Origin of the sequence: Clostridium sp. C8-1-8, assembly GCF_009928445.1 — a bacterium.
Classification (GTDB): domain Bacteria; phylum Bacillota; class Clostridia; order Clostridiales; family Clostridiaceae; genus Clostridium_AR.
The window spans coordinates 57,672-115,342 of record NZ_JAABNO010000001.1 but is presented as its reverse complement, the minus strand read 5'-3'; the positions used below and the strand labels follow the sequence as shown (position 1 = coordinate 115,342).

Annotated in this window: 43 protein-coding genes, 1 pseudogene and 1 riboswitch (1 of these 45 only partly in view); of the genes and pseudogenes, 14 read left to right on the top strand and 30 right to left on the bottom strand. The window is 33.2% G+C overall.

Annotation, left to right across the window (positions count from 1 at the left end):
• The 4 genes from GXK57_RS00475 to GXK57_RS00460 all read right to left on the bottom strand — a co-directional run.
• On the bottom strand, positions 1-467 hold the beginning of the coding sequence (locus GXK57_RS00475; RefSeq protein ID WP_160669827.1) for a glycoside hydrolase family 2 TIM barrel-domain containing protein. Its footprint begins 2,557 nt before the window's first position; 467 of the gene's 3,024 nt are visible here — the first part of the coding sequence; its start codon is at positions 465-467; its stop codon lies off the left edge, out of view.
• Between the two features lie 111 nt (positions 468-578).
• The gene (locus GXK57_RS00470) at positions 579-1,397 is read right to left on the bottom strand and encodes a carbohydrate ABC transporter permease (RefSeq protein ID WP_160669824.1); all 819 of its coding nucleotides are present in this window, start codon (positions 1,395-1,397) and stop codon (positions 579-581) included.
• Positions 1,394-2,242 (bottom strand): sugar ABC transporter permease, encoded by an 849-nt coding sequence (locus GXK57_RS00465; RefSeq protein WP_160670565.1) that lies wholly within the window; start codon positions 2,240-2,242, stop codon positions 1,394-1,396. Before GXK57_RS00465 ends, GXK57_RS00470 begins: the two co-directional genes overlap by 4 nt.
• 200 nt (positions 2,243-2,442) lie before the next feature.
• The gene (locus GXK57_RS00460) at positions 2,443-3,750 is read right to left on the bottom strand and encodes an extracellular solute-binding protein (RefSeq protein WP_160669821.1); all 1,308 of its coding nucleotides are present in this window, start codon (positions 3,748-3,750) and stop codon (positions 2,443-2,445) included.
• Positions 3,751-4,154: 404 nt separating this feature from the next.
• Between GXK57_RS00460 and GXK57_RS00455 the strand changes: the two genes are divergently transcribed.
• Together GXK57_RS00455 and GXK57_RS00450 are read left to right on the top strand one after the other, a co-directional pair.
• Positions 4,155-5,729: a response regulator gene (locus tag GXK57_RS00455; protein WP_160669818.1), complete on the top strand. Its 1,575-nt coding sequence runs from the start codon at positions 4,155-4,157 to the stop codon at positions 5,727-5,729.
• Positions 5,722-7,494: a sensor histidine kinase gene (locus GXK57_RS00450; protein WP_160669815.1), complete on the top strand. Its 1,773-nt coding sequence runs from the start codon at positions 5,722-5,724 to the stop codon at positions 7,492-7,494. The genes GXK57_RS00455 and GXK57_RS00450 overlap by 8 nt, the downstream gene beginning before the upstream one ends.
• Positions 7,495-7,546: 52 nt before the next feature.
• On the opposite strand, the gene GXK57_RS00445 is transcribed toward GXK57_RS00450, so the two are convergent.
• From GXK57_RS00445 to GXK57_RS00405, 9 genes are all read right to left on the bottom strand, one after another.
• Positions 7,547-7,777, bottom strand: coding sequence for a hypothetical protein (locus tag GXK57_RS00445; protein WP_160669812.1), 231 nt, complete (start codon positions 7,775-7,777; stop codon positions 7,547-7,549).
• Between the two features lie 425 nt (positions 7,778-8,202).
• Positions 8,203-9,378, bottom strand: a complete 1,176-nt coding sequence (locus tag GXK57_RS00440; RefSeq protein WP_279285470.1) for a cyclopropane-fatty-acyl-phospholipid synthase — start codon at positions 9,376-9,378, stop codon at positions 8,203-8,205.
• A gap of 878 nt (positions 9,379-10,256) precedes the next feature.
• The gene (locus GXK57_RS00435) at positions 10,257-11,972 is read right to left on the bottom strand and encodes a diguanylate cyclase (RefSeq protein ID WP_160669809.1); all 1,716 of its coding nucleotides are present in this window, start codon (positions 11,970-11,972) and stop codon (positions 10,257-10,259) included.
• A 146-nt stretch (positions 11,973-12,118) separates the two neighbouring features.
• The gene (locus GXK57_RS00430) at positions 12,119-13,387 is read right to left on the bottom strand and encodes a ferric reductase-like transmembrane domain-containing protein (RefSeq protein WP_160669806.1); all 1,269 of its coding nucleotides are present in this window, start codon (positions 13,385-13,387) and stop codon (positions 12,119-12,121) included.
• A gap of 62 nt (positions 13,388-13,449) precedes the next feature.
• Positions 13,450-14,043, bottom strand: a complete 594-nt coding sequence (locus tag GXK57_RS00425) for a CDP-alcohol phosphatidyltransferase family protein (RefSeq protein ID WP_160669803.1) — start codon at positions 14,041-14,043, stop codon at positions 13,450-13,452.
• Positions 14,044-14,609: 566 nt separating this feature from the next.
• Positions 14,610-15,383 carry an ABC transporter permease gene (locus GXK57_RS00420; protein WP_160669800.1) on the bottom strand — a complete coding sequence of 258 codons (774 nt, stop codon included), beginning with the start codon at positions 15,381-15,383 and terminating at the stop codon, positions 14,610-14,612.
• Positions 15,376-16,296 (bottom strand): ABC transporter ATP-binding protein, encoded by a 921-nt coding sequence (locus GXK57_RS00415; protein WP_160669797.1) that lies wholly within the window; start codon positions 16,294-16,296, stop codon positions 15,376-15,378. Before GXK57_RS00415 ends, GXK57_RS00420 begins: the two co-directional genes overlap by 8 nt.
• A gap of 79 nt (positions 16,297-16,375) precedes the next feature.
• The gene (locus GXK57_RS00410; RefSeq protein ID WP_160669794.1) at positions 16,376-17,299 is read right to left on the bottom strand and encodes a HAMP domain-containing sensor histidine kinase; all 924 of its coding nucleotides are present in this window, start codon (positions 17,297-17,299) and stop codon (positions 16,376-16,378) included.
• Complete coding sequence (locus GXK57_RS00405) at positions 17,296-17,994, bottom strand: response regulator transcription factor (RefSeq protein WP_160669791.1); 699 nt, start codon at positions 17,992-17,994, stop codon at positions 17,296-17,298. Before GXK57_RS00405 ends, GXK57_RS00410 begins: the two co-directional genes overlap by 4 nt.
• Before the next feature lie 202 nt (positions 17,995-18,196).
• On the opposite strand from GXK57_RS00405, the gene GXK57_RS00400 reads away from it, so the two are divergent.
• Entirely contained in the window at positions 18,197-18,964 is a 768-nt protein-coding gene (locus tag GXK57_RS00400) for a carbonic anhydrase (protein WP_279285469.1), read from the top strand.
• Positions 18,965-19,080: 116 nt separating this feature from the next.
• Here the strand turns inward: GXK57_RS00400 and GXK57_RS00395 are convergent, their stop codons facing one another.
• The 3 genes from GXK57_RS00395 to GXK57_RS00385 form a co-directional block, all read right to left on the bottom strand.
• Positions 19,081-19,410, bottom strand: a complete 330-nt coding sequence (locus GXK57_RS00395) for a DUF6054 family protein (RefSeq protein ID WP_160669788.1) — start codon at positions 19,408-19,410, stop codon at positions 19,081-19,083.
• A gap of 234 nt (positions 19,411-19,644) precedes the next feature.
• The gene (locus tag GXK57_RS00390) at positions 19,645-20,016 is read right to left on the bottom strand and encodes a DUF1304 domain-containing protein (protein ID WP_243156337.1); all 372 of its coding nucleotides are present in this window, start codon (positions 20,014-20,016) and stop codon (positions 19,645-19,647) included.
• Between the two features lie 13 nt (positions 20,017-20,029).
• Positions 20,030-20,779, bottom strand: coding sequence for an MBL fold metallo-hydrolase (locus GXK57_RS00385; RefSeq protein WP_160669785.1), 750 nt, complete (start codon positions 20,777-20,779; stop codon positions 20,030-20,032).
• An 893-nt stretch (positions 20,780-21,672) separates the two neighbouring features.
• Between GXK57_RS00385 and GXK57_RS26480 the strand changes: the two are divergent.
• Positions 21,673-22,707, top strand: a pseudogene (locus tag GXK57_RS26480) (glycoside hydrolase family 5 protein); the annotation flags it as partial.
• Positions 22,699-23,385: a X2-like carbohydrate binding domain-containing protein gene (locus tag GXK57_RS26475; protein ID WP_347709075.1), complete on the top strand. Its 687-nt coding sequence runs from the start codon at positions 22,699-22,701 to the stop codon at positions 23,383-23,385. The pseudogene GXK57_RS26480 and the gene GXK57_RS26475, both read left to right, overlap by 9 nt.
• Positions 23,386-23,560: 175 nt before the next feature.
• Here GXK57_RS26475 and GXK57_RS00375 read toward each other — a convergent pair whose 3' ends face one another.
• Positions 23,561-29,623 carry a SpaA isopeptide-forming pilin-related protein gene (locus tag GXK57_RS00375; protein ID WP_160669782.1) on the bottom strand — a complete coding sequence of 2,021 codons (6,063 nt, stop codon included), beginning with the start codon at positions 29,621-29,623 and terminating at the stop codon, positions 23,561-23,563.
• A gap of 51 nt (positions 29,624-29,674) precedes the next feature.
• Positions 29,675-29,757: riboswitch (cyclic di-GMP riboswitch) on the bottom strand.
• 389 nt (positions 29,758-30,146) lie between these two features.
• On the opposite strand from GXK57_RS00375, the gene GXK57_RS00370 reads away from it, so the two are divergent.
• Entirely contained in the window at positions 30,147-30,692 is a 546-nt protein-coding gene (locus GXK57_RS00370; RefSeq protein WP_160669779.1) for a histidine phosphatase family protein, read from the top strand.
• Positions 30,693-30,972: 280 nt separating this feature from the next.
• Here GXK57_RS00370 and polC read toward each other — a convergent pair whose 3' ends face one another.
• Positions 30,973-35,328 (bottom strand): DNA polymerase III subunit alpha, encoded by a 4,356-nt coding sequence (polC, locus tag GXK57_RS00365; RefSeq protein ID WP_160669776.1) that lies wholly within the window; start codon positions 35,326-35,328, stop codon positions 30,973-30,975.
• Between the two features lie 419 nt (positions 35,329-35,747).
• Between polC and ahpC the strand changes: the two genes are divergently transcribed.
• The 3 genes from ahpC to GXK57_RS00350 all read left to right on the top strand — a co-directional run bounded on the left by ahpC (position 35,748) and on the right by GXK57_RS00350 (position 39,135).
• Positions 35,748-36,311 (top strand): alkyl hydroperoxide reductase subunit C, encoded by a 564-nt coding sequence (ahpC, locus tag GXK57_RS00360; RefSeq protein ID WP_160669773.1) that lies wholly within the window; start codon positions 35,748-35,750, stop codon positions 36,309-36,311.
• Between the two features lie 10 nt (positions 36,312-36,321).
• Positions 36,322-37,851, top strand: coding sequence for an alkyl hydroperoxide reductase subunit F (gene ahpF, locus GXK57_RS00355; protein ID WP_160670554.1), 1,530 nt, complete (start codon positions 36,322-36,324; stop codon positions 37,849-37,851).
• 525 nt (positions 37,852-38,376) lie between these two features.
• A complete protein-coding gene (locus tag GXK57_RS00350; protein WP_160669770.1) occupies positions 38,377-39,135 on the top strand; it encodes a DUF975 family protein in 759 nt (252 codons plus the stop codon).
• A gap of 447 nt (positions 39,136-39,582) precedes the next feature.
• On the opposite strand, the gene GXK57_RS00345 is transcribed toward GXK57_RS00350, so the two are convergent.
• The 4 genes from GXK57_RS00345 to GXK57_RS00330 all read right to left on the bottom strand — a co-directional run bounded on the left by GXK57_RS00345 (position 39,583) and on the right by GXK57_RS00330 (position 44,714).
• Complete coding sequence (locus GXK57_RS00345) at positions 39,583-40,755, bottom strand: serine hydrolase domain-containing protein (RefSeq protein WP_160669767.1); 1,173 nt, start codon at positions 40,753-40,755, stop codon at positions 39,583-39,585.
• Positions 40,756-41,233: 478 nt separating this feature from the next.
• Positions 41,234-42,412, bottom strand: a complete 1,179-nt coding sequence (locus tag GXK57_RS00340) for a hypothetical protein (RefSeq protein ID WP_160669764.1) — start codon at positions 42,410-42,412, stop codon at positions 41,234-41,236.
• Between the two features lie 154 nt (positions 42,413-42,566).
• Positions 42,567-43,208 (bottom strand): uracil-DNA glycosylase, encoded by a 642-nt coding sequence (locus GXK57_RS00335; RefSeq protein ID WP_202127645.1) that lies wholly within the window; start codon positions 43,206-43,208, stop codon positions 42,567-42,569.
• A gap of 414 nt (positions 43,209-43,622) precedes the next feature.
• Positions 43,623-44,714, bottom strand: a complete 1,092-nt coding sequence (locus GXK57_RS00330; protein ID WP_160669761.1) for a VWA domain-containing protein — start codon at positions 44,712-44,714, stop codon at positions 43,623-43,625.
• 189 nt (positions 44,715-44,903) lie between these two features.
• Here GXK57_RS00330 and GXK57_RS00325 point away from each other — a divergent pair, with 189 nt between their 5' ends.
• Positions 44,904-45,617, top strand: a complete 714-nt coding sequence (locus GXK57_RS00325) for a DUF4386 domain-containing protein (protein WP_160669758.1) — start codon at positions 44,904-44,906, stop codon at positions 45,615-45,617.
• 14 nt (positions 45,618-45,631) lie between these two features.
• Here the strand turns inward: GXK57_RS00325 and GXK57_RS00320 are convergent, their stop codons facing one another.
• On the bottom strand, positions 45,632-46,216 hold the full coding sequence (locus GXK57_RS00320) for a Crp/Fnr family transcriptional regulator (RefSeq protein WP_160669755.1): 585 nt from the start codon (positions 46,214-46,216) through the stop codon (positions 45,632-45,634).
• Positions 46,217-46,433: 217 nt separating this feature from the next.
• Positions 46,434-47,336, bottom strand: coding sequence for an NAD-dependent epimerase/dehydratase family protein (locus tag GXK57_RS00315; protein WP_160669753.1), 903 nt, complete (start codon positions 47,334-47,336; stop codon positions 46,434-46,436).
• Between the two features lie 131 nt (positions 47,337-47,467).
• Between GXK57_RS00315 and GXK57_RS00310 the strand changes: the two genes are divergently transcribed.
• Positions 47,468-48,376, top strand: coding sequence for an AraC family transcriptional regulator (locus GXK57_RS00310; protein ID WP_160669750.1), 909 nt, complete (start codon positions 47,468-47,470; stop codon positions 48,374-48,376).
• Between the two features lie 19 nt (positions 48,377-48,395).
• Entirely contained in the window at positions 48,396-48,854 is a 459-nt protein-coding gene (locus GXK57_RS00305; RefSeq protein ID WP_160669747.1) for a GNAT family N-acetyltransferase, read from the top strand.
• 243 nt (positions 48,855-49,097) lie between these two features.
• On the opposite strand, the gene GXK57_RS00300 is transcribed toward GXK57_RS00305, so the two are convergent.
• The 3 genes from GXK57_RS00300 to GXK57_RS00290 all read right to left on the bottom strand — a co-directional run bounded on the left by GXK57_RS00300 (position 49,098) and on the right by GXK57_RS00290 (position 51,867).
• Positions 49,098-50,018 carry a DUF2935 domain-containing protein gene (locus GXK57_RS00300; RefSeq protein ID WP_160669744.1) on the bottom strand — a complete coding sequence of 307 codons (921 nt, stop codon included), beginning with the start codon at positions 50,016-50,018 and terminating at the stop codon, positions 49,098-49,100.
• Positions 50,019-50,142: 124 nt separating this feature from the next.
• The gene (locus tag GXK57_RS00295; protein ID WP_160669741.1) at positions 50,143-50,967 is read right to left on the bottom strand and encodes an acyltransferase domain-containing protein; all 825 of its coding nucleotides are present in this window, start codon (positions 50,965-50,967) and stop codon (positions 50,143-50,145) included.
• Positions 50,968-51,231: 264 nt separating this feature from the next.
• On the bottom strand, positions 51,232-51,867 hold the full coding sequence (locus GXK57_RS00290) for a flavodoxin family protein (RefSeq protein WP_160669738.1): 636 nt from the start codon (positions 51,865-51,867) through the stop codon (positions 51,232-51,234).
• A gap of 489 nt (positions 51,868-52,356) precedes the next feature.
• Between GXK57_RS00290 and GXK57_RS00285 the strand changes: the two genes are divergently transcribed.
• Positions 52,357-52,698 carry a helix-turn-helix domain-containing protein gene (locus GXK57_RS00285; RefSeq protein WP_160669735.1) on the top strand — a complete coding sequence of 114 codons (342 nt, stop codon included), beginning with the start codon at positions 52,357-52,359 and terminating at the stop codon, positions 52,696-52,698.
• A gap of 429 nt (positions 52,699-53,127) precedes the next feature.
• Here GXK57_RS00285 and GXK57_RS00280 read toward each other — a convergent pair whose 3' ends face one another.
• The 3 genes from GXK57_RS00280 to GXK57_RS00270 form a co-directional block, all read right to left on the bottom strand.
• Positions 53,128-54,522, bottom strand: a complete 1,395-nt coding sequence (locus GXK57_RS00280) for an MDR family MFS transporter (protein ID WP_160669732.1) — start codon at positions 54,520-54,522, stop codon at positions 53,128-53,130.
• 77 nt (positions 54,523-54,599) lie between these two features.
• Positions 54,600-55,232 (bottom strand): TetR/AcrR family transcriptional regulator, encoded by a 633-nt coding sequence (locus GXK57_RS00275; protein WP_160669729.1) that lies wholly within the window; start codon positions 55,230-55,232, stop codon positions 54,600-54,602.
• Positions 55,233-55,571: 339 nt separating this feature from the next.
• Positions 55,572-56,156 carry a TetR/AcrR family transcriptional regulator gene (locus GXK57_RS00270; protein WP_160669726.1) on the bottom strand — a complete coding sequence of 195 codons (585 nt, stop codon included), beginning with the start codon at positions 56,154-56,156 and terminating at the stop codon, positions 55,572-55,574.
• 137 nt (positions 56,157-56,293) lie between these two features.
• On the opposite strand from GXK57_RS00270, the gene GXK57_RS00265 reads away from it, so the two are divergent.
• The gene (locus tag GXK57_RS00265) at positions 56,294-57,541 is read left to right on the top strand and encodes a glycosyltransferase (protein ID WP_160669723.1); all 1,248 of its coding nucleotides are present in this window, start codon (positions 56,294-56,296) and stop codon (positions 57,539-57,541) included.
• Positions 57,542-57,671 lie beyond the last annotated feature (130 nt).

The window sequence follows — 57,671 nt, the reverse complement described above, 5'->3', positions numbered from 1 at the left end:
CCATTAAGCCAAAGGAAAAAGGCACTTTCTACACCTTGAAAGGATACAAATAAAGGACCACCTGTCAATGCTTCATCTAATTGAAAGTACTTAACATAGCTTCCTACAGGATTGTATTCTTCAGATACTTCTGGTGGTCTAAGTTCACTATGCCCATCCCAAGGATACATAGTATTAATATATTGAAGCTTGTCGTAGCCTTGAAGTTGTATGTGTCCAGGCACCTCAATATCCTTCCAACAATTACAGTCATAATCTAATTTATAAAAGTCTTTAACCCTTGAACTTGGGTTTATAGCAAAACTAAACTTCCAGTTACCATTTAAGCTCTGTCTAAGCCTCATATCTCCTGATTTTAGCTCGTCTTCTGTTAGATAATACTTATGGTCTGAATGAGCTTCAACCCTGTTTACTGCAAAGATTGAAGTATCAGAAAGCCATTCTATACTAGGTGTTTTTAAATCCATATTAGTAATCCTCCATCATAATATTTGAAGCACTATGCTATTGTTATCGTATACACTACTTTATTTTCCAATAGTTTTAATAAACTTTCAATAGATTTAGGAAAATATATATTAACCTTTTACCGAACCAAGCATTCCAGCAACAAAATGCTTTTGCATGAGGAAAAATACCAAAGCAGTTGGTATTGTGGCTATTACTACTCCAGCCATTATCATTCCATAGTCAGGAGTATAAGAGGAGCTCATGGTTGAGATTATAAGCGGAACGGTTCTTTTTTGTGGACTTTGTAAGGCTATCAGAGGCCACATATAGTTATTCCAGCTTCCCATGAAGGTTATGATAGCCGCTGCTGCATAGGAAGACTTCATGGTAGGAAAATAAATTCTAGTGAAAACTCTAAGCTCATCTAAACCATCTATACGGCCAGCTTCTAAAAGTTCCTTGGCAAAGGACTTGGTGTTCTGCCTAAAGAAAAACACTAGAAAGGCAGTGGATAAGCTCGGTATTATTACTGAACCAGTGGTGTTAAGTCCTGCTACCTTAAAGCTGCTAAACATCTTGAATAAAGGTATCATAAGTGCTGCAAAAGGTACCATCATTGATAGTAGAAGCACTCCAAAGATTCTATCTCTGACCTTATTTTTATATACCTCAAAGCCGTAGCCCGCCAAAGAACATATTATAAGTGCTAAGATTGTTGTTATTATAGCTATCTCTGCAGAATTTACTAAAGACTTAGAAAAGTGCAAGTCAGACTTAAATAAATTTTTTATATTCTCAACCATATGTGATCCTGGAATAAGAGATCCCCTGGTTACATCAACAGATTTATTAGTCATGCTTATTATCATCCATAAAAAAGGAAAAATCGAAACCAAAGAAATTATTGTTAAAAATAAGTATTTTAAAATACTAGTTAACTTTCTCATTTATCATCACCTGCCACCTTAAATTGTATCAAGGATAATATAACTATCATGAAAAGAATAGTATAAGATACTGCTGCTGCATATCCAAAGTTAGGACTATACTTAAAGCTAAGGTTATAAATATATTGAGATATGGTTGTAGACGCATTTCCTGGCCCACCCTTAGTTATATTCATTACCTCATCAAATAGCTGTAAGGTACCTGTAGTTGAGGTAATTGTGGTAAATAAAATTATTGGCTTTAACAAAGGTACAGTAATTTTGAAAAATTGCTTTACCGCTGATGCACCATCTATTCTTGCAGCCTCATATATGGATGAATCTATATTTTGAAGCCCAGCTAAATAAAATATCATGTTATAACCAGTCCATCTCCAGGTTATAGCTATGATAATTGTGAGCTTAGCCCAAAGAGGACTAGTAAGCCACTGTATAGGCGAAGCAATCAGATGCAAATCCATCAAAAACTTATTCATAAGTCCATCATTGGAAAATATACTCTTAAAGATTACAGAGTAAGCAACTAGAGAGGTTACACAAGGTAAAAATATAGCTGTTCTAAAAAAGCCTTTTCCTTTAAGCTTTTTATCATTTAGTAAAACGGAAACAAAAAGGGCTAAAAGAATCATTATAGGTACTTGTACCACTAGATAAATAAGCGTATTAAGTACTGCCTTTTTAAAGGTATCATCACTGAACAATCTTTTGTAATTGTCGATGCCCACAAACTTAAGGTTATTTCCCATACCTGATTTTAAGGATAATATGAAAGCCTGTATCATAGGATAGAAAACAAAGGTAACTATTAGTACTATACTTAATATGGTAAAAAGCCATCCAGCCATATTATAATTTCTACTTAATGCACTTGGTTTAGTGTTGTTTTTCTTATTTAAAGGACCTTGTCTTACAATATTCAACTTTTATCACTCCTTATGAAATTGAGGCCCCACTATAGAGATACCCGTAAGCTAACTTTTTAAAGCTAACTAAGGTAGCAGCAAAGCGATGCCTCAATTTGATACAATACCTGGAAGAGATTAATCTACTTTACTGCAGCAGATTCAGCTTGTGTTTGCGCATCCTTAAGAGCTGTGTCTATATTAGTATTGTTTTTCACTATTGATTGAACTGTACCTGTCAATATATCTTCAATTGTATAAGTATATAACCCATAATTTACTGAAGGTATTTTAGTAGTCCAGTTAGAGAAGTCTTCCAATATCTTTTGACCATTATAGAAATCCACAGGCTTTTTGTAGTTATCTGTTGAAGCTGATGCTTTTAGAGTGCTTGTAAGATTAATTTTCTGAGCTAGAGTATTCATAAGCTCTGTACTGCTTCCAAAGGTTTTTGCAAGAAAATCTGCAGCTACATCTGAGTTAGCAACCTTATCTAAAACATACCAGCTTGACCCACCTATATTTGATGCATTTACAGAACTAGAAACTGTGCTTAACTTAGGTATAGGAACTACAGCCCATTTCTTACTTTGATCTTCTGACTTAATTATTGAGCTTGATATCCAGCAGCCAGTTGGAACAGAAGCTGTCTCCCCTTTTTGGAAGGCTCCAACAAATTGATCCCAGTCTGATACCTGCTTTGCTATACCTGAATCAGCTATTTGTTTATATATCTTTATAGCTTCTTTTAAAGCTTCATTATTTGCTAAGTTTACAGTCTTACCATCATCCTTTACATACCACTGTCCAGCAGACTGCATCATTATTCTTAAAATACCTAAATCATTAGGGTCTAGTGTAAGCATGTACTTGCCAGTCTTTGCTTTTACTGCCTTACCTATTTCTATAAACTTATCCCAAGTCATATTCTGCATATCTTCAGCCTTGTAACCAGCTTGCTCTATTATGTCAGTTCTATAGAATAAAGCAGCTACTCCACTGTCAAAAGGCACTCCGTATTGTTTTCCACCAAAGCTAGTTGGCTTTATCTTATAATCCATGAAGTCTGAAGTTTTTACTTTGCTAGACATATCCTTAAACGCATCTGGATATGAGGTTAGGAAGTTTTGAGATCTATAATCTTCTATGAGAACAATATTAGGCAAGCCGTCTACAGTATTTGAACTTAGATTTGTATTAAGCTTTTGCACTATATCATTTTGAGCCATTTCTACTACGTCCACTTGAACATTCTTATTATCCTTTTCATAGATAGCCTTTGCTTCCTTGGCAGCAACTACGTTAAAGGTTCCATCCCAAGCCCAAATTGTAATCTTTTTAGTTGAATTATCAGAAGTTTTTGTTCCACCTTTATCATCTTTTGAACATGCACCTAAGCTTAAAACCAATACCGCACTCACTACAATTGATAGTATTTTTTTCATTTTCATAATAAAGATCCTCCCCCAACATCTTATTTTTACAGCTATTACTTAACTTTTAACAGTGGGCATAGCCGCTACTAAAACGTTTACTATTTCTTACAGTTCTTATTTTATACGAAAGTTAAGTTTTCAAATAGAAATATGTTTATATGAATTTGTACTTTTTTTATTAGCTAAAAATATAATTTAATGTATTCTAGTAATATTTTTAGATGCTATAATTATTTTTGTATACATTTACATTTTATCTGAAGGCGCTGTTAAAGTACTATGCCGAAATTAATCGGTTAATCCGCCTATGCTTTAATAATCTTACGTAAAGAATTAATATGGCATCTCCTGCACAACCACTTAATTTCAACAATATGCTTGAACATAGCCTATCTAAAAAATATAAAGGACTGATGTTATTGAAAGAGTTATGCAGAATTTTAATAGTTGATGATGAGTATATTTTGAGACAAGGAATAAAACATCTATTAAATTGGGAAAAGGAAGGTTTTGAAATCATTGGGGAAGCCTCCAATGGTGAAGAAGCACTAGGACTTATTGAAAAGCTTAAGCCTCATATAATAATATCAGATGTTGTGATGCCAGTAATGGATGGCGTTGATCTAGCAAAAATAATAAAAAGCAGGTATCCAGAGCTGCAGATGGTTATTCTAAGCGGCTATAGTGACTTTGACTATGTAAAAAACACCTTCAAATACGGAGTGAATGATTATATCCTAAAACCTAAGTTAGATCCTAATGAGCTTCTTTCATTATTAAAGGATACTGCTAGTAATATCCTAAACTTAAGTCTATCACCTTCCGATGATGATTCTACTTTGAACATAAACTCTATACTTTCTAAGCTAGTCTCTGGCTTCAGTGTTGATTACGACAGCAATACCATTAATAACTTATTTGATAAGGATTCCTTTATGCTTATAGCCTTTGACTTAAAAACTCTTGAAGCATCCAATAAATTAGCCTCACTAAACTTAACCTTAACATTGTCTAATGCTGCTAAACTTACTTTAAATACTTCCTACTATTATGAAATAAACTTAAATAATGATTTTTTCCTGCTTCTTATAAACTATGAAAGCAAAAATAATCATACCATTCTACAGCAAATAAATAGTCTTTTATCTGAAACTTCCACTAAAGTGCACCAATCCTTTGCAGTAATAAGCAAAGCCTTTAGCTCTATATATAGATTGCCAGAGGTGTACAATGATGAAATAAAGCCTTTGTTTGGATATAGGTTCTACTTTAAGAATGAAACTTTAATCTCTAATGACAATTTGCCAGTAATTAATACCTCTGATAAATTTGATTATAAATACTACTCTGACCAGATCTACATGCTAAATATAAGTACTGCCCTAAATTACTTAAAGGATCAGGTTCAACACATCATCCACAGCTGCAGTCTTAATGAATTTGAGCTTAAGACCCTTACTCAAAACGCCTTATATAACATAATAAACATATTAGATGAGCTAGGTTTTACTCTAGAGGAAATGAGTTCTTTAAAAAGATCTTACTTTCATAAAATAGATGAAGCAAGATTTTCTGAAGACTTAGTTGAGCTGTTAAATAAAATTTCCGAAGAAATAATAGAGTTACTAAGCCAGCACCAAAGCTCCATGAATGACCAGATCATAAACAAAATAATAGAATATATCTCAAAGCATTATGATGAACAATTGTCTCTAAAAGAACTAGCTGATAAGTTCCACTTTAATTACTATTATCTTTCATCTTATTTTAGTTCTCATAACAGTGAAGGCTTTAGTGAGTACCTTAATAAAGTAAGAGTGGAAAAAGCTGCAGAGCTTCTTAGAAATGAGGCTATCCCCGTTTCTGAGATATGTTATAAAGTTGGATATTCTGATCATAGTTATTTTTGCAAGGTCTTTAAAAAGTTTAAGAAACTTACTCCAAGTAAATTCAGGAAAAACATACTTAACAATAAAAGAGGTTCCTTTGTCTAAATTTATAAATAAGCTTAAAAATAACAGCCTATTTTTTAAACTTGCATTAATAATGTCCATAAGCAGTATCAGTATATCCATTATCACAGCCTTCATCATAATGAACATCTCAAAAAATATATTCATAGATAACTTCAGTATTACAAATAACAAAATACTTAATCAGATACAAACTAACTCTGCTGATCTTAACAATAAACTGATAAGTGTTATGAATACAGTAAATGATAGCTGGGCCTTTAGAAGATATCTTACGGAAAATAACAATTCACAAATAGAGCAGGCTTATATAATATACAATCTTAAACAGCATTTGAAACTAAGTGATCCTGTATTTAATAGTGAAAATATAGACTTTTTGCTAGTTGGAAAAAATAACTCTACCTTTATAAGAAGCTCAGCTTTACTAACCTCCTCGGTAAATGACATCAAGGAGAGCACTATAACTAAGGATAGCCTTAACAATCCGAATAAATTACTTTATAGGTATAGCAAGTCTGGTTTTACAAGCATAACTAACGGTAATAATGTCATCGTAGCTACAAAAGTGCTTCATGATCAAAGAACTAAGGAGCAGTTTGGCGTGCTGTACATGACCATAGATGAAAAGGTATTTAGTAAGCTTTATTCTAACTTTACTACCATAGGCAATGATGTATTGATAATGTCTCCAGATGGCACAATAGTCTCCTCTAACAAACAAAATCTAATCGGAAGCAAAGATGCTAATATGATAGCCATAGCAACAGAAATAAATAAAAATAAATTAAAGTATAAGAATATAAATTCTGGTGGAAAAAGCTATACAGTTTTATCGGAGTACATGCCTATATATGATTTCTATTTAGTAAATATAATAGATACAAACATAGCCCTAGGGAGCATGTACAACATAAGTCAAATCATTTTGATATGTGGGGTTATAATTTCAATTTCCTTCTCCATATTATTTATAATTACTAGAAGAACAACCAAGCCCTTGAGGATATTGGTAAAAGAGATGTCCAAGATAACCGAAGGTAATTTTAATAATCATATAAATTTAGAAGGAAGCTCAGAAATAAAGAAATTAAGCAAATCCTTTAACTACATGCTTGATGGAATAAATGACTATGTAGAAAAACTCCTAATAGCTCAGGAAAATCAAAGAAAGTCAGAACTATCAGCACTTCAAATGCAAATAAATCCACACTTTATCTACAATACCCTAGCATCTATAAAATGGCTGGTTTTAAAAGGAGACAAGGAAAAGGCAAGCAACACCATAAACGCTTTTATATCCCTTCTTCAAAACACCATAAGCGAAACCAGTGAAACAATAACAGTGGAGCAAGAAATAGATAATCTAAAAAACTATGTTTTCATAAACGAAACCAGATATGGAGATAAAATAAAGGTGAATTTTCATGTATTGCCACAGTGCAATAACTTCAAAGTCCCTAAATTGATACTGCAGCCCTTTATAGAAAATGCCTTTTTCCATGCCTTCACCGGAGATGAAGCTGGAAGAATACATGTATTTATATCAGAAAAGTATGGTAAGTTATTCTGCGAGATAGTAGACAATGGCGCTGGTATGGATGAAGAACAGCTATCAAAGCTTTATTCCTCTACCACCTCTAAGCATAAACATTTTACTGGCATTGGAATAAAGAATGTAGATGATAGAATAAAACTTCTTTATGGAAGTGACTATGGAGTAAAGATAAATAGCGAAATATCTGTAGGAACTACTATAAGTATATTTCTGCCTTTGATTGATTAATAGTTATATATAGTTTTTCACTTATTTTCTTATAGAAGTATCACTTCAAATGTTACATTTTTGGTGCGTGGTACCAGCATGAAAGAAAAAGTACTGTAGTACCAATAAAGGCCACAGAACCAATTAATAATACAATGATCAAAATTATGCGGATTGCCATATGGACTTTCTTCCCAGTTTTTTTCTTGTATAAATTGCATAATATAAGAAGTATTGTTGATGATATTGTAAGACCTAAGCCTATAAAGAACACAATAACAACAATAGAAAAAATCACCAACACCTATGTTACCTCCAAAGTTATGATTAAATTAATCGCTTTTTTTAATATATATGTATTTTGATTTATAAATAGCATTACGTTTTACCTCAAAGATAAGAATAATACCACTAAATACAATACCATAAAAATACATTAATTACAAAATAATTAATCTTCAACTTAAACAAAGTACTAGATAATTATTTTATACAAGTATAGAAGCTATTACATAACTAATTGTTTTACTAATTATGTAATAGCTTATTAATATAAACCTTAAATCTAATAATTTATAGCCACCTATCACTAAATGAGGTATGAGTAATGACTCTAAAACCTCTTTTTAAAACAGGTAATTACTATTAACTTCTTTGCACAAATCAATCTAGATGTCTATTGGTTCTCCAAATAACCATGGTATAAAATATCTATATATTATCAGATTACTATCTATACATATAATCCCTTGTCCATGGTAAGTCATTATTAACTCCCTTACCGAATAGTATTTGATGGATGCTTATATTTACACAATTAAAGGATGCTGCACAGGCATTGAGATAAAGTCTCCACATTCTTATAAAGGTTTCATCCTTGCTCTTTCTAACCTCTGTAAGTGCTGCTTCAAAGTTTCTAGCCCAGTTCTCTAAGGTTCTTCCGTAGTGTCTTCTAAGACTTTCTACATCGATTAATTCAAAATCCTGTTCTGATATATAGTTCACTAATTCCTTAACTGCTGGTACATAGCCGCCTGGGAATATATATTTATCAATCCAGGTATTAGTACCACCATCATTTATTCCGGTTATAGAATGTACAAGAGAAAGCCCATTTTTGCTTAAAAGCTTGTTTACTGTTTGGAAGTACTCTTGTAGGTTTTCCTTACCTACATGCTCTATCATACCTACGCTGACTACTCTATCAAAGGTAAGATTCTTTAATTCTCTATAGTCTGAAAGTTTAACGTCTACTAAGTCAGTTAATCCTTCTTCTTTTATTCTTTGTTTTACTCTCTCGAACTGTTCTGAGCTTAAAGTTACCCCCAGGGCCTTTACCTTGTACTTTTTCGCTGCTGTAATAATAAGCTCGCCCCAGCCACAGCCTATATCCAAAAGACTCTGCCCTTCGCTTAAGTTAAGCTTCTTAAGTATATGCTCAACCTTATTTTTCTGAGCTTCTGTTAAGGAATCTGTGTCATTTTTAAAGTATCCACAAGAATAAGTCATGGTATCATCAAGCCATAGCTTATAAAAATCATTACCTATATCATAATGAAACTCAATATTCTCTTTGCTTGTTTTTATAGTGCTCTTTATCTTCTTTAAAAGTTTCTCGTACTTAGCACCATTCTTCAAAAAGCTTTCCTTATTGTTGTAAAGTGATTCTATTACATCCTGCACGCTGCCCTCTATGTCTACCTTGTTAGTCATATAACCTTCACCCAGTGCCATGGAAGGATCGTTTATTATATCTCCCTTTGGAATAGGTTCATTAAAGATAATCTTAAACTTTGCCTCTCCTTCACCATAGTTTTCTACAGTGCCATCCCAGAACTTAATTTGAAAGGGATCTGAAAACATATTTTTTAATAGAGTTTTGTAAAACAACTTATCAGCAACCAAATCTAATCACCCCTCATTCCAATACTTCTAAAGATGTACCACTTCAATCTGAAATTTATTTTCAAAGTATCTCCGACTTCAGAGAAGAGAGTTTGAAAATATCAATTTTATCATAAAGTATTACATCTCTATATCATTCCAACCTGTTAGCTCTACACAGATAAAACACTTCTGCTTTTCATAAATAGTCCTGATTAAATAATATTATTGAAATTACCTAGTTATTCAGTAACAACCTTAGCATTACCTAAGAATAATATGTGTTTAATAATATTGTTTAAATTAATTGGTTAACAAGGAGATACCATATGAGCGAACAATTAGAATTAAAGCATCAGACCACTGACCACTTAATTTAAACACAGTACTTTAACAGGGCTAAAATAAAAAGTGTTTTGTCTATATAGAAAGACTTATTGCCAGAATAATATCAGTTACTAATATATATGCAGTTATTTTAAATTACTGCACTACAGACTATTATATCACTCTTTGTTTACAATAAAAACCTAATAGGTTAATAATATTTAAACTAATCAATTAAGTCTCAAAGCGATACATCTATATAGATATTTAGTTTTTCTCAAACTTATTCCTAAAGAACGGAATTTTAGCTAAAGCAGACTTCTTAAATGATTTTTTGCGTATCTGCCTTTTGCCAGTGTATATTGAAGCGTTCTGTCTGGCAAATAAAACTTTCTTTTACTGTTGCAATCCCTTCAAATTAATAGGTCTAGTTAGCAAAAACTTTACATTTTCCCTAACAGTAAAAAATCTCACTGAAGCATCTTCTTCAGTGAGATTTTTTGTATACCCACCTTTGTGAACATACGTTAGAAAACTCTAGCAGACCAATATGTATTATTTTTCAATATTATTTATACCGCAATCCTATCTCTTCCGGAATTTTTGGCTATGTATAAAAGCTTATCTGCATTTTCAATGCATTGCTGCTTTATATATGTATCATTTTCGTATAAGCCACCACTTACAGTAACTATGCTTCCATTTTTTAGATATATATCTTTTATATTTTTCCTTATAGACTCACTAATTTCTTTAGCCTTTTCTTTATCTGTGTTGGGAAGTACAACTATAAACTCTTCTCCACCGTATCTTCCAACATAATCTGTAGGTCTTAAGCTATTTTCAATAGCCTTGCTTACATTTATTAATACCTTATCTCCATAAGGATGTCCAAATTTATCATTAATAGCTTTAAAGAAATCTACGTCTATCATCAATACAGAAAACTTACTATTATATTTCTTATAGTCCTCTATCATAATATCTAATATGCTTTCTATATAATTTCTATTATAAAGCTTGGTTAACCCATCCCTTATAGAATTTTCGTATATTACCTTGTTCTCAAGTTTTAACTTTTCTATAATAGCCACCTCGTCAGAATACCTAATTGCAATAACATAAGTCTCCAATATAGCAAACATAAACATACCTATTTGAAACCCATACCTGGAGTATGAAACACCATTGTTAACCAAAACATCATTTAAGGTTGTTGTGATGATAAAAATGAATGCCAGAAGAGATACTCCACTGTAACGCTCCTTTTTTATTACCTTATTAACCAAAAATATTAACATACTTATTATTATTAATGCTAAAAAACCTTCACCTAAGTATGAAAGACTATCATAGAAAGGACCTTCAGTTACTACGCAAATAAAAGAAAACACTAATGAGAAACTCAAAGATAAAACTGTTAGCTTTTTAGGAATATCCTTAAATATTTCTCTAATAAATAAAACATATATCGGTATCCATAGATAATATGTGAGGGCAGCTGTCTTACTCATTAATTCGTAAGGCATATTGGGAAAGAATCGTATTACTATTCGCTCATTTAAAAATAAACATCTTAATTGAACCAATAGGCAAAGTATAGAAAAATACAAAGAAGCTCTATTACCTTTAACTTTCTTAAATATAAAGAGATTTAAAAGTTCTAAAACAAACAAGCTTCCTACTATCAATACGTCAACACTTACGTTTAACAAGAATTCATTCATTATCTTATCTTTAGTGCTGAGCTGCATAGATCTGATTATAGGGAAAAGATCTCTATAGTTAGAGGTTTCAATAACAATTTCAACTTCTCCATTGTTAGGGGTGAAGTATGAGTAGGTAGGCAGATATATTGCTTTCTCCTCATCATAGCTCTTTCCTATCTTACCTACAGTTCCTTGAAGAACACCATTTATCCAAACCTTTGAAGCGGAAAGCATCTTACTTATTCTCAACCCATAAACCACACCATCTTTTGCTTTTATTCTAAGTCTTAAAGTCATATAACCAGTGGTTTGTCCATTTAATTGACTTTTCAAGTCGCCAGGAATAGTTAGATATGCTTGTGAATTCATTTCTTTAAGTTCTTCTGGAGAAAGAAGGTTATTTTTAAACAGTTCCCATTCACCATCTAAATCAACAACTTCCTTTTTACTAAAGTCGTAATCGGTAAGATCTACCCTTCCATTGGCGGCATGTGCTTTGTGACCTCCTCCGAAATTAATGATTGATATAATATTGGCTAGTATAAAAATGGCTAGAATAGAGATTGTAATCTTTCTCATATAATATCTCCTATTAATTATAATAACTATTAAAATATATTATATATCAACTAATTTAGCAATAGGTGAGATATTACCTAATAACATGAAGAAACCGCTACCACTAGCCTAAAACTTCAGCTAATGGTAGCGGTTGAAATATTTCTTTATTTAAACTGAAACTGTTCAAAGTGCACTACTAAATCATTAAAATTATTATCCTTAAATTGCTTTCTCAAGCTTTCTCTCATGCCCTTAGGACCACAGAAATAAACATCCTTTACCTGCTCCATATCTACTTCTTTGCCAATAGCATCTAATGATAAGAAGCCCTTCTCCTTAGAATTAAACAAATGTAATTTCACTTTAGTGTTTAAAGCTAACTGGCTTAATTCTTCAATATAAGCTCCATCCTGCTGGCTATTGTATGCATAGAAGAAGTCAATACTGTAACCTTCTGGTACTGGAGCTTGCAAGAAGCTTCTAAATGGAGTTACCCCTATACCACCAGCAATCCAAACCTGACTTTTGCCACCGTCTTTGTAGTCAAAGCTTCCATGTGGACCTTCTACTGCGAACTCATCACCAAGCTGTAAGCTATCCAGAAGAATCCTTGTATCATCACCTAAGGCCTTAATGGTAAACTGAATCTCACCTTCTTTTGGTGCTGCACTTATGGTAAAGGGATGGGAAGGGAACTTCTTTCCCTTGCCTATAAGCTTAATAAATGCAAATTGTCCTGGTTTGAACTTAACGTTTTTACTTAAAGCCCTACCTGTTATTTCTAGAGTGCCATCAGATACAAGCTTTAATTTACTTACCTTAAACTTATACTTAAAGGCCACTTTTTCATAGAAGAATATGCTATAAAATATTGAGATAACACCTACTAGATTAACTGCATTGAGCCAAATGCTAAATGGACTTAAAGAAAGCACTGGGTAAGTAGAACTTCCATAATAATGATAAACTCCCATCATATAAGCCACTATCATAAACTTATGGATATTTTTCCACCTCTCATAGTTTAACTTCTTAGCCACTATGGCAGTTATAATAAGTGCTACAAATAAATACAAACTAAAGCTTCCGTACATAGCATAAGGATCTCTAGGTATCTTTATACCTTCACTTATTTCAATCCTTTTACCAATCTCAATAGTTATGTTGTGAATTACCACTAGAAGTAAAGCAGTCATGCTTAAGTACTTGTGGTAAATATAAGATTTGTCCAATCCGTTAAATATACGATTCAAAACCTTATGCCTTGTAGAAATAAAATTCACCAACGAAAAAGCAACTAGTGCAAAGGCAGCAATAAGCTGTGAATATTCACTTGCCTTAGAAATCTCCCTTGTGGAACTAGCAAAAAGCCAGCTTATATAAGTTATTGCCATTGTAATTATAATAAATATCAAACCTGATCTCTTTTTCAATTAAATCTCCCCCCAACTTACTAATTTCAATCTTTTATGCTTAATATATTGTTCTAGAACTTCTATCTTCTGACCTTGCTATATCTTAGTTTCGTAAGCATATAGCATCCTCTAATTCTTTCAAAGGAAGAGTATGCTCCACCTAAGAAGGTAGTATATAGTAAGCCGTTAATTAAATAACTTGACCCAGCAACATTAGAATGGCTAAGTAGACACGCTACCCCTGGTATTAAGAAAAAGGTAGCCGAAACTATTCTTCCTATCTTATCAAAGACAAATGGGTGATTAGATGATGTATCATATCGCTTTATAAAGTTTGAAGTTGCCACAAATTCTAAAAACTTTATACATACAAAAGCTAAATACCATGCAGGCAGCACTTTTACAACTATGAGCATCATATAGGAAGAAACTATATATAATAAATCTGCAAAAACATCTAGTTTAGCTCCCATAACTGAGGTTACTCCAAGCTTTCTTGCTAGCTTTCCATCAAACAAGTCTGATAGACAGATACCGCTAAACAAAATGGCTAAAACTACAGCAGAACCTTGTCCATACATAAAGTGTTCAAAAATGCAGTAATTAAGTATAAGAGTCATAACTACTCTTGATATAGTCAATGTATTTGGTATCAACTTACTTATCTTATCCATATCTCTTACCTCTAAAATTCTTTATTTTTTGGCTCTGTTAAAGTACCGTGTTGAAATTAAGTGGTCAGTCATCCGATGCTTAGATGAGCTTACGCAAAGAATTAATATGATTTTGTCATATTCCATGGCTAAAACTGTAAACTCTTCTCTCATAAGCCAGAGAAGTTTTAAATTTAGCTTTCAGATTAAAGTATTAAATCTTTATCTGTCTTAAATATAAAACACTTAATTTAAAACAACCTTAGAGGAAGCTTAGAATTTGCTGAGAAAGTTGTAAACAATCTATACAATTTACATCCACTTGTAGAATACTTTACTTATAAAAAAAGGCTGCAAACAAACTAAAACAGTTCATTTGCAGCTCTCTTATTTTACTATCTAGGAAGTTATGCCAACCTACCAATATTAAAGCTTTGGAGTAGCTATTTAGGGTAAACAACAGAAAAAACTTATGTGGCCTATCAGATTTTACTCATATAGTTTGAGAAATGGCAGATGGCAAAAAACTCACTGAAGAAGGTGGCTTCAGCGTTTTTTACTTGTTAAACTTATACAGTAGCAGAAGTCTAGTTTATATCTGACTTCACATAATATACTATACTTAATGACATTCCTATTAAGAAAGTTAGAATTGCAATTGTTATAACCGTATAAGGTAGTTGAATAGATGAAGCATCTATCACAAACTTGCCTAACTCACCTTTTCCTAACGATTTTACCGCACTAGTAAGTATATTTAGAGGGTAAATAAATGGTATTTTCTCCGATATAGACTGGTCAGCAAAACTTACTAGGAACATATTAATAAGAGTTGCTAAACCTGAGTATATTATAGGACCTATTACATTTTTAGTGAGCAAAGAAATAAATATAGCTATAGGAAGTATAGCTATTTCGAAAAGCAAAATACATCCATTAAGCTTTAAGTGATTAATTATTATATCCATAGTCAAAGCATCATGAGGAAGGAAAAGCCCTGTAAGTAGTGTTAGTGCCAGCTGAATAACAATCGTTGCCATTATTATAAGTATTATAACTATAAACTTCGATACAAATACCTTTATTCTGCTTAATGGATAAGAAAATAAAGTATTGCTGGTATTGTAAGAAAATTCTCTACTGAATATATAGGAAGCAATAAGTGCATACATGGATAAGTTCATAAACAAAAAGTTCATTTGCTCCACTTGGTATATATACTTATCCCAGTAAACATGAGACCCTTGTCCAAGCCATCCTAAGCATAAAGTCCCAGGAAAAAATAATGCTATTAGAAAAATAACTAAGTAAAAGTATGATCTTTTTAACTTTAAGAATTCGCAATATATAGCATCATACATTTTCTTCACCTCCTATAAGATTGACAAAATAATCTTCTAAGTTGTCTGCACTAAGACTCATTTCATTTAGGTCTACATCATTATTGATCATAAGCCTTGAGATCTCAGCGCCCCTTTCTATACCTTCATATATTCTCAGCACATTATTTTCAAAAACATCAAAGTCCTTAATACCTAATTTTGCTTCAAGTAAATAGCAAGCTTTTTTATCATCACTTATTCTTAACTTAAGATACTTTCTATTTCTTCTCTGAAGCTCCTTATAATCAATCTCCTCAACCAATCTTCCTTTGTGAATGATTCCTACTTCTGTTGCTAGTTGCTCTATCTCACTTAAAAGATGACTGGAAACCAAAATAGTTATGCCTTGTTTATCTTTTAAATCTATTAAAGTCTCTCTGATATCTTTTATTCCTAGTGGATCCAAGCCATTAGTGGGCTCATCTAAAATTAAAAGCTCTGGCTTATGAAGTATTGCTCTTGCTATACCAAGTCTCTGCTTCATACCTAAGGAAAAGTTCTTTACCTTTTTGTCCTTTATGTCCTTAAGCTCTAACCCCACTATAGCCAGTGACTCTTTTATATACTCCTTGTTTTCTATACCAGTCATTCTTCTATGAATCTCCAGATTTTCTTCAGCTGTCAGGTTTGGATAGAAACCTGGATACTCTATGGTGGAACCTATTCTCTTATATATATCTTTTTTGTAGTTAGTCTGTCCAAACATCTCAATTTCACCATCAGATGGCTTTATTAGATTCATCAGCATTCTTAAAGTAGTGGTCTTTCCAGCACCATTTTGTCCCAAGAAGCCATAAATCTCTCCTCTCTTTATGTTTATATTAAGATTGTCCACCGCAAATACACCTTTATATTTTTTACTCAAATTATGAGTTCTTATTGCGTAATCCACAACATCACCTCTTTCTAAAGATTAAAAGGACTATGCTTTAATAATAAAACATAATCCTTAACTGCCATTGACACAATCCTTACATGTTTCTTAACTGTTTATTTAGAACAATCTTAAACTCAGTTTTTTCATAAGGCTCGCTTTTAACCTCAATGGTTCCACCATGCTTTTCCACTATCTTTTTTACTATGGTTAAACCTAGTCCACTTCCCTTTACCTTGCTATTTCTTGATTTATCTACAGTATATAGTCTTTTGAAAATATAGGGCAGTTCCTCTTCTGATATTCCAATGCCCTTATCCCAAATAGTTAATTCCACTTGATTTTTGACTTCTTGTAAGCCTACTCCTAATACTTTGCCAGTATCCCCGTACTTGATAGCATTTGATACAAGATTATGTATAACTCTATAAATAGAACCTTCATCTGCTTCTATAAATATTTCTTTCTCTCCAATATTCAGCTCAAGCTCAAGATTCTTAGCCTCTAGATCCTTTAAAAAGGAAAGGATAGCCCTTCTTACAACCTCTGTTATATTAATCATAGAAGGCTTTAACACGATATCTCCAGAATCAAACTTTGAAAGCACGAAGAACTCTTCAATTAAGTTTTTTAAAAACTCTCCTTTTTCACTTATAACCTCCAAGTACTCTTCTCTATCAGCTTCACTCAAGGTCTTGTCAGTTTTAAGCATCTCTATATATCCTAAGATAGCAGTTAAAGGGGTTCTAAAATCATGTGATATATTAGAAATCATCTTTTTTCTATCTTCTTCATACTGTCTTTTTAACAAATCTATTTTCTGAAACTCATCTATAAGTTTATTCAAATTGACAATGAGCTTTTTGACTATCTTATTATTTCCTTTCACTCTTACTCTTTCATAAAAGCTTCCTCTTATGACGTTTTCTATACTAGCAGTTATACTTTTCAGCTTCATATGCTGAAGCAAAATTATCAATAATAAACCTACTATTATAAGAACTAATATTATATAAATCATTCTAACTTACCTAACCTATAGCCAATGCCCCAAACAGTTTCAATATACTTAGGTTCATTAGGATTGTCCTCAATTTTATTTCTTAACCTTCTTATATGAACCATAACAGTATTGTCATCTCCCAAATATTCTTCTCCCCATACGCTATTAAATATTTGAGCTTTTGTAAAAACCTTGTTTGGATGCTCAAAAAACAACTTAAGAAGTTCATATTCCTTCGCCCTGAGAGTAATACACTGTCCATTTTTACTTACAGTGTAGTTATCCAAATCAAAGCATATTTCACCATATTGTATATTATTGCTACTAGTATTGCTTGAGCTGTAATACATATATCTTCTAAGCTGAGCCTTTACTCTTGCGGTTAGTTCAGCCAAAGAAAAAGGCTTAACAAGATAATCATCTGCTCCTAAGCCTAGACCTATGACCCTATCACTTTCTTCAATCTTTGCAGATACTACTATAATTGGTACAGTGCTTTCCATTCTTATTCTTCTCATAACTTCCATTCCATCAAGCTTAGGAAGCATAATATCAAGTATTATAAGTTTGTAATCATCTTGACTCCAGAGCCTTAATCCTTCTTCACCATCCAAAGCACAGGAAATGCTATAGCCTTCTTTACTTAAAGCCTTTCTTACCATATCACTTATGGTACTATCATCTTCTATAACTAAAATTTTAGTAATTTCCATTTATCATCACATCCCATAAAATTAATTTTATCTTTAAATGGAATTAAGTTCAATATTGGATATATGATTACACTTACTATTACTAATTTCATTAAAATTATTTAAACAACTCTGGTCTACAAAAATTCTCCTAGGATAAAATCCTTAACCATAAGAGAAAATATTAAGGATTTATAAAATCTATAACTAGGAGGTTTAACTAATGAATAAAAGCAATCTTCGTAACATAACAATGATTACTTCTAAGTTCCTTATTGCGGCTTTATTATTGACTGGCTGCTCAAGTACCGGTACATCCAATAATCAAGCTACAGATAACACAAACAAAGCAACCACTGAAACAAAGACAACTCAAACTCAGATGTACACAAGATCAGAGACCGTAACCATAGATCAGGCAAAACAGCTCTTGATAGATGGAAATAAAAGATATGTGGATAATAAAATATTAGGCCATGATATCACTAACACAAGACGTAAAAACCTATCAACAAATGGTCAAAAACCTTTTGCAGTAATTTTGAGCTGTTCAGACTCTAGAGTTCCTCCAGAATTAGTATTTGATCAAGGACTTGGCGATGTATTTATAGTAAGAAATGCTGGTAATGTTATCGATCCAATTGCTCTAGGAAGCATAGAGTATGGTGCTGAACACCTAGGAGCACCCTTAATAGTAGTACTAGGACATGAAAAGTGCGGCGCAGTAAAAGCTGCTATGGAAGGTGGTACTTATTCCGATAATATCACTGCAATAATAAATCAAATAAAACCATCCTACGATAAGGTAAAGGCAAACAATAAAAATGCTGATGACATGTACAACTTAACCATAGATGAAAATGTAAGAAACTCTATGAGCTTAATAAATAAGAGTACAGTAATACAAAAATTACTAACTGAGAAGAAGATAAATATAATTGGTGGAAAATATCACATGGATACAGGAGAAGTTACTTTCGATATCCAGTAGTATTGCCCAAGAAATAACTTTATTATGAAATGATGCATCTATATAAAATAAGGTTTTACTGCAATAATAATGTATCAGCAGCAAAACCTTATTTTTAGACTAACTTTATTAATTTGCTATTTAATAATATAACTTTCTAATATATGCTCAACACTACCTGCAAAGCTATCTGCAGCTCCCCAGTCAAAATTGAAAAACATCCCTTGTGAGCTTCCTGTAGCTACGGCTCTGACTTCTGTAGTGCCTTTAAAATCATCTATCATTACAACTAAAGCTGCTCTATTGCTTGTTCTCATATAGTACTTTTCATAAATTAAAGTTCCTGTGGAAAGTCCATTTTCCAGTTTGGTAAACTCTTCATATACCAAATCTGCATTTTCGTGATTCTTTATTAAATCATAAGCTTTTTGTGGAGTGATACTAACTTTAAAACTAGCTATACTCATATAAAACTCTCCCTTAATAATTTATAATAACTGTATTTTTATGCCTCTAATCATATCACATTATATATACGCTAAGCTTATAAACCATTATTCTTAAGGTAATATTTATATTTCATATCATAAAAGCCATGCATCATAAAGAACACTCTTTATGTATATGCATGACTTTCATAATGCTTAGAATTTTTAGTTGTTATTAAAAAATTCATCAAGCAAATATCATTAAATCTATAATTACAGGCTGGCTATTAGTGCAATCATAGCAAGTATCGCCAAACCACCTTGTTTTATTATTATCTTTTTATTTGATGTAATAGCACCATATATAGCTGCTACAATGACACAGCCTAAAAAGAAAGCTCTTAAAGGAGTGACCATAACCTCTGGAGCAAAAAAGCTCCAAAATAAACCTGCTGCTAAGAAACCATTATATAGTCCTTGATTGGCAAATAAAACTTGCACTTCTTTTCTTTCCAATAGCTTACTATCTACACCAAAGGTTCTTTTAGCCGTTGCTGACTTTACAAAAAACATTTCTAGCAGCATTATGAAAACATGTTCTGCTGCTACTAAGAAAACTAAAATTGCTAGTAAAATCTGTATCATATGATAATCCTTCTTATAATTTCATAATCTTTTTTTCTTGTAAGTTTACAAGAGCTTCTGGAGTATGAGTAGAAAGATATACAGTAGGTTTGTTAGCAATAAATTCCCTTACCTTTTCAAGGGTAATTTTTGCAGCCTCTTTGTCTTCAAATACTACTGATAATTGATTTTCTACTAGTGCAGCATCAGTATAAGTCACATCTCCGTGAAGCATATAGAATAGTCCTTCATTTTCAACTACTACAATACTATTTCCAGTAGTATGACCTGGAGCAGGTATCAAATATACACCTTCTGCTATTTTCTCACTACTATCAAAATTATGGTATGCTCCATCTTTAAATTGTGCTCTAACAATATTTTCTCCATTTAGTTTTAAAGCATCCGCTTCTGCTGGAGAAAGATATATTTTAGCATTAGGGAAGCTTCTTAATTCACCTGAATGATCTGGATGCTTATGAGTTAACAATATTTTTGTTACTTGTTCTGGCTTATATCCTAAAGAACCAAGAGCGGATAAGTAATCTTCAATCTTATGTCCTTGATAAATCTTTTGTCCTTCTCTAGGTGGCATATCTGGAGTTTCTGCTGGAACTCCTGTATCAACCAATATAACTTCTTTTCCTGTATCTATAACAAAGTTTTGAAGACTTGATGGGTATCTCTTACTTAAATCAAGTGTGCTCTTATCAGCACTTCCTCCAAAGGCAAAATCTTGTGTCATAAATCCACCTTCGTACAATCTAACCGCTTTAATCTCCATAGCTATTAATTCCTCCTATAATGTATAAACAATTAAATATAATTTTATTTAATGACTATATTAAATAATATATTTTACAATTTAATTGTATACAATTTATATTCACTTGTCAATATATTCATAATAATTTTCTATTTTATGTAACTTAAGGAGCTTACTTATAAATATACCATTGGTTTATAATGTGTTATCACTATTTTACCACACTTATTTTACTATGAAGTTAATATATCTCTAACAAATAAACACTTATCATGCTTTAATCTAATAAACTTCCTTATTTTTTTATATTAAAATTGATTTTTTATATATAAATAAATCTATAAAGTACTTATAATTTAGATGTAATGCATTACATTAAATGTAAAACTCGCAATTATTTCACTTCAATATTATCTTTTAATCGTACTAATAAACTTGGATTATTCTAATCAACTAAGAACCTAAAATAACCCCAATATTAAGCAAAAGAAAGCAATAGATTTAGAAATACTATTTTATAAAACTTAATAGATATATGCCTTAAACTATTTAAAACACACCAATAGCTCTTATATATGGAGAAGCTACTTTTCGTAATAAAAAACTTGTTTCCAAACGTTGTTCAAATTAAGTAATTATGAAAAGCTTCAATATGCTACTTTAACAGCACTTTAATAAATTAACCTTATTTGCTATTGGTATATCTATATAAGGCATGGTTTTTAATTAAGATTTTAGAGCTTCTAACTGAATTATTAATTCATACCTGTTGGAAGGACCCCTGGTGGGGAGACTTTTTAGCAAATATAAATTAAATTTGTATATAGAAACTCTTTAGTTAAGATGGGCAAGTTTAATAAATATTACTTTGTATTTTAAGTACTTAAGGGTAGAAAGGGTGGATTTTATTCATGAAAAAAACTAAAAGATTACTCATGGTGTTTACTGCTTGTGCAATAGCGTTTTCCACAGCTTTGGTTAAGACGGAGCCAGTAAAAGCAGCTACATTAAAATGCAACACTAAGACAATATCTCAAAAATACTCAGAGGCTATGGAACCAGGTTGGAATCTTGGTAATAGCTTTGACTCAGTAGGTAGTACAGGTGAAACCTCCTGGGGTAACCCAGTAGTCACAAAGAAACTTATCAAAGAAGTAAAAAAGCAAGGCTTTAAAAGCATTCGTATACCTTTTACAGTGTATGGACGTGTTGGAGCAGCTCCTAGCTATACAATAGATCCTACATTTTTGAATCGCTACACCCAAGTAGTGGATTGGGCTCTTGATGAAGGTTTATATGTAATGATAAATCTACATCACGATTCATGGTAGTGGGCAAATTATATAAATGCAGATGATGATAATGGAGTATCTATGGCAGAATATAAGGCTGTCTGGGCTCAATTGGCGGATCATTTCAAGAAGTATCCTTCTAAGCTTTGCTTTGAATCAATAAATGAACCTTCTTTTAAAAACCACAATGGAGATGTAAGCACTGAGGTGCAAATGCAAAGACTTTCAGCAGTAAATACTGAGTTCCGTAGCATTGTTAGAAATTCAGGTGGTAAGAATCAAAGCCGTATGCTTGTTTTACCTACTCTAAATACAAATAATAGCGATGATAGGTGCGATTCACTTTACAATACTATTGCAGGCTTTAAGGATCCAAACATCATGGCTACCTTCCACTATTACGGATACTGGCCATTCAGCGTAAACATAGCTGGAACAACAGCCTTTGACAGTACAACAACTTCAGATCTTACTAGCTCCTTTGATAGGGCATATAATCACTTTACTGCAAAAGGTATTGGTGTAGTTACTGGAGAGTATGGACTACTTGCCTTTGATAGTTCTTCTAGTGCAATAGAACATGGTGAACTATTAAAGTACTTTGAGTATATAAACTACTATGCAAAAAGCAAAGGTATATCCCTTATGCTTTGGGACAACGGTAACTTGTTCAATAGAAATACTTACAGCTGGAACGACCCAGCTTTATACAACATGCTAAAATCCTCTTGGGATGAAAGAAGCTCTTATTCCCAATCAGATATGATATTTGTAAAAGCTGAAGACAGCTCTAAAGATATAACTATGAACTTAACCTTAAACGGTAATACTTTAAAATCAATCTATAACGGAAAAGATAAGTTATCCTTAGGTAAAGATTATACCTACTCAAATAGTGTTGTAACTCTAAAAGGAAGCTATGTAAATAAGTTTATAAATGGCAGTTATGGCACAAAGACTGCCTTAACCTTGAAATTCTCTAAAGGTGAACCTTGGAATGTGAGCATAAACTACTATAAAACACCAGAATTAAGCCAAACCACTGGAACTACCTCTAACTTCAATATCCCTGTAGCTTTTAACGGCTCAAAACTTTCTACCCTAGAGGCAGTATATGCAGATGGAAGCGGTGCTGGTCCACAAGGATGGACTACCTACAAGCAATATAGTGATGCCTATGTTCCTAATTACAGTACTAACCAACTAACTCTTACACCTAACTTCTTCAACTATTGTAACGATGGTGTGATAACTTTAAAACTACACTTCCAAAGTGGAGAAGTTTTACAATATAGCATTGTTAAGACTGGTACTACCGTTAAATCAAATTAAGATATTTACTTTTTAAATCTGTAAAGTAAGTTCTTGACCTAGTAATGGTTAATTATCGCTTTTTTCAAAAATGTGCATACTGACAGTTACCCCCTATTAGTATAGCAACAATTTTATTAGATATAAGAAAAACCACTAATGTTATTTCCATTAGTGGTTTTTTTCTACCTGTTTTTTAATATCTTTTACTTATAGTTACTTTTCCAAACAATTTTAAGCCAATACCTAATACTATTAACAATAAAGCCATAATAGTAATAAATGTATCATCTATAACTGCTCCAGTTGTAGGAAGTACTTGAACCTCTTGTTCATCCTTAATAATGAAGCTTTGAGTATTTGAAGTACTTACCTGAACCTTCTGAACTGAAGTATTTATGATATATCCTTTAGGTGCTTTGGTCTCCTTTATAGTATATGTTCCATAATCTACAGCTTCGAATCTTGCAATTCCATTGCTGCCAGTTACTTGGGTTGATATAGCTTTTCCATTACTATCGTATAAAGTAAATTCAGCTCCTTGAAGTACCTTACCGCTTATATCAGTCTTTTTAACTTCTATTGTTGCCTTTATTCTAGCATTCTTTACTTCATATGAATAAGTGTATCCGTTACTTTCCACTGAGGTTTCTATATCATCACTTGAAGCAATATAACCTTCAGGGACTTTTGTTTCTTTTACAGAGTATTTTCCATAATCTAAATCCTTGAATAATACTACTCCATCTTCCATAGATACTGCAGTCTGAAGCGCTTTGCCAGATTCATCGTATAAAGTAAATACTGCTCCTTGAAGAGGTCTTCCAGCTTGATCAAGCTTATTAATCTTAATAGATCCCTTTATTTTGGTATCAGTAATAGTTCCTGCATCATAAACCTTTCCACTTTCAGTTCCATTAACCTCAACCACTGTTTCTTCAGCTGAAATATTATAACCTTGAGGTGCTTTAGTTTCCTTTAATGTATACTTTCCATATTCTACATCAGTAAATATAGCAGTTCCATTCTCTTCAGTTACAATACTCTTAACAGCCTTTCCACTAAGATCGTACAAAGTAAACTCTGCATCTTTAAGTGTTTTACCATCTTCACTAAGCTTTTTAATTTGAACATTGCCAGTAACCTTAGTATCTGCTATAGCTCCAGCATCATAAGTACCACCTTTTCCTGTTCCATCTACATTAACAGAGACTACCTTATCAGATATATTATATCCTTGAGGCGCTTTAGTTTCCTTAACAGTATATTTTCCATAATCCAATGTTTCGAACCTTACAAGTCCATTACTGTCACTTACCTTGGCTGCTATTGCATTTCCACTGTTGTCATATATAGTAAACTCTGCTCCTTGAAGAGCATTTCCACTTATATCTGTTTTCTTAATCTCAACTGTGCCTTTAATCCTATTATTTTTAACTTCATATGAATAAGTATATCCGTTTTGTTCAATTGAAGCTTCTATAATATCTTTTAATCCTATATAGCCTTCAGGCACCTTTGTTTCTTTTATAGAGTACTTTCCATAAACTAAATCCTTGAACAATACAATTCCATCTTCCATGGATACTGCCGTCTGTATGGCTTTTCCTGATTCATCATATACAGTAAACTCTGCCCCCTTAAGTGGCTTTCCATCTTGGTCAAGCTTTTTAATCTGTATTGATCCTCTTATTTTAGTATCTGTAATATCTCCAGCATCATAGGTTTTTCCACTTTCAGTTCCATTAACTTCAACTGATATTAACTTATCTGAAATATTATAACCTTTTGGCGCCCTTGTTTCTCTTACAGCATACTTGCCATATTCTACTCCAGTAAATCTAGAGATTCCATCACTGTCAGTTACTGAGCTCTGAACCACCTTGCCATTAGCATCGTACAAAGTAACTTCTGTATCAGAAAGATAATTTCCATCTTCACCTTTCTTCTCAACAAGCACAGTTCCTTTGACTTTCTCATCAGAAAAGCTAGATGTTATTATAACTCCATTTTCCTTTATGCTGAAGCTGTGTTTATCTGTATTCAGAAGATATCCTCGTGGTGCATTAGTCTCTACAAAATAATAATCACCATAACTTAAATTATCGAATTGTACAGTTCCGTCTAATCCAGTTACACCTTCTAAACCACTTCCTACTGCCTTTCCATCACTAGTATATACAGTAATGGTAGCTCCAGGTACTGGTGCTGATGTTGAAATATCAGTCTTAGTTATTTTAATACCACCCTTTATTCTGGTATCAGAAATAGTATCCTTAAGTATCACTCCATTTTCCTTAATAGTGAATGGGTGCTTATCCGTATTAAGTAGATAACCCTCTGGAGCTTTTGTTTCCAAGAAATAATAGTCACCATATGCTAAATTATCAAACTCCACTGTTCCATCTAATCCAGTTACACCTTCTACTCCACTGCCTACTACCTTCCCATCGCTGGTATATACAGTTATTGTTGCTCCAGGTAATGGAATTGAAGTAGATACATCACTTTTAGTTATCTTAATACCGCCTGTTATTCTTGTATCTGAAATAGTATCCTTTATTATTACACCATTATTTTTGATGCTAAACGGATGCTTATCTTCATTTAATAGGTATCCCTCTGGTGCTTTTGTTTCCATGAAGTAATAATCACCGTAACTTAAATTATCGAACTCCACAGTTCCATCTGCCCCAGTTACACCTTCTACTCCACTGCCTACAGCTTTTCCATCACTAGTGTATAAAGCAATCGTTGCTCCAGGCACTGGCTTAGAGGTTGCTTCATCAGTCTTAGTTATTTTTATTCCTCCGATTATTCTTGTATCAGAGAGAGTATCCTTAAGCACCACTCCATTATCCTTAATACTGAATGGATGTTTATCCGTATTAAGTAAGTATCCCTCTGGTGCTTTTGTTTCTAAGAAATAGTAGTCTCCATATACTAAGTTATCAAACTCTACCGTTCCATCTGTTGCTGTTATTCCTTCAGTACCAGTACCTACAGGTGTTCCATCACTGTTATATACAGTAATTGTTGCCCCAGGAACTGGACTTGAGGTAGCTGCATCTACCTTTGTTATTTTTATTCCTCCCCTAATTCTTATATTAGATATAGAATTAGGATTAACTGTAACTACAGTATTCTGGTAATCACCACTGAAGGTAGCTGTTAAAATATCAGTAGATAAAGTATATCCATTAGGTGATTTTGTTTCTTTTATCTTGTAAGTGCCATAATCAATATTGGTAAACTGCACTTTACCATCCTTATCGCTTACAGCTGTAATACCTTTTCCATCAGAATCTAAAATCGGGGTAACTCCATCATTTTGATATAGGGCAAATTCTGCGCCTAAAAGCCCTTTGCCATCTTCTCCGTTTTTAGTAAACTGTATGTTTCCTTTTATCTTTGTATCCTTAAAACTATATGCAATATCCCTCTGCCCTGTGGCATCATGTACCTGGAACGTGTGTGCTTCATCATTTAAAGTATAACCTGTTGGTGGAGTAATTTCTTTTAATGTATAGTTTACATCATACTTAAGAGCTTTAAATAAAGCAGTTCCATCTGGGCCTGTAGGTGCAGAAGTAGCCTTAACATTTCCGTACTGGTCAATTAACTGAAAGACTGCGCCTGATAACTTCTTCGAAGTATCATTAGCGTCTACCTTAACAACATTAATACTTCCACTTACACCAGTTCCCCAAGCACTTCCACTGGCATACCACACTCCATTTTGATTTGTAGAAGATGTCTGATCTGTGTCTGTACTTTTAAATTCAACTGTATTTGAATAGTTACCAGCCGCAGATACATCAGTTGTAAATTTAAGAATATATGGCTTATATGCTGCATTATCTGGGAATGTAAAACCAAATTCTCTAGTAGTAGGATCATACTTTACATTTGCGCCAGTTAGAGGTACCTTAGCACCTGCAGTAAGAGTACCATTAGCATTAACAGTAGCTTCATATAATTCCACTGTATCAGTGTTAAGCGAAAGTCCATTTTGTAATTTATCAGTTATGGTTGCATTACTCATATAAATATTGAAATTAGAATTAACATTAAGTGTCCAATCAATATAGGAGTTACCATAAACATATGAAGGTGTCTTGTTAATAACTGTATTATTAACTGTTTGTGAGCCTGTACTGCTTCTATTTCCGTCTGTTGGTATCTCATCTCCAGCGATAGATGCAGTATTACTTAATGTCTTCACTCCATTGGTATTAAAAATACTCAAATCTATAATCTTTGTTTTAAAGCTTATATTATAAGTATTGTTTATTGTATTGCTACTGCCAGTTGGAAATGTGTAGGTAAGTACTCCAGTCTTTTGGGAATCACCATCTACTTGTGTATACTTAAATCCATCTGCAGAAGCGCTATTGTCTATAGTTGCAGAGCCACTAACATATACTTGTCCAGCAGGTATATAATCAGTTATTACTGCATTGGTTATAGGCATCTTATTCTTATTTATCCTTATATTCCAGGTTATTTCCCTAGTAGCATAATTATAACCTGCTCCGGTTTTGTTTATTATCTCACTGTTTACAGGTTGAGTTGCTGAGGTTGTCTGATTTATGTCCGCACTAGTAAGGGTAACACTATTATTAAAATTACCACTGTAACTTGCCTTATAAACCTTAGGGTCAGTTACCTTAGTCTGAAAAGTTATAGTATGTGTATCAGAAAAAGCACTAGAAAATGTATAGGTAAAGGTTCCTGTTTTTGTTGTGTCTGAACTTGTTGCAGCAGTATATCCACTGTCATCTAGCGCTGTACCATCGAGCTTGCCGGAGCCAGCAACATAAACTTGTCCTATAGGAATGTTATCAGTAACTTTTGCGCCAGCTGCAACGGCAGTCTGATTGTTATTAACAATTATCCTCCATGTAATAATACCTGTTGAAGGATTATAACCTGCACCTTGTTTCTGAATAATATTAGGTGTAAACCCAACAGCTCTACTAGAGTATGTACCATTTAAAACCCCATCTCCAGATAGAAAAGCAGTATTGTTGTAGCTTTTATAGTTATTAGAGTTATAAACTGCTGAGTCAACATTTGTTGAAAATGTAATAGTATGAACGCTGCTTATATTTTTAAGATTATATCTAAAATTTTGACCAGAAATGGTATAATCAGTCCCTGGGGCTCCATCTACTTTGATAGTTGATGTATCAATAGTTAGCCCTGCTGGGATAGCATCTGTAACAACAGCATTATTAATTGTTCTTCCACTTTGATTTACTTTTATGGTCCAACTTATTCTTTTGTTTGCTGTTTCGTAAGATCCGTCTTTACTTATATATTTTACTGTCACAGGAATAGTTACAGTATTTGAGGTTAAGCTTTTCGGATTTCCACTAGAATCATAATTTAACGTAGCAGCATTTGTATAATTGTAAGTTCCCTGAGCCTTAGCTGCCAAATCATTGTGTATGCTTGTCTTAAATGTTATAACTTGCTGGGTTGTTATTTCCCCCATATTTATGGTTAGCTTCCTGCTGGTATTGTCGTAAGAATAGCCTGTTCCAGAAACGGCCGCTGTACCGTTTATATTAACAGACCCATCTACAAATACTTGTCCACTGTTTATATTATCAGTAACTACTGTATTACTAAGCTTTACTCCCTCTTTATTTACTGTTATTGTCCATGTAACCTCATCATTTGTCGAATTATAAACTCCACTCTTTACAATAGTTGGATCAGGTTGTTGAAAATTGAAAGGGCCTTCAGTAACAACTCCTAACCCAGGTACAGTAAAATCAATTTTAACAGGGTTAGCATTTCCTATTTGACTTTGGTTAAAGTGGCAGTCTAATGAAAAACCACCAAGTACATCTGAGTGTCCACTAGGATAAGAAGTAAATGTAATTTTAGTCTTCCCATTAGTATCCACATGTATATTGGCAACTACACTCCCATCCTTTGGGTTAATCATTGGTTGATCTATAGCTGTTGCTATTTTTATCTCATTAGGTAACTGCATAGTGTAATAATCACCTGCATTTACAGTTTGGTCATTAGGAATAGACCATGTGTAATTAATATGTATTTCTGAATTTTTACTGATATTGCTACCTAATTCCTTTCCGTTTATATCGGTTATTTTTACATCAGTAATAAGCGGAAAAGCTCCTGTAATATCTCGAGTAGCTGCCTTTACATTATTTACAGGTACAATCATCTGTAGTATAAAGATGATTACCACTACAAAGCTCAAAAATCTTTTTTTGTTCATCTTCTCACTTCCTTTAAATTAAATTTGGATAATAAAAAAACCGACCTAACTTTTACGTTTGGTCGGTTGCACTACTAGCTCGCTATATACAAAGTGCCCAAATAAGCATATAGGTCGTTACTACCAATAAAATTTTATATAAGTTATAACATATCATCCATTAATTAATAACTATTGTTATAAAAAATAGGTTTCTACTTAATAGATGATTTATAAACACTATTTTATATAATAGAACTATACATTGTCAACAATATCCAATGTACTTTTCTATAAAATTACATATTTTTTCATATCTCTTACTTAATTTTTATAATAGAAATATGTTTTTAAGTGGGAATGGAACTTGCATGCTAGATAGTGTTTTGAAATTTATTTCAAATACAATTCTGTTAAGCCAATATAGGTAAGCATGTACTATATGTTATAATTATCCTGTAACCACTACATAGTGCAAATAAGCATAAATTGTTGATTATTTATATTAGTTACCATGGGACATAAAGATATATGGAGGTAAAATATGCAAGTTATTATGATTAGACATGGTCAATACGACTCCTCATTTTGCGAAGAACAAAATATAAATGGACATGGTATAGATTTAGCGCCACTTTCTTTAAATGGCATTGAGCAAGCAAAATTAGTAGCAAAAAACCCCATTCTTAAAGATGCCCAAATCATTTTATCATCGCCAATTACAAGGGCTCTGCAAACTGCTTCCTATGTTGCTACTGAAACAAAGCTTGATATACTGGTTGAGGTGGAACTAAGAGAATGGCAGCCTGACTTGACTTATCAAAAAGCAACAAAGTCAAATATTCATATTGCTTATGAAGATTATTTGGCTCATAATGGGATTTATCCTCAAAATGAGCCGAAAAATTGGGAAACGGCAAAAATGGTTTTTTGCCGAGCGTACAACTGCTTAAAGAATTATAATGATAAGTATAGCAAAATAATTGTCGTAGCTCATGGTGAGTTAATGCGCCAATTCAAAGCAACTGAATTAATGCCGTATTGTGGGATAATTGAGTTTGAGTTTAATGAAATTTCATTTAAAGAATGATGTGAAAAATAAACATAACCTACCCCAAACTTAATACACAATTCTTATTTAACCTCTAATCACAGTTGCCATTTTAAAAATATAGTTGATATCAATTGTTATATATTCATATAGTGATAATTTTATTAAATATAAAAAACCACTAATGCGACTTACATTAGTGGTTTCTCCTTATATAGGCTTAAAAATATATATTAAAATCCTATATTTATATTTTACTTCATCTTAGTATTAGACATTGAAACAGTTTATACTAAAGGACCAACTTATCGCTGTACCTTTAAGATATCAAATCAAAGAAACTCAATTGATCTTTTTCAGGAAGACCGTTTAGACATCCAAACTTTCTTAAAGAATCTATAGCTGAGTTTCCGATCTTAGCACGTTTCTTTAAATCTTCAATAGAATTAATAGGGCTTTCCTCTTTTATTGCTTCCTGTATAGCACTGTATATGCCTTCTGCCGCCACATTACCCATACCTGATATACTGTTTATAGGCGGTCTTAGACCATCTTCTTCTACTAGGAACTGAGTAGCATGAGACTTATACAAATCTATAGGAAGGAACTTAATGCCTCTTTCGTACATCTCTAGGACAAGTTCTAAATCATCATACATATCTTTATCCTTAGGAGGAGCCATCATACCCATAGCTTCTATTTCCTTCATTCTTTGCTTAACCTTTTCTTTTCCAAAGATCATATAATCTGCATCGAAAGCCTTTGCTCTTATGGTAAAGAAGGCTGCATAGTAAGCCTTTGGTATGTGAACTTTAAACCAAGCTATTCTAAAGGCCATCATAACATATGCTGCCGCATGGGCTTTAGGGAACATGTATTTTATCTTTCTACAAGAGTCTATGTACCATTCTGGTACCTCACATTGCCTCATAAGTTCTTCGTATTCTGGCCATTTTGGATCCTTCAGTGCCTTACCTTTACGAACAGTTTCCATTATCTTAAAGGCTGTATTTGGCGGAAGACCTTTTTTAATAAGATAAATCATGATATCATCTCTCGTACATACTGCTTCACTTAGCGTAACTATCCCTTGGTCAATCAAATCCTTAGCATTGCCCAGCCAAACGTCAGTACCATGGGAAAGTCCTGATATACATATCAGGTCTGTAAAGGCCTTTGGCATAGTATCCAGAAGCATTCCTCTAACGAACTTAGTACCAAACTCAGGTATTCCAAAGGTTCCTACCTTAGAGTTTATCTGTTCTGGAGTAACGCCCAGCGCTTCGGTAGAAGAAAATATGGACATTGTCTTCTTTTCATCCATGGGTATAGTCTTAGGGTCAACCCCTGTTATATCCTGAAGCATTCTTATAACTGTAGGATCATCGTGCCCAAGTATATCAAGCTTCAGTAGATTCTGGTCAATTGAGTGATAGTCAAAATGTGTAGTTATAATATCAGAATTTGGATCATCAGCTGGATGCTGAACTGGACAAAACTCAAAGATTTCTCTCCCCTTAGGTACAACTATTATTCCACCGGGATGCTGTCCTGAAGTTCTCTTAATACCCGTACATCCTTTTGATATTCTCATTATTTCAGCCTTGCTCACCGTCATATTCTTTTCTTCATAATACTTCTTTACATAACCAAAGGCAGTTTTCTCTGCTATAGTACCTATGGTTCCAGCCTTAAAGGTAGTGCCCTTTCCAAAGATAACCTCAGTATATCTATGGGCTTTTGCTTGGTACTCACCAGAGAAGTTTAAGTCTATATCTGGTTCTTTATCTCCATTAAAGCCTAGGAAGGTTTCAAATGGGATATCTATACCATCCTTAGCTAAGGGTTCTCCACACTCAGGACAAGTCTTATCAGGTAAATCAAAGCCATTTTTAAAGCCATAATCAGTAAAGTCAGAGTACTTACAGTTAGGACATCTATAATGAGGAGGAAGAGCATTTACCTCTGTTATACCTGTCATATATGCCACTACTGAAGAACCAACGGATCCTCTTGAACCAACTAAGTAACCATCTTCATTGGATTTCCATACCAGCTTCTGAGCTATTATATACATAACTGAGAATCCGTTTTTTATTATGGAATCAAGTTCTCTTTCCAATCTATCTTGAACTAGTTGAGGAAGTGGATCTCCATAAAGCTCATTGGCCTTTCCGTAAGTTATATCCTTAATGGTCTGTTCACAGCCATCTATGTGTGGTGTAGCCTTATCTGGTGATATCGGACTTATCTGTTCACACATATCAGCAATCTTATTAGTATTTGTAACAACAACCTCGTAAGCCTTTTGCTTTCCTAAGTACTCAAATTCCTTAAGCATTTCTTCTGTGGTTCTTAGGTATAAAGGAGCTTGATTGTCTGCATCCTTAAATCCCTGTCCTGCTTCTAATATACGTCTATATATTTCATCTTCCGGATCCATAAAATGAACGTCTCCAGTAGCAACGACAAGCTTATTGAGCTTTTCTCCTAATTGTATGATCTTCTTATTTATTTCTTTTAAGTAATCTCTATTAGGTACCTGCTCTGTTCTAACTAGGTAATCATTATTCCCTAATGGTTGGATTTCAAGGTAATCATAATCTTCTGCAATAGCTTCTATTTCTTCATCGGACTTACCTAGAAGTATTGACTGATACAACTCTCCTTCACTGCAGGCACTTCCTATCATCAGCCCTTCTGAGTACTTCTTATACATACTCTTTAATATACGAGGCTTTTTATGAAAATAGTTTAAATTAGAATAAGATATAAGCCTATATAAATTCTTTAAGCCTACATAATCTTTGGCAAATATTATTGCATGGAAGGTTTTGAGCTTCTTGTAACCTTCTTTCTTAGATTCCTCATCAATACCAAACAGATCTATATCTTCAAGAGTTTTTACTCCCTTTTCCTTTAGCTTCTCGAGCATTACTTCAAAAACCTTAACAGTGGTATCAACATCATCTAATGCTCTATGAGCTACTTCAACCTTTATACCTAAGTTTTTAGCAATTCTCCCCAGCTTATAAGTCTTAAACTCTGGGAATACTTCCTGTGCTAAGGTTAAGGTATCTACGTAAGTAAAATCGAAGTCATAACCCAATACTTTAGCATTCTGCTTTAGGAAGCCTACGTCAAAGGATGCATTATGAGCAACTAAAACACTTCCCTTTATAAATTCTAAGAGCTTAGGGAACACTTTATCTATAGTTTCTGCATCTTTTACCATATCGTCAGTTATGTTAGTAACCTCAACAACCTTTGCAGGGATAGGTTTTTCAGGGTTTACAAAACAACTGAATTCGTCAACGACCTTACCATCCTGATATTTCATAACACCTATTTCAGTAATTCTCTCAGTTACCGCTGAAAATCCTGTTGTTTCTAAGTCAAGAACACAGTAAGTTGTATCTATGCTCTGTCCCTTAGGGTTAGTTACGGATGGTTTCTTATCTGGAGCTAAGTAAGCCTCTACCCCGTATAGAACTTTCATATCTGGATTATTTCTTCCTAAAAGCTTATGTGCTTCTGGAAATGCCTGAACTACTCCATGATCTGTTAAGGCGATAGCCTTCATGCCCCAGCTCATAGCTCTCTTAATAAGATCAGTCGCACTATTCATAGCATCCATCTGACTCATCTGAGTATGCATATGAAGCTCAACTCTCTTAACCTCTGCATTATCTTGTCTCACAGCTCTCCTAATTCCTAGAGTTTCTATGATAATATTAGCTATCATTTCAACTTCTCCAGAGAACTTACTGTAGCTAGCAGAACCCACTAATCTTACTCCCTTAGCCTTTTTAAGTCTAGATAAAACTTCTTCATATTCTCCAGGCTTTAAGAAAGACTTACAGGTCATAGAAGTTGATCCATCATATATGTCAAAGGAAACTAACGTCTTTCCACTTCTTAGTTCCTTAGCTTCGATATTTGATATCTCTCCTTCAATTGCTATTCTTCCTTCGTCCGGTGTAATATCAGTAATCTTGATTACATTTTCCTTAATCTTAGAGCTTCTTCCAAGTATTAAGAATGGATCTCCCTTCTTACCATCGGACTCATCCTTCAGCTCTTCCTTTTTAAATGGAACTTCCTTGGTTGGCTTAGGAGTATTGGCAGCCACATCAGTTTTAATTTTCTTTAAAGCGGCCATCATCTCCTGTTCACGACTCTCTTGCTGAAGCGCCAACTCTTCACTACTTATAGCATCAATAAACTTTATATTGTAAGAAGTACCATAAAGAGTCTTTATATTTTCTCGGAGCTGTTTTTCATAATTCATAGATTTTAAAAAACCTGATACTGCAACCTTTAAGTGAAAGTTTATAGTATTGTTTTCAACTGTATATTCACTATTATTAGCAACTGTTTTTAGAACAGGATGCTTATCAGACATTGAAACTAAAATATTTTTGATTTCTTCTTCTATAGGTTTCTTATCTGTTCCGTCAGCATAGTTTACAGATATTACAGAATCATTTAAGGCAAATCTTTGTTTTATAAATCTATTAAGGCCATCAAATTCTTTTATATCAATATATTTATCTGAACTTATCTTAAGCTCAAGCTTCTTACTCTTTTTGCTTAACACAACAGATTCTACAAGTGCATTAGTTATATTGCCACGTGCATTATAGTCACTAAAAATTTCATTTATCTTTTTCATGGTAACTTACCTTCCCTCTAAAATTTTTAGTACCTTATTATTATATAAGAATAATATTTTTATGTCATGTGGTAAAAATTTAGTTGAAGTGAATTTCTTTAAATCCCCCTCTAAATCATAGTCTATCCAATACTTCTTATATTAGGTTTTATATTCATGGTATTTCTAAGAAAAGTCTTTCACAAAATAGACATAAAGAGTTCATATATGGAGACTTAATTAATAGTTGAGTTAGGAACTCTAGAAACGTTATAAAAAGTTCAAAAATAAAAATAAAAAAATTTTGGAAAACTATATTGACAAATATTAGTTTAGTTTTATAATTGGTATTAAGTAATAATCATTATTACTTTGTATCAATTACAAACAGTATGTACAAAAATTAATTTATAAAAGTAAATTTCGGGAGGTATTTTATTATGTCATTAATCGGAACAGAGGTAAAACCATTTAAAGCATCAGCTTTCAGACAAGGTCAATTTTTAGATTTAACTGAGGCAGATTTCAAAGGTAAGTGGAGCGTAGTATGCTTCTACCCAGCAGACTTCACTTTCGTATGTCCAACTGAATTAGAAGATTTACAAGATAACTATGCAACATTACAATCACTTGGAGTTGAAGTATACTCAGTTTCAACTGATACACACTACACTCACAAGGCATGGCATGATAGCTCAGAAGCTATAAAGAAGATCACTTACACAATGATCGGTGACCCTTCACATACTATATCACGTAACTTTGATGTATTAATCGAAGCTGACGGTCTTGCAGATCGTGGTACTTTCATAATAGATCCAGATGGAATAATTCAAGCTGTTGAAATAAATGCTGGTGGTATAGGTCGTGACGCAAGCATACTAGTTAACAAGATAAAAGCTGCTCAATACGTAAGAAATAATCCTGGTGAAGTTTGTCCTGCAAAATGGAAAGAAGGCGCTGAAACACTTAAACCAAGTCTTGATCTTGTAGGAAAGATCTAAGGAGAAGCATATTATGCTTGATGCAGATATAAAAGGACAGTTAGCCCAATATCTTGAGTTGATGGAGGGTGATGTCCTTATAAAGGTCAGTGCAGGATCTGATGATGTATCTAAAGATATGGTTGCGCTAGTTGATGAACTAGCCTCCATGTCACCAAAGATTAAAGTTGAGAGAGCAGAATTATCAAGAACCCCTAGCTTCAGCATTAACAGAATTGGAGAAGACACTGGAGTAACTTTTGCCGGTATCCCTCTAGGTCATGAATTTACTTCACTGGTGTTAGCACTACTACAAGTAAGTGGTAGAGCTCCAAAGGTTGATGAAAAAACCATAGAAAAAATTAAAAACATTAAGGGACAATATAGTTTTGAATCTTACATCAGCTTAACCTGTCACAACTGTCCAGAGGTTGTTCAGTCACTTAACTTGATGAGTATTCTTAACCCTAATGTTACTCATACCATGATTGATGGCGGTGCTTTCAAAGATGAAGTTGAAAGCAAAGACATAATGGCAGTACCATCAGTATTTTTAAATGGAGATTTCTTTGGTAGTGGTCGTATGACTGTAGAAGAAATCCTTGCAAAGCTTGGAAGTGCTCCAGATGCATCAGAGTTTGCAGATAAAGAGCCGTATGATGTTCTAGTAGTCGGTGGAGGTCCTGCAGGATCAAGTGCAGCAATATATGCAGCCCGTAAGGGTATCCGTACAGGCATTATCGTAGAACGTTTCGGTGGTCAGGTAATGGATACTTTAGGCATTGAGAACTTCATAAGCATGAAATATACTGAAGGACCTAAGCTTGCAGCAAGCCTTGAAGAACATGTTAAAAACTATAATGTGGATATCATGACCCTTCAAAAAGCAAAACGCTTAGAGAAAAAAGATTTCATAGAGGTTGAACTTGAAAACGGCGCTATATTAAAGAGCAAAGCTGTAATTCTTTCAACAGGAGCTCGTTGGAGAAACGTCAATGTTCCTGGTGAAGCAGAATTCAAGAACAAAGGTGTAGCTTATTGTCCCCACTGTGATGGACCTTTATTTAAGGGAAAGCATGTGGCTGTAATAGGCGGAGGTAACTCCGGTATAGAAGCAGCCATAGATCTTGCTGGAATAGTAGATCATGTAACTGTTCTTGAGTTTATGCCGGAGTTAAAGGCTGATGCCGTGCTTCAAGAACGTCTTTATAGCTTAAGCAACGTAACTGTTCTTAAGAATGTTCAAACAAAAGAAATAACAGGTACTGACAAGGTTAATGGTATATCCTATATGGATCGTGATACTGAAGAAGTTAAGCATATTGAGCTGCAAGGTGTATTTGTTCAAATAGGTCTTGTACCAAATACTGATTGGCTTGGAGAAACAGTGGAACGTAACCGCATAGGTGAAATCGTAGTTGATAGTCATGGTGCTACCAATGTACCTGGAGTATTTGCAGCAGGAGATTGTACCAACACTCCATACAAGCAAATAATTATCTCCATGGGATCAGGCGCCACTGCCGCCCTAGGTGCCTTTGATTATTTGATAAGAAGTTAATAACTAACAAAAATTGCTGAAGTGACTTTCTTCAGTAATTTTTTTGCCCATATATCTAAAAACTTAATTTTAATTATGTTTTTGAAAGGCTAGTCTTTTAGCTATCTGTATAACATATAATTCTGCTATCCTAGATCTTACAAGGTAGATAAGTTTTCTACTATTATATAAATATATAGGTTCGATAATAATGCCTCCTTGGCACTACTTGACATGCATAAATTAATAGTTGAAGTTGGTCTATAACTATTCTTATGAGTAAAAACCTTAACTTAACCACATGCTATATATTACAATGATAAACTAGTCACTTACGCAATCGTGAGAAAAATTAAGTAAATATGAGTAAATAGCAAATGTTATCCTATTCATACACAAATCTAACCAATAAGTATAAGTATCTTTACATTTATCGAATTTGCTATAGGTTATTATATAACCTATAATAAGCTCATGGTTATTACTTAAATGAATACAAATTACCTTATAATCAAAATATAATTAGTAATTTTAGTGGAGGATATCATGTGGTCTAGAAAAGAATTAAAAGACAGAGCTAAAGAGGTTTTAAGTAAAATATATTTAGGTGCTTTTGGTGTCAGTTTAGTCCTAGCACTTGTAGGTGCTACCCATCGCTGGAGCAGCAACGGCTCCCATAATAACAGTTTTAGACATAACCTTTATTACAATCATTATGATAGTTATGGCTTTATAAACTTTCCATTTACACACTGGCCCTTTATACAATGGACACATATCTCATTCTTTTTTATAGCCTTTGTTGTAGTGCTTGCATTACGTATTTTTGTAGGGTATGCACTAGAAGTTGGAGGAAGAAGATATTTTGTTCAAGCAGCTCAATATAAAGATAGACGTAATTGTTTTAGCTTTGGTTTTGATCAACAAAATCATATGTCAATAGTAACTACTATGTTATTAAAAAACATTCTTATATTCCTATGGACCCTTTTATTAATAATACCTGGTATCATCAAAAGTTATGCTTACAGCATGGTTCCATATATACTTGCAGATAACCCAAACATTGGTGCTACAAGAGCTATTGAGTTAAGTAATGAAATGACTAGAGGCCATAAGTTTGATATGTTTATATTAGATTTATCCTTCATAGGATGGTATATATTAGGCGCATTAGCCTTCGGTATTGGCACATTCTTTGTAATGCCTTACGAAAATGCTACAGATGCTGAGTTATATCTAGTATTAAGAAGAGAAGCTTTATATCAAAATATGTGTAGCTATGACGAATTGTTATTAGATTAAATAAAATACTACTCTACAGCAATATCCAAAGGATATTAATGCCGAAAGCTACAACTTAAGCCTTCAAGCATTATATCCTAATTTGATCATATATAGTACTTTACTCTTAAAATGAACTTGTATTGATGAGTAAGTGCAAATCTAATTTGTTTAAAGATGTATCACCTGAAGCTTTCTAGAATCAACCTCCCCCTTTGACTCTAGGAAGCTGGTTTGAAAACCGTGGTGGTGCATCTTTAATTTTTTATATAAAGTTGCTAACTAAACTATTAATTTACAGCTGTTTAGAAATCCACAGAACTATGGATTATAAAACATCGTAAATTAAGTTTCTATACAAAGATGTACCACTTCTACCCTTAAACTCAAAATAAAGCTTTCGATTAAACTAAGAAGCTTTATTTTGTTAAATTGAATTTTGAAGTAGTATGTCTATATAAGAACTGTTTATATAGCACTAAAAATAATATTACGTAATTTTCTGGTAAGGCTAGTAGTTCCTGAATCAGTTTTTTGCATCATGAATAAAAAGGTTAACTTTTCATTGGGACAGTTATTAAAATATGCTCCAAGCCATCCGTCCCAGCCATATTCCCCGGGAAAACCTAAATCTCCAGCTTTGCTACAATCAGTCATTACTCGCATCAAATTGCCATAGCTGTGGCCTGAAAGGCTTATCCAATTATTGAAATTATTTTGTTGCCATGTGTTTAGATTTGCCGAAGTTAGATACTCAACTGTTCTTGGTCTTAATATTTGAACACCATCTAGACTTCCCTTATTTATGAGCATTGTAGCAAATCTTGCATAGTCGTCTATGGTTGAAACTAAACCTGCTCCACCGGATTCGAAGGCTGGCTCTCTATCCATGCAATTAATTATACCTAAGTGATTTTCTGTATATAATACTAAATCACCATTGTTATCGGCATATGTTTTTACAAGTCTAGCTCTTTTTTCTTCTGGCACCCAAAATCCGGTATCTTTCATGCCTAGTGGCTCAAATATTTCTTCACTCAATAATCTTCCAAAGCTCTTTCCACTAGCAACTTCAACTATTGCCCCAAGTACATCCGCAGAAGTTCCATAATCCCAGCTTGTCCCCGGTTGATATGCAAGGGTACACTCTCCAAGCTTATTCATAGCTTCTACAGTTCCCATTGGTTGTTCACCTAACATTCTTTTTCCTATTTCGTCAAGCAGAGCCTCTGTATCCCTTCCAGCTCTATGTTCTCCACCATATACTAACCCTGATGTCATAGAAAGCAGATCTTTTATCATAACTTCTCTTTCCACTGGAACTAGTTTTCCTTCAACCTCTACCATTTGATTTCTGAAACCCTTTAAATACTTGCTTACAGGCTCGTACAAATCGATTTCACCACGTTCTAAAAGTATCATTACAGCAGCAGCTGTCACAGGCTTTGACATAGAATATAACCTAAAGATAGAATCTCTTTTTATAGCTATCTCCTGCTCTTTATCAGCCATCCCATCCTCATGATAAAAAACTTCTTTACCATTCTTTAAAACCAATAAGTTACCTCCAGCTAACTCATTGTTATTTATACTTGTTCTTAGTGCTTTTTTTATTTGGTTTATTTCAACCTCTCCCAACATATTCTCATCACCTCTAAATAAATTAATATTATTTTACCCTATAAAAAATATATACTTTTATAAACTTTACATCAATACATTATTCAAATTTGTTAAAAGAAATAGAATATTACCACATTAAAGTTAAACCATCTAAATGGTATTAAAATATTTAGTATCATGAAAAAGGTATGTTATTATGATTTAAAGATTAAATTATAGTACACTTAGAATATACTCTACCTAAAGATATTTTAAGTAAATCCATCTATAAACTTTGTTTTAAGTTATGGTTATATTGAAGAATGTTGTTTAAAAAGATCTAAGTTAATCATTTTTATAAAAGCTGTATTAAACTTACTTCATCGCTTAACTGATTATAGATTTTATATTCAAATACATCCATGAGTAATATTTATTATATTTATATATTAATAAACATATAGCTATTTCCATCACTATATCTATAATTACCACTATATTTATTATTATTTTTTTATTAATTATTTTTAATAAAAGAATTATTAATAGAAGAATTATTTGTTCCTACCATCCCTCCGGTATCAACGGGATATTCATCCTGATCCCTTAAGGATATTCGTCCGTCATCCAACTGAGTTTCATCCGACTTATGCCTTAATGTACTAATCTTAGCTATATATTCACTAAGTATGCTGCCTATGCTAGAAAAAGCCTTGCGCTTCTTCTTCCCATTGAATTCCTCCAATAACTTTACCTCAAAATCTTTATTATTAGCTTCTATATCTCCTGTGGGTTTAAAATTACTAAATAGCTCCTGTTCCCTTATCAAGTGTTCATCACAATAATCTTCATAGTACTCTGACTCTTCATTTTTTTTAGCAGCTATTTCAATATCTAAAGCTCTTATATTTTCTGCTACATTAAAAAAGTCAAATCCATATAACTCTTTATATTTCCTTGCGCTTTCAGCTAATGGTTCTATGTCCTCCATCCCATGGTTTTCCTTTTTATCACAGTGCTCCTTTGTTGAGCTGAAGCAACCTTCTTTTTCATAATCCTCTACTTTATATAATTCATTAATATCTTCTACCGCTTCTTCATCTTCTGTTAAAGCCTCATCACTTAAGAATGAAGTTTCAGGATAGTCTACTATCTTATCTTTCTCTACCACATGTGCGTTATAAAATTCAATCTCCTCTTTAAATCTTTGCTCATCATACTCATCATAATATCTATAATCATCTTCCTGCTCAATTAACTCTTCATAATCATTATCCTCATCAAAGCGATCAATTTCCGTCTCCTCACACTGGCTAAATACGTCATTAAACCTGTCCTTCTTTCTACTAAAACTGTGCATATTGTACTCAAATATTAATTCTATATAGTTATCACCTAAGGTATAATATGAATATTTCCCATTGGCTACAACAGTCTTATGCTTCAAAATATTTAGTTTAACCAGTTTTTTAAACCTTCTATATACACTATCTGCATTGCTAAGATTTAAAATAGGATATTGTTTAATAACTCCTTCATACTTAACCCAATAATATATCTCTCTATCAATGACTTGACTTCTCATTTTAAAAGACTCCATAAAATCAACAAAATATCTAAGTATAGCCGCATCCTTGATGTCCAAACCAAATTCCATAAGTTTTTCTTGATTAAAGCCCATAATTGAATACTTCATAATCCCCCTCCAATATTGTTTTAATTTAATAATAAAAACTTTGTAATTAAAATTACTTTTTAACCAGTATATATGCAGTATTCAAGTTATTTAGGGAAACTTTTTATTTCTTAAGAATTTTGTAATACTTAACTTCAAATTATACTCGAATCATCTACCGTGACTTCTCTACTATTGCTCTAATTCCCTGAACAAAGTCGTTCTTGCCTCCTTGAGCTGGATGCCTTACTTTATCACAGTTTATACCTAGCTTATTGAGACTTTCCTCTGCCTTGTTTCCCATAGCAATGATATTTTTTATATTAAATAATTCAATGATTCTCAAAAGAGGCTTTTCTCCTATTAGAAGCTCTTTTTTTAAAGGTGTTCTGTTGCTCTCCATGTTTCCTTGTTTATAAGGATGAAAAGGAAATGCATTCCAACCAAAAACCTTAAGATCATATTTTATAAAAGTCTGCCATACTATTGTAGCTGTTGGCTCCTTTGTAAGTTTGTCAGTGTCAATAGGCAGTTTATAACCTTTATCCTTTCCAAACAGATTCATACCCTCCATATTATTAATTAAAAGGTACTCACTACTAAAAGGTACTCCAGTGATACGACAGCCTCTATATCCAGGTGCCTCCCCTACCAATATAATCTTCGGTTTCAAAATACTCATTTCTCTTAAATAAATTAATAAATTATCTCTTCTTATAGCATTTTCTTCAAATTCATAGGAGTATTGATTAAATACATTTTGTGTAACTTCTATTCTGGCTAAATCTTCTACAAACTCTCTTAACTCTTCTATCACTTAATCAACTCTCTTTCTTCTAAGTATATTTTTTCTCAAATGCTACTGATTTTTGAAATATAATTTGCATAGAAATACTACATTCTTTTCTAATACTGCATCATGAAACTTATATCTTCAAGCTATCCTCTCAGTACTAAAAGTACTTTGAACATATATTTATGAACGAAAGAGTATATCTATAGCTTATATTAGTCATATATGTTTCCTAAAAGGCTTTAATATATACTTACTTATAGCGAAGCTGTATTGTTTGGTTATGTTTGAGAATATGACAAAATCATATTAACTCTTTGAATAAACTCATATACGTATCGTATGACCGACCATTTAATTTCTACAGGTCTCTTTAATATAGACTATTATTTATATGAAAAAGAGGACTTACAATTACGCAGGTCCTCTTTTCTATATTTATCTATCCCAATCTTCTACTTCATATAGCAGACTAGTGTTGGCCATAAGCTTTCTATTATATGAGGTAGATTGAATAAATACCTTATACTTATCCATTAATACTGGCTTCAAGGTTTCAAGAACTCCTCTTATATTTTGCTGTGGACTGAGTTTTAGCATGTCCCTAACCTGCTCACCATTGAATATTTTCCCTGTTTCTTTTTCATATAGTAGTACTTCTTTATTAACTCCAACCTTTTCAGTCTTTGTTAGCTCATAAAATCCTCTGCCAACTTTAAAAGATATTCCTTGCTCTAAAATGAATTCTTTTATACTCTGCTCTTTGTCTACGGTTAGTACTTGGAAACGACCGTCTGGCACAGGATTAAGTCCATCTTCACTTACATACTCTTCTATCTCTCTATAGCTTAACTTTTGAATGGAACTCCTGATGTTATAATTCATTCTGCCTTTTGACTTAAGCTCTTCAGCAAAACTCATAAGGCTGTCTTCTCCATCTTGTTTGTAGCATATAGCCATTATCAAATCTGGTATGTTTGCAAACTGATCTAAGGTTAAATAAAATCCTCCAGTTTTATTGGCTATCTCCTCATAAAAAGGCTTAGAATGCTTTCTTACTCCAGGCATAGCATGGATTCCATATACGTTTATTCCGCTCTCTAAAAGAAGTCCTAATTCATTTCTCCAATCAATCTTATTTACGTTTGCAGCATAATTAGGACCGTGAGGTACATCATCACCGATTATAACTAACACCTTGGAGGTTCCTGACTTCCATGAGAGGCTAGTCCTCGCCTTATTTAATACTAATTCATAGCATTCAGGGGCATCACCACCATATGTTGGTTCCACCGTTGTAATAAAATCAATTATTTCCTTTTCGTCACTTGAAAAATCCTTAAGCTTTATTACATAAGGCTTTTCCGCATCACAGTAGTCTCCATGAGCTATTATAGATATTCTCAAACTAGGAATATCAGAAAACAACTTACTCACTATCTGTTTTATGCTTCTCCTAACCTGTGTTAAACATGGATACATTGAACCTGTTGTATCAAAGCTGATACATACATCTATACTGCTATTCATAAGCTCCCATCCCGATAATTTCTTACTTGATAAATATATTCAAAGGGATGGAGGTTTATTCAATGGACAGTGGCACGGGGCTTTCGTACCTAAAAAGGAATAAAAGCTCCGTCCTCTACCATTGACTTAAGTCAAGGATTTGTAATCATAGAGATGCTATAATGAGCTCAATAAAGAGGAGGGATAGAAATGTTAGTCTTTGAAACAGAAAAAATATCACTTAGGAAAGTTGCATTAATAGCCGGATTGACCATTTGTATCATTGCAATTTCAGCTGGCTTTTCAGTAGGACTAGTTGATAATAGATTAATAGTTCTTGATGATGCAACAGCCACTATGGACAATATAAAAAAGTTCTTCTCACTTTTTCAACTTGGTATCTTCAGCTGGCTCATAACTCTCATTGGCGATGTTGTGATTTCCTGGGCGCTATACGTGTTCTTAAAACAAGTTGATAGTAGCTTATCTCTGCTTGGAGCGTGGATACGCTTGATATATTCTACTATACTTGGGATAGCTATTCTAAATTTAATATTTATATCTATCTTATTAAGCAATGAATACAAACTACCTTTAATTCAAACATACCAATTAAAGTATTTACTAATGCTATTTATCATAGGCTTTCACAAAATGTGGTCTTTAGGACTAATAATTTTTGGATTCCATCTATTCATCATCGGATATTTGACACTTAAGTCAAACTTCATGCCCAATATATTAGCAATACTTTTATTGATAGCTTCTTTTAGCTATGTATTTATCCATATAATGCATGTATTCTTACCTCAATACGATAATATTACCAGGGTAATAGAAACAATGCTAAGTGTTCCAATGACACTAGGGGAATTAGGACTTGGCATATGGTTAATGATAAAGGGAGGCAAAGCAGAGAAATAAAACTTTGTACTTTACTATAAGCTATCTAGGGATACTCTTTTTTTAATTCTACTTAAAGACTCTGCAGTAATCCCCAGATAGCTTGCCAATTGGTGCTGTGGAACACGATTTATAAGTCCAGGTCTCTTTTGCAGAAGCATCCTATAACGATCCTCTGGAACTGCTGCCATGAATCTTGCCTTTTCATCTTGTTCCTCACCAAAATTATTTTCAACAATACTTCTTGTTACCTTCTCCAGCATTGGAAACTTAGAATACATATTTTCTTCGGACTCCAAATCTCCTACAATAACTGTTGTATCCTCAACACAAGCTAAAAAGTACTCACTAGGAGTCTTTTGTTTGTAGCTCTTAAACATGACAACCGCCTGCTCTTCTGTAAAAAAGTTAATAGTAACTTCCTTGCCATCATCTCCAATTAAATATTGTCGTATACATCCCTCTAATATAAAATAGCACTTTTCTGCAACCTCTCCTTGCCTAAGAAGTATAGTTTTCTTACTATAGGTATCAACAATCATATCCTTTGCAATCTTCACAATCTCATCTTTGCTTAGAGAAAGATTCTTCTCCATAAACTTTAGTAAATCATTGTTCACATTCATCCCATCCTTTTCTAGTAGGACGGAGCCTTCGTCCCTAAAGACACAAAAGCTCCATGCCCATTATATCCAGTTTCTTTCCTTCCAAGCCTTTGTTTCATATTGGAAGTACTTCTCATTGCCCTTTATGATACTATTCATTTTAGTTCTCCTTTAAATAAAAAGCAGCCTCAAAGGACTGCTAGTTACAATATTAAAGCTATTACTACAATACTTACTCAAAATTCTGTCTAATAAAATTAATATAATCTTTTTTTACCACTTCATCAGAATTAGACTTAAACCATTCATAAGATTCCTTTAGTCCTTCAAACAGATCCTTCTCTTCTTCTAATAGATCAGCCTGTCTTGAAACATCTAAAATATATTCATAATCATAAAATGAGAAATAATCTCTTTGGTTGCTGTGATTGGTTACATATTCCTTTTCTAAAGGTACTCCTACAACCTTATAACATAGCTCAACAAAGGTATTTATATCCACCAGCTGTGAATTGCCCACATTAAATATGTGCTCTTTAGGATGCCTTTCTAATATTTTTTCAATAACCTTACACAAGTCTTCCACATGAAAAAATTGTAGCTTCATCCTGCCATCGTTAGGAATATAAAATTTCCTATTTTCTAAAGCGCATTCAAACACAAAGGGCTCTCTATATACATTTTGCATTGGTCCATATATGTAAGGAGGTCTTAGAATATATGCATTAGGAAATCTGGAAATTAAGTATTCTTCAGCCTCGATCTTATCTTGTCCATACTTTCCCCATATGGAATTTCCCCCTACACTTTGATTTTCAGAAAATGGTTGCAAATTTGTTTCTGGATAAACTGCAGAAGAACTAATAAATATATAATCTTTAAATGCTCCAACGGCATCTAATATATTCTTAATGTCTTTTTGGTTATATGCGCATACGTCTATTATGACATCGAAGGAATACTTTTGTAGACACTCTCCTAAGTTATTTCTATCTGCACATATTAAATTAACGTTCTCCACTTGCGGCTTAGTACCTCTATTTAAAACATAAACCTCATGCCCCTTTAATTCAAAGTACTTTGCTACATACTTACTAACAAATACAGTTCCACCTGTAACCAATATACGCTTCATAAAATCCTCCTTAATATAGGGTGACGGCTCTTCTCTTGCCAGGTCCCCACTACCAAAATACAGCAAAAAACATCGAGAAACTATTTAAAATGTATAATATAATTATAAACATCAAGGGGGGATATTGCACTATGGATTATTACACCTTAATTGAAGATTCTATTAATTATATCGAAAACAACTTACACTCAGTAATAAGTTTGAAGGACCTATCAGAAAACACTTATGTTTCTCCTTATCATTTTCATAGAATCTTTAAGGCTTTAGTTGGAGACACATTGATGGATTATGTAAGAAAGCGCAGGATAAGCGACGCCGCTTTGAGGATTGCTAGTACCAACAAAAGTTTAGCAGATATAGCATATGAATATAATTCCTCGTCACAAGATGTTTTCTCAAGGGCGTTTTCCCGTGTATATGGTATGACACCAGGAACCTTCCGGAAGCTCAAACCAGAAATTCAATTATTCGAAAAAAAGAGCCTAGTTATTAGATCCACCATATATCCAAGTTTAATTGATGATACACATATACCAAAGATTGTTATTAAAAACAGTTTTCTCGTTGTGGGCATGGAATGTACTGTTTCCAGGGCTGAATTAAGTCTTGATATTCTTACAGATGATAAATGGAGTGATCATGAGATTAGAAAAATGCACGATGACTTCTTTGGCAGTCTGCAATGGAAGGTGAAAAATAAAGTACCAACCTCTGATTGCATTGCAGCTTATTTAAGAAATGAAGATAATTCTCTAACAGATTTGGCATGCATCGAAGTTAGCTCCTTTGAAGATATTCCTGAGAATATGATATGTAGAACACTTCCATCTCAGAAATATGCTGTATTTAAATTTGAAGCAGATAAATCCGCTGAGCATATTACTCCCTTTGACCTTTCCACTTTAACTGATTATATCTATGGAATCTGGCTACCTGAGTCAAACTATGCCTTGGCGGAAGCTGCAAGTCTTGAGATATGGCTACCTGCCCATAATCCTCTTAATCATTGTGAGGCAAATATATATATCCCAATAAAATAACTTTATGGAGGTACTATTTATGTTAACTATAAGCAAAGCTTTGACTGAAGACGCAGAAACTCTCACAATTATTTCAACAACTTCCTTTAATGACGATTCTAGAACTCATCTGGGAAAAGAGATAGGTCCATATGGCTATAACCTAGCAGAATGGCATCTAGATAGAATGGAGAAATGTGATTATTATAAAATTCTAAATGATAACCACATAATCGGAGGTATATACGTATCTAAGGTTTCAGACAGTCATTATCAGCTAGAATGTATATTCATTCACCCTGAGTACCAAAACAGAAAGATAGGAACCCAAGTCATAGGTATGATAGAAGAGTCCTATCCTTCTGCAGAAAAATGGACTCTAGATACCCCTTCATGGAACCCACGAACAAATAATTTTTACACAAAGCTTGGATACAAAAAAGTCGGTGAAGAAGATTTAAAATTTATGACGTTATCCCTTTATGAAAAAACTATATAGACTTTTTATATAACTTAACCACTTTGTAATATCTAATTTAATGCCTTATAAACAAAAGCCAATATTGCTTGCATTGATGTACATGGCTAACAAATAAACCTTATAACCTTAAGCGAGCATTCCGAAAAACTTATAAATCAAAAAAGGAACGCCAATAATGGCATCCTTTTTTGACTATCGTATATGTTAAGTGGTCAGTTCTTGTTATAATCATTTCACCAAGAATATAAAAACTTAAAGGCTTTAACTCTTAAATATCTCCAAAAGCCGTAAGAAATGATTTGCTTCACGTAGTGTATGATCTCCAAGTAGTGGAATAATAATTGATTTAATCTTGCATGATACCAATCCTTCTGTGCCCTGTCTCTTGAAGTCTCTGATTGCTTCCGTAGCATTAAAGCTGTCTTCTGTAACCTTTTCTAGAGGCAACGTATTATTCATTGCAGCCATGGACTCTGCAGTGAGTTTATCAAACTCCTTACCAAAATTATTTGCAGAATCAAACAATTCATCTTCAGTTGGATCAAGCAAGCCTCTAATAAACTTAGCATGCTCAGCCATTATTCTGTTCCAGAACAACTCCTGCTCCAGTGCTTCTCTTTCTATGTTTATTACTTCTCTATTCTGAAGTCTATGAACTAATCTTAAATATAGTCTTGCTTCACGCATTATGTGGTCTATAAGTAGTGGATAATTGGCAGTAAACATTCTGCATGCCAGCACATTATTTAAAACTGTTTCCTTAAACTGTATTAAAGGTTCAATAAGGAATATAGCTCTTTGATTAAGCTCAAATACCCTTCTCTCAAGCATAGGATTGTCTCCCATTTGTCCTCCGCCCATTAGCCCAGCTTCAGCTTCCGTTATTTGAGTTGGGATTGTAACTCCACTAAGATATGATGATGCCATCTCAGCTCTCAGTGTATAAGGAGTTATTACCTCTCCAGATTGGAGTACTTCCCTACTTACAATACCATTGGAAAGCGAAACCACTTCACTCAAAAGCCTATCAAATTCCATCCTAAATATATCAGCTTGATGTGAAAAATTACCGTCTCTTGAGGTAAACGTTGTCTGAAGAAAAAATGAGTGTTCTTTCATTATTCTTGCAAAGAAAAGATGTAATTCCAATGACTGTCTTGAAAAATCCATTCTTGAAATCAATATTTATTCCTCCAAAAGATATTATACTAAGCTTATAATATGCTTTTATTTTAGGAATAGTTACACTCTTTAATTACTGTTACCATAGCCAATAAGATTGATGCTAAACATCATAATCAGCTTTTCAAATCTTACAAAAGGGATTAGAAATCAGCTTTCCAGAAGCCCACTCTACTTTACCATTGTTCATCAAATAAGGCTTAAGCTTTCTTTGTAGCGAAGTATCTTCTGGTAGCTCTTCTAAAGGAATATCTCTGGTTCCATATACCCAGTCCATGAAAGCCAAACTATCCTCCTCTACCTTCTGAACCTCAAATGACTTCTGGAATTGCATTATTCTAGAGCTTTCAGGCAACACATTTTTTAATGCTGGTGCAAGTAACCAAGAACTACAAACCATATCAGCCTTTATGAATTCTGGATAAAACCTTTCAAAAAAGCTTACAGCTTCTAGATAGGACTTACGTAGCTTGTCCAAGGACATATCTGCATCTGCAGGAATATGAATATCAATTAAAGGTATACTATTTTCCATTCTCATCTCATATTCAAGCTCTCCAATTCTATATTCCACCATAGATAGCTGATGAACTGCCCACCATCCCCATACATAGCGATAGCTTCCATGCCTGTCCTTGTAATCCTGTAGAAATCTAGTAAAGAACTTCATGGTAGCGATAAATATTTCTTTAGGTATACTGATTTCCTCATACTTATCATAAACATCACAGGCACACCTCAACTGGCAGGCCAAAATCTTCATTCCATCCTCATCATCACCAAGTAAATGCTTTAACCGTTCAAGAGCACCTTCCCAACATTCTGGGTGCTTCATTTCCTCTATATCTTGTTCCATGCTTTTAAAATCTATATATTTCTCACATTTTAATAGTTTCTCCACAACTTCACTTTGTATATCTAGCATTTTGCAAATCTCAATTATATTCATTATACTTTTCCTCAATATCTTTCTGATTTCACAAACCCAAATTATCTTTATACCAATAACTCTCTCCTGCTTTGCCTTAATGTGCAATAAATTCCTTAAAGCAAGATTTTATATGCTAATTATACTCTCTGATTGTTAACTTTTCAAAACTATACATTATCTATGGATAGTGATTTAAGTTTCACTTTATCACTTCTATCTATTCTATTGAAAATGATTTATACTTTACACCATTTCTTTTATTTATTTAAATTCCTTCAAAGCTTATCTTATAAAATTGGTAAATACCTTATCTTCTCTTTCATTTTCCTTCACATTATTTTTAGTTGAATCAAGTGCCTTCAATAACCATGACATATTCTTTCCTAGAACTCTCATTATTTGCATTCCCTCTTCATCTTGCTTAGCTTCTCCAGGAGTTGTACCATGGATTACATTCCAATAATTTGATGTGGGCATCACCATCTCTGAATAATTGATATAGTTATTCAGCTGTTCAAAGGTTGGAACACCACCAGATCTTCTTACTGCAACCACACTAGCCCCTACCTTATGTCTAAGCATTCCATTATTCACTGATGTAACTAGAAATGCACGATCTAAAAATGACTTCATAGTTCCTGGTATAGCTGCATAATGTACAGGTGAACCTAATATAACGCCGTCAGCTTCCTTCATCTTTTGAATCCAATCATTAACCTCATCGTTCTGCATAACACATCTTTCGTTCATGTTTCTGCTACAGCCCCCGCAATCTAAACATCCACGTATTACCTTATTTCCCACATGAACGATCTCTACCTCTATATTCTCTTTCTCTAACTCTGCTGCTACAGCCTTTATTGCCTCATAAGTGTTTCCATTCTTCTTAGGACTTCCATTAAAAGCAACTACCTTCATATTCCTACCTCCATATAGTTTATTTTCAAACATGGGTTTATTATATGGCTGGATAATATAAGGGACAAGTACGCACTTTTTCGTTAGATTACTTACCTTTAGGTAAGATTTATTGTACTATCTATATTAATATAAAATAACTTTTCATCTAAATAACCTATGTTTATTTTAATTTAGGAATTTGTTATTATAAAGTTAGTTATTATATACTGTAATTCTAATGAATAGTTATAGGTATTCAGTTTTAACTATTCATTCATTGCTGATGATGCCAACAATCCCGGATTATCTGATACACAGTAGATGGGATTGTCGAACATGTATGAGTTAAGTTTTAAGCTTTGCTCACAATAGGCTTTGTAAAGCTCTTGATGTGAGTATAAATTATACTTTGAGCCTTGAACTCTATAATCAAGTTTTATTAAATATAGACTATGTTTAAGAATATTGTTTAAATTAACATAGCTAAATATAAAGGTAGGTACATAAATGCTAAATTATAATGGTAAGCAATATATATGTTTATTAGATTTTGCAATGGATTTTATTAGAGGTAAATGGAAAGCAGTTTTATTGTGCCATTTATATGATGAACCTAGGAGATTTTTAGAGCTTCAACGAATAACTAAAGGAATAAGCCAAAAGGTTTTAAATGAAAAGCTCAAAGAATTAGAGAATGAAGATTTAATAAATAAAAAGATTTACCCTGAAGTTCCGCCAAAAGTTGAATACTACCTTACTGAAAAAGGAAGAGACCTTACTAAAATCATTAAAGAAATTGAGTCTTGGTCTATGAAGTATTACTCTCACCTAGACGGTGGCTGCAAATAATCTCGTATAGTATATAAGTTATATTTTATAAAAGACTGTTAAATATCAGGATTAGATTTCTTGGTCTAGCTATAGAAACTAAAAGCAAAGAAAAAAGTGCTTCATCCTAACAAGATTAGCACCTTTCTTCTTAACATGTCTCATTAAAATCCAATAGACCTAGAATAAACTTTTATAAAATAAATTTATTTAACTTCTCATTATTTAAGAAGATTCATCTTAATACTATATAAAATGTTGACATTTGTAATCCATATTGTACTGATACGCTGTACAGTAAAAGCTACTTTTCTACCTATAAGTAGCTCCTTAATTGCTATAACTTCCTTGACCTAATCAAAAAAGTTACGGCAAGTACTCTGTGTTTTTTAGCAAAAGCGCTATTCTTATATGCTTAAATAATTACTTATGATACTTTATCTTATCTACCTATATTTTTTTGCCTTTTAAGAAGAAAGCTAAAACAAAGCCTATGCAAATTAATATTGTTAACAGCATAAATGTATTATGAAAAGCAATATTTCCTGCTATGGTCAAGGAATTATTCTTCACAGCACTTCTGATTTGATTGGATAAAAACGCTGTTATAAATGCAATGGAAAATGAGTTAATAACCTGTAATAATTCGTTTGACATAGGTGTAACTCTAGTAATCAAATTCAATGGTGCTGCTTGTAATGCATGATTATTAACCTGCATATTAACCAATCCTTGTCCTAATCCTAAAAGAGAAATGCAAGTTAGTAAATATTCTATTGAAGTAGTACTTGTAATTTGAGCTAGCAAAATCAAACTAAAACCTGTCATTAAAAATCCTGGAATAGCCGCAGACCTTGTTCCAAATCTATCAAACAATCTTCCCCCAGCTGTCATACCAGCAAAACTTGCTATTGCTTGTGGCACCATCATTAACCCGCACTGCAAAGAAGAGTAGTCACGAATATTTTGGAGATATAAAGGAATTAATAACATTGATCCAAAAACTGCAACTTGGTTAAGCCACATTAATATAATTCCTTTACGAAATTCAGATACTTTAAACACCTTAACCTCCAGCAATGGATTTTCAGTTGTTGCTTCAACATATATAAAAACAACTAACATCAAAAAACCTAAAGTTAAAAACGCCATAGCTGCTGTAGTTGTCCACCCTTTATCAGAGCCAACATGGACTCCATATATAAGAATTGGGAAAGCTAGTGGTGACAAGAGAGCCCCCTTTAAATCAATTTTAGTGTTTTTCTTGCTCTCAAAGCTAGGTAAAAATAAGAAAATCATTGCTAAGGCTATAAGCCCAATTGGTATATTGATAAGAAATATCGTATGCCAGCTATAATATTTGATTAAAAAACCGGATAATGCCGGCCCAATAGTTGGAGCTAGTAACATAGGCAATCCTAAAATACCCATCATACTACCTCGTTTTTCAATAGGAATAATTCTAAAAGACATGGCTAAACCAATAGGCCCAACTATTCCACCAGTTAATCCTTGTAAAATCCTATATAAAATCACTTGTTCAATGCTAGTTGAGCTTGCTACTAAAAATGAAGCAGCGGTAAAAAAGACAATAGCCACTCCAAATACCTTCTTAGTAGAAAAACGATCAGCCAACCAGCCCGAATAAGGAATCACTGTAGCCATTGCTAAAGTATAAGCTGTAATAGCCCACTGTGATATAGCTAAATCAGTATTAAAAGCAGCTTGAATATGAGGCAAAGCTACATTCATAATTGTGGTATCCATCATAACTAGTAACATGCCAACTGCAATTGTTAAAACCCCAGGTAAAACTTTTTTTAAATCGAAACTTTTTTCTTCCATTAATATAACCTCCCACCGAACATCGTTCTGCGTTTTATAATAACATCGTTCGGTAAAAGTGTAAATAAAAAAATCTTCTATTTCAAAGATTTTTTTTCTGATACCTTTATTCCATTAATAAAAATATTTAATCCAAATTGAAACATTTCAAAGCTTCCAAGCTTGTCAAAAAAGCCTTCCCTTTTCAATTTAAACAAATATGGAGTATTGCTTTCTGAAAAGCCATTTCCTTCCGTAAAGTTCAACTTTTCACTTGCAGCAATATTTTCACTATCTACTTTAAATGTAAGGATATAGTTAAGATAGGTATTAATCGCGTACAGTTTATTTTCCTCACTTAAATCCAACCCTTCTACTATCTTCAATAAATTATCCATTAACTTGCCGTAATTAGAGCTTGTGGGCGGATACATCATCAACAGCTGAGCCAGTTCATCATACTTATTTAAAACACTTAAAATATTTTCAGCGTATCTTTTTAGGCGCATATCCCACTCCTTTTCGTCTATAGGATAGGCAATTTCTCCACTGGCTTGATCTATCATTTCATTAAACAATGCTTCCTTGCTTTCAAAGTGATAGTATAAAGAGGATACCGTCATTCCAACCATGTTAGCCAGCTTTCTCATTGAGAAACCCGAACTTCCTTCCTGTTTAAGTAACTCCCACGACTTCTCTATAATCTTATTCTTACCTATGGGTTCCCTCATAACATTTTCTCCTAACCTAACAATATTCTCAAAATCATTCATCAACCATAATTGTAATTGTTTTTATTATTTATATCAACTTGCCCATATTAACAACTTATCTTATTCTCCCATTGCAATAAATGCCTTATAAAAATCATAGTAGCATCTTATAATATTCACCGTATATTGTCTAAATATTTTTCTTATATCTATGTTAAACTATAGTGTTAATAATTTAAGATATAAAATCAAAAAATTATCTAAGAAATATAGATATAAATATTGGACGATTATAATTAATATTGATATAAAACACTGATTTTACCATTAATTTATGACGCGTTCAATGTTTCAGCTTTAAATTGTATTTTGTATCTTTCTACTCTGTATACGCTTCATAACTCCATTTTCCATAAGATCATATATTAAAGAAACTAACTCTTCCGCAGGCAGTATCTTATCCTGCCTAAACCAATAGCTCATTATACCTATCATAGCTGAAAGAATAAATTCTAAAATAAAATCAAACTCTACAGGATCAATATCGTATTTACCAAGAAAGGCTTTACTAATTATAGGCTTTGTTGAATTTTTCAGCTTACTTGCAAATGCAGGGTCACCCTTGTCACCAAGCAGCACAGAATAGTATTTGCTGTTCTGTTCATAAAGAGCCATAAACATATCAAGGGGAGCACCCATATTTTCATTTGGTATAGAAATTGGTGGTAGCTCATGTATTGCAGGTATTAAAGAATCCTCAATCTGTTCCATTACATCATAAACATCTGTAAAGTACTCATAGAAGGTTCCTCTGTTATAACCTGCTTTCTGTGTTATTTCCTTTACAGTTATTTTTTCAATTCTTTTTTCACAGTATAAAGCCCAGAAAGCATCAATTAAGTTCTGTCTAGTCTGTGCTGTTACTCCTGGTTGCTTGTTCATTTTTACAATCCTCCTGATTTTCCTAGCAACATTAAAATCCAACATTCTTAATGTGATTGTTGGTTGATGGAGTGTTAAACTCCAATTATACTGTAAACATACAACAGGTTGTCGGATAATACAAGGGGGAATATTATATGATTACAATACTTTGTTCAGGTTCAAGAGGAGACTTTCAACCATATATTGCTCTAGCACAGGAGCTTAAAGCACTAGGAAAAGAAGTGCGTATTACTGGTATGAGAGAATTTGAAGGCTTTGTTAAAGGCTATGGAATAGATTTCTACCCTATACAAGCAGATTTTAACACACTTAATGTTGATGAGGACATGCTTAAGGAAGCTCAATCAGCAGATAATCCATTAAAGATGCTTCTAACCTTCAATAAGATGAAGAAGTACGGCTTAAGTATAGCAAATGAATTCTATGCTGCCTGCCAAGGTAGTGAATTAGTTATTTATCATCCTGGCTGCACCATAGGTTATTTTGCAGCAGAAAGACTTGGTATACCTGCTATTTTGGCCTCTCCCTTCCCAATTCACAAGACAAAAGAACAAACTTCTGTAATTCAGTATGGAAGAATAAACCCCTCTCCACTTAAAAATATAATTAGTTACCACATGCTTCAAGGAATGCTATGGCTGGCATCAAGCAATTCAGTAAAATATCTTTGGAAGAAAGAATTCGGAGGACTTCCAAAAAACTTTGGTAAGCCTTATGAACGTCATTTAGACAAAAGACAGCCTTCTGTTATATCCTGCAGTAACTTTGTTTTCAAGAGACCTAGCGATTGGAATAAAAACATACACCAATATGGATATTGGTTTGTAAAAGAACAAACAGAATACACTCCTTCACAAGAACTATCAGATTTTTTAAGTTCAGGTGATAAACCTGTTTATGTTGGGTTTGGAAGCGTATTTCATAAAGATCAGAAAGAAACCTTATCGAAGCTAATTATAGAAGCTCTTTCAAAAGCAAATAAGAGGGGAATCATCTGTGGAATGGGTAAACTGGACAATCTTCCAGATAATATAATAGCTATAGACAGCATACCTCACACCTGGCTTTTTGAGAAAGTATCAGCAGTATGCCATCATGGAGGAGCTGGAACAACCTCTGCAGGTTTTGCTGCTGGTGTACCAAGTGTTATAATACCTTTCGCCAACGACCAACATGCCTGGGCTCATAGAGCTTATGACCTTGGCGTAGCTTCAAAGCCTATTCCTATAAAGAAGTTAACTTCGGACAATCTTGCTGAAGCTATTAAATTTGCCCTTCAAGACAACATTGTTCATAATGCAAAGAAACTATCAATAAATATATCTTCTGAAAATGGTGCTAGAGACTGTGCAAAAGTTATTTTAGACAGTCTAAAAGTATAGTTCTCGTAAAATGTTTTTGTATATAAGTTTTAAAACAAATGAAAAAAGCACTCCATCCAGACAAGAATAGTTGTGCTTTTTCATCTGCTTATATTTTTATTCAAATAGACCGATTCAATAGATCTAAAAC

Coding starts and splice junctions, on each gene's coding strand:
- GXK57_RS00470 (WP_160669824.1), bottom strand. CDS start 1,397: ATGAGAAAGTTAACTAGTATTTTAAAATACTTATTTTTAACAATAATT.
- GXK57_RS00465 (WP_160670565.1), bottom strand. CDS start 2,242: ATGGCTGGATGGCTTTTTACCATATTAAGTATAGTACTAATAGTTACC.
- GXK57_RS00460 (WP_160669821.1), bottom strand. CDS start 3,750: ATGAAAATGAAAAAAATACTATCAATTGTAGTGAGTGCGGTATTGGTT.
- GXK57_RS00435 (WP_160669809.1), bottom strand. CDS start 11,972: ATGAGAAAGATTACAATCTCTATTCTAGCCATTTTTATACTAGCCAAT.
- GXK57_RS00425 (WP_160669803.1), bottom strand. CDS start 14,043: ATGGATAAGATAAGTAAGTTGATACCAAATACATTGACTATATCAAGA.
- GXK57_RS00420 (WP_160669800.1), bottom strand. CDS start 15,383: ATGTATGATGCTATATATTGCGAATTCTTAAAGTTAAAAAGATCATAC.
- GXK57_RS00410 (WP_160669794.1), bottom strand. CDS start 17,299: ATGATTTATATAATATTAGTTCTTATAATAGTAGGTTTATTATTGATA.
- GXK57_RS00405 (WP_160669791.1), bottom strand. CDS start 17,994: ATGGAAATTACTAAAATTTTAGTTATAGAAGATGATAGTACCATAAGT.
- GXK57_RS00400 (WP_279285469.1), top strand. CDS start 18,197: ATGAATAAAAGCAATCTTCGTAACATAACAATGATTACTTCTAAGTTC.
- GXK57_RS00395 (WP_160669788.1), bottom strand. CDS start 19,410: ATGAGTATAGCTAGTTTTAAAGTTAGTATCACTCCACAAAAAGCTTAT.
- GXK57_RS00390 (WP_243156337.1), bottom strand. CDS start 20,016: ATGATACAGATTTTACTAGCAATTTTAGTTTTCTTAGTAGCAGCAGAA.
- GXK57_RS00385 (WP_160669785.1), bottom strand. CDS start 20,779: ATGGAGATTAAAGCGGTTAGATTGTACGAAGGTGGATTTATGACACAA.
- GXK57_RS26475 (WP_347709075.1), top strand. CDS start 22,699: ATGCTTTGGGACAACGGTAACTTGTTCAATAGAAATACTTACAGCTGG.
- GXK57_RS00375 (WP_160669782.1), bottom strand. CDS start 29,623: ATGAACAAAAAAAGATTTTTGAGCTTTGTAGTGGTAATCATCTTTATA.
- GXK57_RS00370 (WP_160669779.1), top strand. CDS start 30,147: ATGCAAGTTATTATGATTAGACATGGTCAATACGACTCCTCATTTTGC.
- polC (WP_160669776.1), bottom strand. CDS start 35,328: ATGAAAAAGATAAATGAAATTTTTAGTGACTATAATGCACGTGGCAAT.
- ahpC (WP_160669773.1), top strand. CDS start 35,748: ATGTCATTAATCGGAACAGAGGTAAAACCATTTAAAGCATCAGCTTTC.
- GXK57_RS00350 (WP_160669770.1), top strand. CDS start 38,377: ATGTGGTCTAGAAAAGAATTAAAAGACAGAGCTAAAGAGGTTTTAAGT.
- GXK57_RS00345 (WP_160669767.1), bottom strand. CDS start 40,755: ATGTTGGGAGAGGTTGAAATAAACCAAATAAAAAAAGCACTAAGAACA.
- GXK57_RS00340 (WP_160669764.1), bottom strand. CDS start 42,412: ATGAAGTATTCAATTATGGGCTTTAATCAAGAAAAACTTATGGAATTT.
- GXK57_RS00330 (WP_160669761.1), bottom strand. CDS start 44,714: ATGAATAGCAGTATAGATGTATGTATCAGCTTTGATACAACAGGTTCA.
- GXK57_RS00325 (WP_160669758.1), top strand. CDS start 44,904: ATGTTAGTCTTTGAAACAGAAAAAATATCACTTAGGAAAGTTGCATTA.
- GXK57_RS00315 (WP_160669753.1), bottom strand. CDS start 47,336: ATGAAGCGTATATTGGTTACAGGTGGAACTGTATTTGTTAGTAAGTAT.
- GXK57_RS00310 (WP_160669750.1), top strand. CDS start 47,468: ATGGATTATTACACCTTAATTGAAGATTCTATTAATTATATCGAAAAC.
- GXK57_RS00305 (WP_160669747.1), top strand. CDS start 48,396: ATGTTAACTATAAGCAAAGCTTTGACTGAAGACGCAGAAACTCTCACA.
- GXK57_RS00295 (WP_160669741.1), bottom strand. CDS start 50,967: ATGAATATAATTGAGATTTGCAAAATGCTAGATATACAAAGTGAAGTT.
- GXK57_RS00290 (WP_160669738.1), bottom strand. CDS start 51,867: ATGAAGGTAGTTGCTTTTAATGGAAGTCCTAAGAAGAATGGAAACACT.
- GXK57_RS00285 (WP_160669735.1), top strand. CDS start 52,357: ATGCTAAATTATAATGGTAAGCAATATATATGTTTATTAGATTTTGCA.
- GXK57_RS00280 (WP_160669732.1), bottom strand. CDS start 54,522: ATGGAAGAAAAAAGTTTCGATTTAAAAAAAGTTTTACCTGGGGTTTTA.
- GXK57_RS00275 (WP_160669729.1), bottom strand. CDS start 55,232: ATGAGGGAACCCATAGGTAAGAATAAGATTATAGAGAAGTCGTGGGAG.
- GXK57_RS00270 (WP_160669726.1), bottom strand. CDS start 56,156: ATGAACAAGCAACCAGGAGTAACAGCACAGACTAGACAGAACTTAATT.
- GXK57_RS00265 (WP_160669723.1), top strand. CDS start 56,294: ATGATTACAATACTTTGTTCAGGTTCAAGAGGAGACTTTCAACCATAT.